Annotated in this window: 59 protein-coding genes; 50 read left to right on the top strand and 9 right to left on the bottom strand. The window is 32.5% G+C overall.

Annotated features, from left to right (window positions below; translation table 11 throughout):
• Positions 1-63 precede the first annotated feature (63 nt).
• A complete protein-coding gene (locus CN946_RS22785; RefSeq protein WP_098863129.1) occupies positions 64-300 on the bottom strand; it encodes a hypothetical protein in 237 nt (78 codons plus the stop codon).
• 681 nt (positions 301-981) lie between these two features.
• On the opposite strand from CN946_RS22785, the gene CN946_RS22780 reads away from it, so the two are divergent.
• The gene (locus CN946_RS22780) at positions 982-1,167 is read left to right on the top strand and encodes a hypothetical protein (protein ID WP_098863128.1); all 186 of its coding nucleotides are present in this window, start codon (positions 982-984) and stop codon (positions 1,165-1,167) included.
• Positions 1,168-1,254: 87 nt separating this feature from the next.
• Here CN946_RS22780 and CN946_RS22775 read toward each other — a convergent pair whose 3' ends face one another.
• Positions 1,255-1,857 (bottom strand): LysE/ArgO family amino acid transporter, encoded by a 603-nt coding sequence (locus CN946_RS22775; RefSeq protein ID WP_098863127.1) that lies wholly within the window; start codon positions 1,855-1,857, stop codon positions 1,255-1,257.
• A gap of 98 nt (positions 1,858-1,955) precedes the next feature.
• On the opposite strand from CN946_RS22775, the gene CN946_RS22770 reads away from it, so the two are divergent.
• Positions 1,956-3,377: an aminotransferase-like domain-containing protein gene (locus CN946_RS22770; protein ID WP_098863126.1), complete on the top strand. Its 1,422-nt coding sequence runs from the start codon at positions 1,956-1,958 to the stop codon at positions 3,375-3,377.
• Between the two features lie 216 nt (positions 3,378-3,593).
• Here CN946_RS22770 and CN946_RS22765 read toward each other — a convergent pair whose 3' ends face one another.
• Positions 3,594-4,799 carry a cytochrome P450 gene (locus CN946_RS22765; RefSeq protein WP_098863125.1) on the bottom strand — a complete coding sequence of 402 codons (1,206 nt, stop codon included), beginning with the start codon at positions 4,797-4,799 and terminating at the stop codon, positions 3,594-3,596.
• Positions 4,800-5,060: 261 nt separating this feature from the next.
• On the opposite strand from CN946_RS22765, the gene CN946_RS22760 reads away from it, so the two are divergent.
• Both CN946_RS22760 and CN946_RS22755 read left to right on the top strand, forming a co-directional pair.
• Positions 5,061-5,603 carry a GNAT family N-acetyltransferase gene (locus tag CN946_RS22760; RefSeq protein ID WP_098863124.1) on the top strand — a complete coding sequence of 181 codons (543 nt, stop codon included), beginning with the start codon at positions 5,061-5,063 and terminating at the stop codon, positions 5,601-5,603.
• 70 nt (positions 5,604-5,673) lie between these two features.
• Positions 5,674-6,330, top strand: coding sequence for an HAD family hydrolase (locus tag CN946_RS22755; RefSeq protein ID WP_098863123.1), 657 nt, complete (start codon positions 5,674-5,676; stop codon positions 6,328-6,330).
• A 49-nt stretch (positions 6,331-6,379) separates the two neighbouring features.
• Here the strand turns inward: CN946_RS22755 and CN946_RS22750 are convergent, their stop codons facing one another.
• The gene (locus CN946_RS22750; RefSeq protein ID WP_098863122.1) at positions 6,380-7,894 is read right to left on the bottom strand and encodes an MDR family MFS transporter; all 1,515 of its coding nucleotides are present in this window, start codon (positions 7,892-7,894) and stop codon (positions 6,380-6,382) included.
• A gap of 518 nt (positions 7,895-8,412) precedes the next feature.
• Here CN946_RS22750 and CN946_RS22745 point away from each other — a divergent pair.
• From CN946_RS22745 to CN946_RS22725, 5 genes are all read left to right on the top strand, one after another.
• A complete protein-coding gene (locus CN946_RS22745; RefSeq protein ID WP_098863121.1) occupies positions 8,413-8,901 on the top strand; it encodes a hypothetical protein in 489 nt (162 codons plus the stop codon).
• 597 nt (positions 8,902-9,498) lie between these two features.
• The gene (locus CN946_RS24060) at positions 9,499-9,732 is read left to right on the top strand and encodes a DUF3953 domain-containing protein (RefSeq protein ID WP_098863119.1); all 234 of its coding nucleotides are present in this window, start codon (positions 9,499-9,501) and stop codon (positions 9,730-9,732) included.
• 258 nt (positions 9,733-9,990) lie between these two features.
• Entirely contained in the window at positions 9,991-10,479 is a 489-nt protein-coding gene (locus CN946_RS22730; protein WP_098863118.1) for a DinB family protein, read from the top strand.
• A 129-nt stretch (positions 10,480-10,608) separates the two neighbouring features.
• Positions 10,609-10,785, top strand: a complete 177-nt coding sequence (locus tag CN946_RS23645) for a hypothetical protein (protein ID WP_176547423.1) — start codon at positions 10,609-10,611, stop codon at positions 10,783-10,785.
• A gap of 148 nt (positions 10,786-10,933) precedes the next feature.
• Positions 10,934-11,134, top strand: a complete 201-nt coding sequence (locus tag CN946_RS22725; RefSeq protein WP_069032402.1) for a cold-shock protein — start codon at positions 10,934-10,936, stop codon at positions 11,132-11,134.
• Positions 11,135-11,310: 176 nt separating this feature from the next.
• Here CN946_RS22725 and CN946_RS22720 read toward each other — a convergent pair whose 3' ends face one another.
• Positions 11,311-11,478: a DUF3934 domain-containing protein gene (locus CN946_RS22720; protein ID WP_098863117.1), complete on the bottom strand. Its 168-nt coding sequence runs from the start codon at positions 11,476-11,478 to the stop codon at positions 11,311-11,313.
• Between the two features lie 526 nt (positions 11,479-12,004).
• Here CN946_RS22720 and CN946_RS22715 point away from each other — a divergent pair.
• From CN946_RS22715 to CN946_RS22690, 6 genes are all read left to right on the top strand, one after another.
• Positions 12,005-12,277, top strand: coding sequence for a hypothetical protein (locus CN946_RS22715; RefSeq protein ID WP_098863116.1), 273 nt, complete (start codon positions 12,005-12,007; stop codon positions 12,275-12,277).
• Positions 12,278-12,469: 192 nt separating this feature from the next.
• Positions 12,470-13,348, top strand: a complete 879-nt coding sequence (locus CN946_RS22710; protein ID WP_098863115.1) for a hypothetical protein — start codon at positions 12,470-12,472, stop codon at positions 13,346-13,348.
• An 82-nt stretch (positions 13,349-13,430) separates the two neighbouring features.
• Positions 13,431-13,784 (top strand): hypothetical protein, encoded by a 354-nt coding sequence (locus CN946_RS22705; protein WP_098863114.1) that lies wholly within the window; start codon positions 13,431-13,433, stop codon positions 13,782-13,784.
• A 260-nt stretch (positions 13,785-14,044) separates the two neighbouring features.
• The gene (locus CN946_RS22700; RefSeq protein WP_098863113.1) at positions 14,045-14,986 is read left to right on the top strand and encodes a HEAT repeat domain-containing protein; all 942 of its coding nucleotides are present in this window, start codon (positions 14,045-14,047) and stop codon (positions 14,984-14,986) included.
• A 326-nt stretch (positions 14,987-15,312) separates the two neighbouring features.
• Entirely contained in the window at positions 15,313-15,684 is a 372-nt protein-coding gene (locus CN946_RS22695; protein WP_098863112.1) for a hypothetical protein, read from the top strand.
• A gap of 122 nt (positions 15,685-15,806) precedes the next feature.
• Positions 15,807-16,331 (top strand): hypothetical protein, encoded by a 525-nt coding sequence (locus CN946_RS22690; protein ID WP_098863111.1) that lies wholly within the window; start codon positions 15,807-15,809, stop codon positions 16,329-16,331.
• Positions 16,332-16,467: 136 nt separating this feature from the next.
• On the opposite strand, the gene CN946_RS22685 is transcribed toward CN946_RS22690, so the two are convergent.
• Positions 16,468-17,778: a P-loop domain-containing protein gene (locus tag CN946_RS22685; protein WP_098863110.1), complete on the bottom strand. Its 1,311-nt coding sequence runs from the start codon at positions 17,776-17,778 to the stop codon at positions 16,468-16,470.
• Positions 17,779-18,765: 987 nt separating this feature from the next.
• Here CN946_RS22685 and CN946_RS22680 point away from each other — a divergent pair.
• Both CN946_RS22680 and CN946_RS22675 read left to right on the top strand, forming a co-directional pair.
• The gene (locus CN946_RS22680) at positions 18,766-19,341 is read left to right on the top strand and encodes a LysE family translocator (RefSeq protein WP_098863109.1); all 576 of its coding nucleotides are present in this window, start codon (positions 18,766-18,768) and stop codon (positions 19,339-19,341) included.
• A 25-nt stretch (positions 19,342-19,366) separates the two neighbouring features.
• Positions 19,367-20,143, top strand: coding sequence for a helix-turn-helix domain-containing protein (locus tag CN946_RS22675; protein ID WP_098863108.1), 777 nt, complete (start codon positions 19,367-19,369; stop codon positions 20,141-20,143).
• Positions 20,144-20,361: 218 nt separating this feature from the next.
• On the opposite strand, the gene CN946_RS22670 is transcribed toward CN946_RS22675, so the two are convergent.
• Positions 20,362-21,285 (bottom strand): DMT family transporter, encoded by a 924-nt coding sequence (locus CN946_RS22670; RefSeq protein WP_098863107.1) that lies wholly within the window; start codon positions 21,283-21,285, stop codon positions 20,362-20,364.
• Between the two features lie 229 nt (positions 21,286-21,514).
• On the opposite strand from CN946_RS22670, the gene CN946_RS22665 reads away from it, so the two are divergent.
• The 21 genes from CN946_RS22665 to CN946_RS22565 all read left to right on the top strand — a co-directional run bounded on the left by CN946_RS22665 (position 21,515) and on the right by CN946_RS22565 (position 41,055).
• Entirely contained in the window at positions 21,515-22,000 is a 486-nt protein-coding gene (locus CN946_RS22665; RefSeq protein WP_098863106.1) for an Lrp/AsnC family transcriptional regulator, read from the top strand.
• Positions 22,001-22,097: 97 nt separating this feature from the next.
• Positions 22,098-22,415, top strand: coding sequence for a helix-turn-helix domain-containing protein (locus tag CN946_RS22660; RefSeq protein ID WP_098863105.1), 318 nt, complete (start codon positions 22,098-22,100; stop codon positions 22,413-22,415).
• Positions 22,416-22,640: 225 nt separating this feature from the next.
• Positions 22,641-23,999, top strand: a complete 1,359-nt coding sequence (locus tag CN946_RS22655) for a S1C family serine protease (protein WP_176547422.1) — start codon at positions 22,641-22,643, stop codon at positions 23,997-23,999.
• A 474-nt stretch (positions 24,000-24,473) separates the two neighbouring features.
• The gene (locus tag CN946_RS22650; protein ID WP_098863103.1) at positions 24,474-25,247 is read left to right on the top strand and encodes an SDR family oxidoreductase; all 774 of its coding nucleotides are present in this window, start codon (positions 24,474-24,476) and stop codon (positions 25,245-25,247) included.
• A 36-nt stretch (positions 25,248-25,283) separates the two neighbouring features.
• Positions 25,284-26,033, top strand: coding sequence for a 2-phosphosulfolactate phosphatase (locus CN946_RS22645; RefSeq protein WP_098863102.1), 750 nt, complete (start codon positions 25,284-25,286; stop codon positions 26,031-26,033).
• Between the two features lie 62 nt (positions 26,034-26,095).
• On the top strand, positions 26,096-27,334 hold the full coding sequence (locus tag CN946_RS22640) for an acyl-CoA dehydrogenase family protein (protein WP_098863101.1): 1,239 nt from the start codon (positions 26,096-26,098) through the stop codon (positions 27,332-27,334).
• 35 nt (positions 27,335-27,369) lie between these two features.
• Positions 27,370-28,122, top strand: coding sequence for an SDR family NAD(P)-dependent oxidoreductase (locus tag CN946_RS22635; protein WP_098863100.1), 753 nt, complete (start codon positions 27,370-27,372; stop codon positions 28,120-28,122).
• A gap of 60 nt (positions 28,123-28,182) precedes the next feature.
• The gene (locus CN946_RS22630; RefSeq protein ID WP_098863099.1) at positions 28,183-29,805 is read left to right on the top strand and encodes a long-chain-fatty-acid--CoA ligase; all 1,623 of its coding nucleotides are present in this window, start codon (positions 28,183-28,185) and stop codon (positions 29,803-29,805) included.
• A gap of 491 nt (positions 29,806-30,296) precedes the next feature.
• Positions 30,297-30,866, top strand: coding sequence for a TetR/AcrR family transcriptional regulator (locus tag CN946_RS22625; RefSeq protein WP_098863098.1), 570 nt, complete (start codon positions 30,297-30,299; stop codon positions 30,864-30,866).
• 79 nt (positions 30,867-30,945) lie between these two features.
• Complete coding sequence (locus CN946_RS22620; protein WP_098863097.1) at positions 30,946-31,347, top strand: acyl-CoA thioesterase; 402 nt, start codon at positions 30,946-30,948, stop codon at positions 31,345-31,347.
• Between the two features lie 31 nt (positions 31,348-31,378).
• Complete coding sequence (locus CN946_RS22615; RefSeq protein ID WP_098863096.1) at positions 31,379-32,446, top strand: phosphotransferase family protein; 1,068 nt, start codon at positions 31,379-31,381, stop codon at positions 32,444-32,446.
• Positions 32,447-32,470: 24 nt separating this feature from the next.
• A complete protein-coding gene (locus CN946_RS22610) occupies positions 32,471-33,250 on the top strand; it encodes an enoyl-CoA hydratase/isomerase family protein (protein WP_098863095.1) in 780 nt (259 codons plus the stop codon).
• A 21-nt stretch (positions 33,251-33,271) separates the two neighbouring features.
• Entirely contained in the window at positions 33,272-34,252 is a 981-nt protein-coding gene (locus tag CN946_RS22605; protein ID WP_098863094.1) for a quinone oxidoreductase family protein, read from the top strand.
• A gap of 50 nt (positions 34,253-34,302) precedes the next feature.
• On the top strand, positions 34,303-35,481 hold the full coding sequence (locus CN946_RS22600) for an acyl-CoA dehydrogenase family protein (RefSeq protein ID WP_098863093.1): 1,179 nt from the start codon (positions 34,303-34,305) through the stop codon (positions 35,479-35,481).
• A gap of 17 nt (positions 35,482-35,498) precedes the next feature.
• Positions 35,499-36,257, top strand: coding sequence for a 3-oxoacyl-ACP reductase FabG (gene fabG, locus CN946_RS22595; protein ID WP_098863092.1), 759 nt, complete (start codon positions 35,499-35,501; stop codon positions 36,255-36,257).
• A 19-nt stretch (positions 36,258-36,276) separates the two neighbouring features.
• Complete coding sequence (locus CN946_RS22590; RefSeq protein ID WP_098863091.1) at positions 36,277-36,726, top strand: MaoC family dehydratase N-terminal domain-containing protein; 450 nt, start codon at positions 36,277-36,279, stop codon at positions 36,724-36,726.
• The gene (locus CN946_RS22585) at positions 36,723-37,127 is read left to right on the top strand and encodes a MaoC/PaaZ C-terminal domain-containing protein (protein ID WP_098863090.1); all 405 of its coding nucleotides are present in this window, start codon (positions 36,723-36,725) and stop codon (positions 37,125-37,127) included. Before CN946_RS22590 ends, CN946_RS22585 begins: the two co-directional genes overlap by 4 nt.
• Positions 37,128-37,253: 126 nt before the next feature.
• Entirely contained in the window at positions 37,254-38,111 is an 858-nt protein-coding gene (locus CN946_RS22580; RefSeq protein ID WP_098863089.1) for a hypothetical protein, read from the top strand.
• Between the two features lie 384 nt (positions 38,112-38,495).
• The gene (locus CN946_RS22575; protein ID WP_098863088.1) at positions 38,496-39,560 is read left to right on the top strand and encodes an undecaprenyldiphospho-muramoylpentapeptide beta-N-acetylglucosaminyltransferase; all 1,065 of its coding nucleotides are present in this window, start codon (positions 38,496-38,498) and stop codon (positions 39,558-39,560) included.
• Between the two features lie 98 nt (positions 39,561-39,658).
• Positions 39,659-40,483 (top strand): GNAT family N-acetyltransferase, encoded by an 825-nt coding sequence (locus CN946_RS22570; RefSeq protein ID WP_098863087.1) that lies wholly within the window; start codon positions 39,659-39,661, stop codon positions 40,481-40,483.
• A gap of 122 nt (positions 40,484-40,605) precedes the next feature.
• Entirely contained in the window at positions 40,606-41,055 is a 450-nt protein-coding gene (locus tag CN946_RS22565; RefSeq protein WP_069032426.1) for a dCTP deaminase domain-containing protein, read from the top strand.
• Positions 41,056-41,109: 54 nt separating this feature from the next.
• Here the strand turns inward: CN946_RS22565 and CN946_RS22560 are convergent, their stop codons facing one another.
• Positions 41,110-42,504 (bottom strand): peptide MFS transporter, encoded by a 1,395-nt coding sequence (locus CN946_RS22560; protein ID WP_098863086.1) that lies wholly within the window; start codon positions 42,502-42,504, stop codon positions 41,110-41,112.
• Between the two features lie 687 nt (positions 42,505-43,191).
• Between CN946_RS22560 and rsgA the strand changes: the two genes are divergently transcribed.
• The 12 genes from rsgA to CN946_RS23640 all read left to right on the top strand — a co-directional run bounded on the left by rsgA (position 43,192) and on the right by CN946_RS23640 (position 56,043).
• Positions 43,192-44,238 (top strand): ribosome small subunit-dependent GTPase A, encoded by a 1,047-nt coding sequence (gene rsgA, locus CN946_RS22555; protein WP_098863085.1) that lies wholly within the window; start codon positions 43,192-43,194, stop codon positions 44,236-44,238.
• 437 nt (positions 44,239-44,675) lie between these two features.
• Positions 44,676-45,413, top strand: a complete 738-nt coding sequence (gene liaF, locus CN946_RS22550) for a cell wall-active antibiotics response protein LiaF (RefSeq protein WP_098863084.1) — start codon at positions 44,676-44,678, stop codon at positions 45,411-45,413.
• On the top strand, positions 45,410-46,426 hold the full coding sequence (locus CN946_RS22545; RefSeq protein ID WP_098863083.1) for a sensor histidine kinase: 1,017 nt from the start codon (positions 45,410-45,412) through the stop codon (positions 46,424-46,426). Before liaF ends, CN946_RS22545 begins: the two co-directional genes overlap by 4 nt.
• Positions 46,427-46,437: 11 nt before the next feature.
• Positions 46,438-47,076, top strand: a complete 639-nt coding sequence (locus CN946_RS22540) for a response regulator transcription factor (RefSeq protein WP_098863082.1) — start codon at positions 46,438-46,440, stop codon at positions 47,074-47,076.
• A gap of 140 nt (positions 47,077-47,216) precedes the next feature.
• A complete protein-coding gene (locus CN946_RS22535; protein ID WP_098863081.1) occupies positions 47,217-50,414 on the top strand; it encodes a DEAD/DEAH box helicase in 3,198 nt (1,065 codons plus the stop codon).
• A 169-nt stretch (positions 50,415-50,583) separates the two neighbouring features.
• Positions 50,584-51,948, top strand: coding sequence for a 4-aminobutyrate--2-oxoglutarate transaminase (gene gabT / locus CN946_RS22530; RefSeq protein WP_098863080.1), 1,365 nt, complete (start codon positions 50,584-50,586; stop codon positions 51,946-51,948).
• Between the two features lies 1 nt (position 51,949).
• Positions 51,950-53,374: an aldehyde dehydrogenase family protein gene (locus CN946_RS22525; protein ID WP_098863079.1), complete on the top strand. Its 1,425-nt coding sequence runs from the start codon at positions 51,950-51,952 to the stop codon at positions 53,372-53,374.
• 280 nt (positions 53,375-53,654) lie between these two features.
• Entirely contained in the window at positions 53,655-54,158 is a 504-nt protein-coding gene (locus tag CN946_RS22520; protein ID WP_176547421.1) for a GNAT family N-acetyltransferase, read from the top strand.
• Positions 54,159-54,901: 743 nt separating this feature from the next.
• Positions 54,902-55,132 (top strand): hypothetical protein, encoded by a 231-nt coding sequence (locus CN946_RS22515; protein WP_098863077.1) that lies wholly within the window; start codon positions 54,902-54,904, stop codon positions 55,130-55,132.
• A gap of 51 nt (positions 55,133-55,183) precedes the next feature.
• Positions 55,184-55,423, top strand: coding sequence for a hypothetical protein (locus tag CN946_RS22510; protein WP_098863076.1), 240 nt, complete (start codon positions 55,184-55,186; stop codon positions 55,421-55,423).
• Between the two features lie 177 nt (positions 55,424-55,600).
• Positions 55,601-55,795 (top strand): DUF6199 family natural product biosynthesis protein, encoded by a 195-nt coding sequence (locus CN946_RS22505; protein WP_098863075.1) that lies wholly within the window; start codon positions 55,601-55,603, stop codon positions 55,793-55,795.
• A 68-nt stretch (positions 55,796-55,863) separates the two neighbouring features.
• A complete protein-coding gene (locus tag CN946_RS23640) occupies positions 55,864-56,043 on the top strand; it encodes a hypothetical protein (protein WP_176547420.1) in 180 nt (59 codons plus the stop codon).
• Between the two features lie 134 nt (positions 56,044-56,177).
• Here CN946_RS23640 and CN946_RS22495 read toward each other — a convergent pair whose 3' ends face one another.
• Positions 56,178-57,395, bottom strand: a complete 1,218-nt coding sequence (locus CN946_RS22495; RefSeq protein WP_098863073.1) for an IS110 family RNA-guided transposase — start codon at positions 57,393-57,395, stop codon at positions 56,178-56,180.
• Positions 57,396-57,671 lie beyond the last annotated feature (276 nt).

The raw sequence follows: 57,671 nt of genomic DNA, 5'->3' as shown, positions 1-57,671 counted from the left end.
AAAATCACCAAATTATTTTTTGGCAATATGCAATGAAAAATGAAGTTCAAAAAGACTAAAATATTATTTTGTAGTAGATGCATTATTGTTAGCTGACTCACTTGTTGCAACAACATTCTCATTGGAATTTGTGATACGTATGACAATTATTAATAAAACGAACATGTTTCTTATTATTCGATCGTTAGTTATAGTTCTTAATAGGATTGCAAAAGCGAAAGTCTCAGCTAGATTACCACTAAGTAATAAATTTGAAATTTCTCTGAGAAGAATAATAATATAATTTTCATTTGAATCCATATAAATGCCCCCTTACTTTATAAAGTAAACTATTCAAAAGACATTAAAAAGTGAGTGGATGAAGAACATTATATTCGCAATTTCAGCTTTTAAATGGGGGAGCAGTTGTTAACTAACATAAATTTAAATAGTGGGATTATAAACTTAGTGGGAAACATTACCTAGAACTTGTTTTTAAGTAAAACAGAGGCAGTGATCGAATACCTAATAGTGTAAGAATGACAATATGCTTAGTTACGATATGAATGAAAATAGGTTGAAAATGCCAACTTTTGCTTAATCGTAAAAAAGAGAAAGAAATCAACAAAATAGTATGCTGATTACAGTTGAATGGATTATGTGCATTATTAATAAGGATAATTGGCTAAAGTATGATTTTAAAGATTAGAGTAGCTTAAAGTTAGATCTTCATTGAAGTAATTAGCAGGATTGTTGCAGAAGGAAGTAATAATAAGGTAAACAAATTATTTAGAATTGTGATTATCAGTCAGAAATTGAATTAGTTGCTTCTAATAATTGATTAGCTTTAGTGAAATGACAGACTAATAACAAAATTTTAGTCTGTCATTTTTCTTCCTAAATGACGTAGGCAGGGGCTTTTTTAAAATTTAATAGTTTAAAGATTTATTAAAAAAACTGTTGAATTAATTAATATGTGTAGATTGAATTAAGGAGGATTAGATGATTTCTAAAAAAAGTATTTATATATATTTAATATACGCATTTTCTTTTGCAATATCGTATTTTTTAGTTAGAGTATTCTTATTTCATGGCGAAATTAACTCAGCATTTGCTGGTTCTATTGGCGGTGGATTTATTGGATTTTTAATATCTATTATTTATGCTAAACCTATTGAAAAAAGATAATTTTAAAAGTGGTTATTCAACTAATCCATGCTTGGGTTGATCTATTAATAAAGGATGATCACCATTCGATCATCCTATAAAGGTACGTTAAGTTAATCCAATTATAAGATAAATGGCCGTTCCCCAAATAAACAAGGCGGAGAATTTGTTGAATATTTTCATTAAACCTCCTGTACTGTCTACCTTTTTCATGACTGAGCCCGCGACCGTTAATCCGAAAAACCAAATCCAAGATACTGCAATACATGCGATCGTAAAGAAAATTTGTTCCTTTCCGACATATTTTAATGCACTTGTTCCAATTACACCTACTGTATCTAAGATTGCGTGTGGGTTTAATAAGGAAACTGATAAAGCAAAAATGATTTGCTGTCGGCTAGGTAATGCACTGTTCGATTCATTTGCTGCAGGTTTAGATTTCCAAATAACATACCCCATGTATACTAAAAACAAAACGCCAGCAATCATCAGGCTAATTCTTAGCCATTCAAATTGTAGAACGATAGTGGAAAGTCCAAAAACAGCTAAAAGAATTAAAAAAGTATCACATACAGCAGCAGTAAAAGTCGCAGGAAGCGCTCGAATTAGTTTTGGCTGTGTGGCACCTTGTGAAAATACAAATACATTCTGTACCCCTAAAGGTAAAATAAGTCCGAATGCTAAGACTAGACCATGAATAATAGCTTCCATCAAATCAACTCCCTTTCAATTACAATCGTACTATGATAAAACTAAAAGAAAACAACCAATTGGATGGTTTTAAATCCACCCAATTTAGGAGGAGTTAGATGAAATGGAAACCAAATCGTGATTCTCATTTGACTGTTCAAGAGCAAATTGAAGATTGGATAAAATCTCGTATTGAACGAGGTGATTGGTCTGTTGGTACAAAGATTCCAACACAGCGTCAACTAGCAACGCAATTTAATGTGAACCGCAGTACCGTACAACTTGCACTTGATGAATTAAGGGCAGATGGTCTGATCGAATCAAAAATGGGATCAGGGGTATTTGTGGCTAACAATTCTTGGAACGTACTTTTGAGCAAAAATCAACCAAATTGGCAGAGACATATTGAATCAAGTATTCATAAACCAAACTACCATACGATTCAACTCATAAATGAATATGAGCAAATGGATCATATCATACGTCTTGGAACAGGTGAATTATCACCTGAATTACTACCTACAAAACAACTAGAAGATTCGTTAAGAAAGATTTCACTTGATTCCAAAGCAATTGGCTATTCATCTCCGCAAGGAAGTGAAAAGCTCCGAGGAATTTTATGTAATTATTTAAAAAAACGTGGTATTGAATCAGCACCAGAGAACATCTTAATTGTTTCAGGTGCACTTCAAGCACTTCAATTAATTGCAGTTGGATTATTGGAAGAGGGATCCATTTTATTTCAAGAACAATTTTCGTATTTAAATTCAGTACATCCCTTTCAATCTAATGGTATGCGAATGATTTCAGTTCCAAGGGAACATCAATTAAAAGATAATTTACGAGCACATAAAGGGAAGAGGCAATCTTTATTCTACTGTGTTCCAACACTAAACAATCCTACGGGCTATAATTGGTCGTTGGAAGAAAAGCAAAATTTATTTAATACATGCAAAGAGCTACAAATTCCGATTATTGAAGATGATGTGTATCACGAATTGCTTTTTGAATCATCAACACCTGCTATAAAATCGTTTGATACTTCAGGACAAGTTCTTTATATAGGGAGTGTATCCAAAACACTAAGTCCAGGATTAAGAATTGGTTGGGTTGTTGCACCTTCACCTGTAATTGAACGATTAGCTGATATTAAAATGCAAACAGATTATGGTTCTAGTGCCTTTTCGCAAGAAATCGTATCACACTGGATCTCAAGCGGTCTATACGAAAAGCATCTTGTTAACCTTCGTGAACAATTGCAGAGAAAAGCGAAATACGTAGAAGAAATTTTAGAAAAGGATTATAAAAAAATAGCTACATGGAAAAAGTCTGAAGGTGGTTTCTACATATGGCTCAGGTTTCATAATCCAATTGTAAATAAGACTTTATTTTTAAAATTACTTAAAGAAAATATATTGATCAATCCAGGTTATATTTACGAACCAAGAGATTTACATCATATTCGTCTTTCTTATGCCTACGCGTCATTGGAAGATTTAAAAAAAGGATTAGATATTTTACTGCAAATAAGCCAATTGTGATTTCATTTAGAACTTTATTGTTTTGGTCCCTTTTAATGAAGGATAAAACCAATGGAAAGTATTTTTGATAATAAGAAAACAATTTTGAACAGTAACAAAGAGCACCGAGATCTCGATGCTCTTTGTTATGTTATATATTGTATTAATTTCATTACTACAACTTTGTAATTTTAAATTTTATTTCTATTAGGAAAAGTACACAATTTGCTAGAAACTTCACTGAATATTTGCCTGAACCTTTAAGCTTTCAAACCCTCGAAATGCAACATTTTTACGGCGAGTTGGCTCCTCAATTAGAACTGGATTAACTAAATGTCTAATCAGTTTTTCAATTGCAATTTGTCCTTCTAATCTAGCAAGTGGGGCACCTAAGCAGAAATGCGGGCCGGATGAAAAGGATAAATGTTTAATGTTTTTTCGAGTGATATCAAATGTTTCAGGATTAATTGTGACTGTTGGGTCGTAATTTGCTCCACCTAATGAAACCATAAAGTAATCGCCTTTTTTAATCGAATTTCCAGCGAACTCAAAGTCTTCTCTAGCCCATCTAGATGTAAAAATAACAGGTGATTCGTATCTTAATATTTCTTCAATAGCTGAAGGAATTAACTTTAAATCATTTTTTAATAGCTCAAATTGCTCAGGATGTTTTAATAATAAATAATATCCATTCGTGATTAAATTAACAGTAGTTTCATGACCAGCTATTAATAAAAGAAGACAACTTGCGATCATTTCATCTTCACTTAATCTATCTCCAGATTCCTCTGCTAAAATTAAATTACTGATTAAATCCTCTTTAGGTTCTATTCTTCTTAAAGATATAAGGTTTCTGAAATAATTAGAAGCATCAAGAATATCCTTTGATACTAATTCTAAATCCTCCATAGTCGTATTAAAATCAATAAATTTAATAAATGCATCAGACCAATTACGAAATAAATCTCGATCTTCTTTAGGAACACCTAATAGGTCAGTTATGACAAAGACAGGTAATAAATATGAAAAATCGCGTATTAGTTCGTGGGTAAATTTTCCCTTCATATTTGCTATTAAATAATCAGCAATTTCATTTACCGAAGTTCGTAAATTTTCAACCATTCTTGGAGAAAATGCTTTGTTCACGAGATTTCTCAATCTTGTATGATCAGGAGCATCTCGAAATAACATCATTTTGCGATTTATTGCAATTGCAGGCATAACACTTTCAGGTATTTGTTCTGGTGGTGTGACTTTGGTTGCTTCTTTTATAAAACGGGGATCTTTTAGCATGATTTCTGCTTCTCTATAGCCTGTTACTAGCCATCCAGTTCTCTGAAATAACTCCGTATAAAGCATAGGACTTATTTTTCTAGCGTTACTAAAATACGAATATGGGTCTTTGTAAAAATGCTGTGGATTCACTCTTAATTGATTGTTCATGTAACGGTTCTCCCTTATAAATGAAATGAGTCTATTTATTTCTATTTCTGTGAAAATGGATTATTCCCAAATTTTGGATAACATAAAAAAAGGATACTTTTGTACAGAATGATTTTCATGAGGAATTAGGTATAAATGAATAAGAAATAAATCAAATAAAATTTAAGAAAATTAAATCATGATTTATGGTAAAATAAGGTACTTCAAGTAAACAAACTGAGTTTTATGAGATTATTCGACGTATAAGAAAGGGGTAACATGATGGATTTTCCAATTTTAGAAACAGAAAGATTATCTTTAGTGCAAATTACACAAAAAAATGTTGATGAAATTTTTTCCATCTTTTCAAATGAAGAGGTAATTAAATACTATGGAATGGATCCCTTTACTGAAAAAGATCAAGCGGTTAAAATGATAGATTCCTTTCAAACTAGATTTGAAAACCTTCAAGGAATGCGCTTTGGAATAGTTGAAAAAGAATCAAAAAAATTAATCGGGACAATTGGTTTAAATAATTTAGTCTTACACGCTAGAAGAACGGAAATTGGATATGATTTATTACCTAAATATTGGAGAAAAGGATATATGTCAGAAGCAATTAAGGAAATTACATCATATTGCTTTAATAAACTAGGACTATATCGAATTGGAGCTAATATTTTTCCAGATAATACAGCCTCATCTACTTTAGTTGAGAAGTTAGGGTTTCAAAAAGAAGGTTTACTGAGAGGCTATTTAGTTCAAGGGAATGAGTCTCATGATTTAAGCGTATTTTCTCTCATAAAACCTGATTGGCATAAATAAAACGAAAAATATTAAACTGAAATAACCATAATATAGTAAAACTGTCTAATTAAGGAAAAGGAGAAATAGAATGATTAAAGCTGTAATATTTGATTTTGATGGTCTAATTGTCGATACTGAGTCTGTATGGTTCGAAGCATATAAGGAAGTACTACAACGGTATGAAGTGGAGTTAACTCTTCAAAAGTTTTCAGAAGTTGTAGGAACAAGTGATGAAATTTTATTCGATTTTATAAATTCAAATTTAAAAGAACCAATTGAGAAAGAACTGATCGAACAATTGGCTAAAGAGCTAGTTGATGAGAAACTACTCGAGCCCTCACTAAGAGAAAGTTTAGAAGACTATTTAATTTCAGCAAAAAACGCGGGATTACAAATAGCTTTGGCTTCTAGTTCATCAAGAGAATGGGTAGAAAGCTTCTTAAAAAAATTAAATATTTATGAATACTTTTCAGTAATTAAGACGAAGGATGATGTAAAGAAAGTTAAACCAGATCCTGAGCTATATTTAAAAGCAATTCAGGAAATTGGAGTTCAAGCATCAGAGGCTATCGCATTTGAAGATTCGTTGAATGGATTAAACGCTGCAACGAAAGCAGGATTACACTGTGTAATTGTTCCGAATCAAGTTACCTCACATTTAGAGTTTAAGAATCATAGTTTAAGATTATCATCTATGTCAGAAAAATCTTTAGAAGATGTGATTAAGCATATAACAAACAAGTAATATGTAAAAAAGTAAAACCATTCCAAAAAAATTGGAATGGTTCTTTTAATTAAATAGAATTTACCTCTTTTACTTCACTTGCTTCATCTTTCTTTATTAAAATTTCCTTTTTCAGACCCCAACAAATTAAAAATGTTAAAATGGCAAGTACGAAAGATACCCAATATAAATCCTGGAATGCATGAGTAAAGACTGTTTTTACTTTTTCAAGTAAATTAGGATCAAGATTAGATGGAATCATACCATTTTGTACATTTTTTAATTGTAGCAACTGATCCACGCTTAGACTTCCAGCTAGTGATTTCATCCCTGATGTAATTTTAGAGGCTAATAGTGAACCAAATAAACTAAAACCAATCGTCATACCAATGGATTGAAATAACATGACGGCAGATTGTGCAATCCCTACATTTTCCTTTTCAACTGATTCTTGAACAATTAATGCATTGTTAAATAGTGCACCGAATCCAAGTCCAAGAATAATGAAATAAATAACGAATGTAACAATTGAAGTGTGAGCCGTAATACCTGTAAGTAAATAGAAACCGATCATTGGTATAATAAATGAAACACCGTAAATATTTCGATACGAGAATTTATTCATTACTCGACCTGCAACTACACTTGCACCCATCGCACCAACCATAATTGGTACATTTAAATAACCAGATTCAGTAGGTGTTAAACCGAGTACATTTTGCGAGAAGAATGGGAAAGATGAAAGTGACCCCATTATCGCAAGAACAAATACAAATACAAGAGACGAAATGACAACAAAGTTTCTATTTTTAAATAAGTGCAATGGGATAATTGGTTCTTTTGCTTTTGACTCTACAAAAATAAATAATCCAAGTAAAATGGTTCCTAAAATTAGTAAACCAATCATTTTAGCATCACTCCATGCATATCCTTCTGTTTGATGTAGTACAGGAGTAAGCAGATAACTGATTAACGTGGTAACTAGTAAAATTCCACCAAACCAGTCGATATTGATTTTTTTGTCTACTTTCGTTTCGTTTAATCCTATTGCTAATAAAATGGCAGCTAAAACTCCGACTGGAATATTTACTAAGAAGATCCAGTGCCATGAAATATGCTGTACAAAATATCCTCCAATGAGCGGTCCAAGTAGTTGAGGTATAAACATGACAGCTCCGAAAATACCTTGAAGCTTAGCACGCTGTTCAACTGGGAAACTGTCTCCGAAAATGACCATCGCAAGTGGCATTAACCCACCGGCACCAATCCCTTGAATCCCACGACCAATTAAAAGAACTTCCATAGAATGAGCTGTACCACTAATAATTGAGCCAGCCATAAATAATCCCATACTAAATAAATATATTTTTTTTCGACCATATAAATCCGCAAGTTTACCGAGTATTGCCATAAATGAGGTCATCGAAAGCATGTAAACTCCACCAACCCAACCGTAAAGCGCTAAACCTCCTAAATCCCTAATAATTGTTGGCATAGCTGTTGCAACGACTGTCTCATCAAGCTCTGAGAAGATGACTCCAATCATTAGTCCTATTAATATAAGAGTCTTGTTATTTTCTTTCATCCTTTACCTCCCTATGACCTTTCATTATTATTCAATTGATTCATTGAATACATAAAAAAGAAGAACTTGTAAAAGTTTGAAACTAATGGGAATGAAGCTTTTTAGAAAAATTCAAGCATAGTGATTTTATATTTGATTAACGTGTCATCGTTTTAAATCTTTTTGATACTTTATACCTAAATCTAATGATGAAATTCAAATTTCAAGCAAAAAAGTCAATTTTATCATTTTTCTTCTACTTTATTTTATTCTTTACTTCGTATAAAAATCCTTTAGGTAGTAACTCTCATCTTTGTGGTTGTTTGAAATATATTTTGCCACGAGCGGTTATAGAGAAATAAATAGTATTTGAAATGTGTAGAAATTGAAAAACTAGAAAACTTGTTTTTACGCAAGAAAATTCTAAAATTATAAGGAAAATGCAAATTTCCCCCAAATTACAAAAATTGATTGGTTAGATATAATTAAATTTAATACTGTATTTACAAGTAAGTTATAACTAAATGGGGATGAATTTGATGAGCCAAAAAAATATAGAAATGATGGAGAGTAAAAGAAAAATTTTGGAAGATATAAAAAAACTCTATCGAATTAAGCCCATTACTGCGATCATCGTCACAATTTTTACCATATTGATTTTTATGATATTTACGGGAACAGTTATGGCCTTCGGAAAAAATCTTAAATCGGATTATTTTGCTGCAATTAGCAATTTGTTCTTAATATGGAACTTGGGATTTGGTCTATATCAAGGAATTTGGCGATTTTCTAACTCTCGAAAGATAAACAAATTGCTTTTCCTAAAACTCGAGCAGTTTATAAATAAAAGCGGCGATAAAAGTTATGATGAAACCGAAATAGAAGTATATGAAATGGTTAAATTGGCATATGGAGATTACACAGAAAAATATAATAAACTTAATAAAATTTATTGGTTTAGTTTAAAATTGAGTGTTGGGGTGCCTCTGATTGCACTAATAATTGGGCTTGTAATAAATAAAATCTAAGGTGATGAAAAATATTTTTACAAGCACTATGTTTGTGTTGAACAACACGATCGGTTGAAAAATCGCTTATTTCTGAAGTTCTAGGGTAGTTTAGGGGTATAAGGATAAATGGATTGTCTATGGAAAAAGGGGTATTCTCCCAAATTACAATTAATGATATGACTACTAAATTAGTAAAAACTTATTGAACTAACACTTGATTTAGATATTTAACATGAACGACTGTATAGAAGATTTATTTTATTACAGAGAGTTGAGGGACTTAATATAATGAAATTTAGAGATCGGTTTTTCAAGAATAGAGTTAAGCCTATAGTAATTGCTCTTATGATATTGTCAATCCCACTTTTCATATTTTTATTTTTATCTTTTACATCGTACCCTGTAAATTTTTTCTATGAGGGAATCGCACAAAGTATCTTTTCAATTTTTATGTTATTAATGGGGATCGAACAAATTCTTTTGAGTAAGAAAAGAATGTCAATTGTCTTTTTTATTATAACTGTTTTATTAATTTCTGTTGCTGTAGAAAGCTTTTATGTATCACAATTACATAACTAACATTACAATGCTAATCGTACAGAGGATTTAATTCAAATGCTAAAAATTTTAAGAATGATATTTATTTTGACAGTCTTAATATTATCTATTTTTGGCTTAATAACTTATAAGACAGTATTACTCCCTTATATGCACTTTTTCTTAGCAGGATTGTTCTTGGTAGCATGTATATTAGAATTTAAACAAAAACAAAAAAAATTGGGTTATATTTATATCATAGTATCTATGATTGGTTTCATTGTATCAATGCAAGAATTCATATATAACTAGTATCATAATTTGAAAATCAAAAACTGCTTAATTGCAGTTTTTTTTATTTCTGTAAAATGGAAGGATCGTTTAATAAATAAAGGATTTTATCATCTTAAATGGAATTATAAAAATTAATTATGTCGTTATGCTGGAAGAACAATTACTTAGAAAGAAGTAAATGGTATTAGCATGATAAATTATTTAGTGACTTTCTATAAGACGTTATAAAAGAATTTTGGTGATAATCTAGAGGGCTTGAATTGGAGGAAATAGAAAATGGATGTAAAAACACTTTTGTTACAGCAATGGGCAAGTTGCTTGGATGCACAAGACTGGTTTCCACCACTTGAAAAAGTGTTAAAGGATGTCACTTATGAACAAGCAATTTGGAAACCAGTTGATGTGGAAATAAATTCCATTTGGGAATTAGTCTGTCATCTACTATTCTATGAAAAGAGACTTCTGTTGCGATTTCTTGGTGAAACAGAGAATGAACCACAGGCAGAAAAAAATGAAGATACATTTAGATTACCAACTGAAACGGTTGAAAATTGGAAGAAAACAAAAGAGGAATACTTTTATACTCATCGTGAACTTGAAAAAATACTAGCAAAATCAGAGCATGAAGATTTGTATCGACAGATCCCAGGAGAAAGATCGTTAGTACTTGAACTTAAGAGTCTAGCAATGCACGACGCATATCATATTGGGCAAATCGTATTAATGAGCAAAATGCAAGGTGTTTGGGCAGGGAAACAAAGATAATAAAAATAGGAGTCGATAACGATGATCGACTCCTATTTTACTTCTGGAAGATTAGTTCATCAAAGGATTTAATGTACTTATATTAAAGTTACTTTTAATCTAGATTGAGTTTGAAAAGGAGTCTTCCTAATGGATAATTTTAGTTTACTCATTACATTACTACAATTGATCATTCTAATTGTAGTAGTATATATCGTGATTAAGATTATTAAAAAAGTAAGATTATTTGCAACAAAAAATTCGTTTATTTCAAATAAAAAAATTGAAGAATTAGAGCAAAGAATAAGTAATTTAGAGAAAAAATAGGGATACTCTCTTATACAATAATTGACTTTTAATTTGCCATATTAAACAGCTATTGCATTTTTTTTTGATGGAAATTTGATAATTCATAACAATATTGTTAAAATTGGACTATTACAATGTGTGTAAGCCACACTAGGAGGTTACAAAGATGGAACATGGTAAAGTAAAATGGTTTAATGCAGAAAAAGGATTTGGATTTATTGAGCGTGAAAATGGTGATGATGTATTCGTACATTTCTCAGCAATTCAAACTGATGGATTTAAATCATTAGATGAAGGTCAAGCTGTTACATTTGAAGTAGAACAAGGTCAACGCGGACCACAAGCAACTAATGTTAAAAAGGCTTAGTTTAAAAAAGAGTCGGAATCTATAATGTAGAATCCGACTCTTTTTATGTCTTTTAAATTTAAAAACCCCTATTCCAAAAAGAATAAGGGTAAAATCTAACGTGGTTCTTGGTAAAGAAAATGGTTTAAAGTATTCTAGACCATTAAAATGAAGATACAAATAATTATCGAATATCATTAGCCATTTGAATTATTATTAGTTGTTTTGGAATTGCCCTTATTTTTAGTACCTTTGCTAACATAGGGCTTCGCGTTCTTTGCTTTTTTTGCACTAGCTTGCCACCTATTCCAACCCTTCTTATCTGTACCTCTACCTGTACCGCTCTTAGCTTTAGCTTTACTCATATAAACACCTCATACCTATTATACACTAAGTACCATATAGATTTTCAGTAATTTAAGATTAACTTGAGTTAAACAAGAATAGAGCAATAAATAGATCACAGTCACATTATTCCGTGGAAAAATCTGAACAAAAATGTTTGTTTGAATTATTAGAGTTTTTAAAGGCACAACCTATGCTTATTATCAATGTCTCATTTCACGATCATGGAATTTACATGGAAGACCTTACCCCCATCAATAAGCTAGGACGAAGAATAACGAAATCATACACGACTGATCTTTCAGTCGTGTTTATCATATTTAATTTTTTTAACACATAAAGGATTACTTTTGATGAACATGGCTTTAAAGTCGTTTTTATGGAGCTAAATGGCAGGGTAGTTGCTTAAGAAATCGTATAGATGGTATTAAATCAAGAATAAAATAACCCGACTTTAAATTAAAGGTATGAGAATATTTATTGTAGAACTAAATCTATTTAGATCAGTGTTTTAAAATTTAATATAGGAAGGGTAGATTTATAAATTTGAAATTTAAATATTTTATTGTGTGTTTTTTTATTTGTTGTTCATTACTTAGTGCGTGTAATGGAACAGAAATCATAAAAGAAGAAGCGATTGAAGTTGTAAAAGTAAGATATGAAAATGATAACTTTGGTAAAATTAAAATAGTTTCTGTAACTCAAAAAAATGGAAAATATGTGGTGAAATGGGAGCGGAAGAGTAATTATGAAAGTGGGACAGATTATGTAAATAGTATTAGTGGTAAAATTACAAAGAGTGAACATAGTATCCAATAAAAATATATATATTAAATTTCTTATGTAACTAACGCACTGCTTTAATTAAAGAACACGAGCTGCTTATATGCGGCTTTTTTTCTTGTAGTAAATGGCAGTTTAGTTGAACAAAGGTTTTCATACCAAAGTTCATAATATACAAATTGATAATAGGAAATTATAGTCCTATACCAGTAAAAGGGGACATATTTAATGAAGAAAATAATGAAATTTACCCTACTATTCGTGACACTAAATCTATCACCGATATTTGTGCAGGCTGACGAAAAACCAAATGAAGAGCTAATGAAAATTGTTAAAGAGTTTACTCCGTCGAACGCTTTACTTGTAACTCCTAAAAAACCATTGTCCACATCTCCAATTCAACTCTATGACTTTAACCAGGATGGGCAGAAAGAATTGATCTTAACATTTAAAATTAAAGCAAAAGAACAACCTTCTCCTTCCCTATATGGAGTAATAGTATTAAAGAAGATTAATAATGAGTGGGATAAAGTATGGGAGACAAAAATTCAAGGAGTAGATTTAGATTTTTCGGGATTAACTGATATTACTGGTGATGGTGTAAAAGAATATTTATTTGGCGTTACAATTGGGGCAGCAGCAGGAAGCAACCTTGAAATTTTTCAGTGGATTGATAACTCATTAAAAAATATCGCAGAAGTTCCTTACCACGAAATCGACCTTTTGAATGGAAACCAAAAAGAAGGTTTGGCAGTTTGGCAAGCGTATATTGCCGATTGTTATTTAGTAGATGTACTAAAATGGAATGGTGAAAAATTAATTTATGATAAAGAATTATATTCTAAATACTATCCTGTAATTGAAAAGTTTTATAATGATAAAATTTCAAAAATGGATGCATGGTTTTACTGGTATTGCCTTGCAGATGCTCAAATTAAATCAAATTTATTCGAAGAAGCTTCTAACTCAATTGAAAAAGGGAGTTTGTTAGCAAAAAAATTATCAATGCCTGAGGTAGTTCAGAACTTTAACAAATTAAGTGACAGATTGGAAGAAAAGAAAAATAGCTTATACAACTACAATAAAATTAAAACCTTTTGGGTTTGATGGTTTGACAGTTTCGTTCATATCAGTTGCATAAGAAATGGTATTATAAAATTATTAGAAAGACTACTTACAGGAGGAATAAATGGGATTAGAGCATGAATTTTATCTTGTTCCAGACACAGTTAATGTGAGCCGAATTTGGAAACTGAGAGAAAACAATAATGATATTGAAAGCGTTAGAATACATGATGATATTATCCAATACATAATGGACTCTTTAAATTGGATACCAAGTAAAAATCCTTCAATTAGTGGAAATCTGAATAGAAAAGGACTTAACTATTATGGAGAGACGCTATTTGAACAACAGGCTTCAGAAAAGATAATTGCAATTTTCACATCATGGAGAGACTTATTTATTAATGGACCGAAAGTGTTAAAACTTAGAGGTGTATTTGTTTATGGAGAAGATGATGAAGATGGAGACTATGAATAGGTAATTATTAATAGGGACGAATTAATTAAGAAATTAGAAAAATTGATATCAATGGTAGAAAAATTATCAAAAGGTAATTTTTATTTATATCATTTAGGGATTTAAATAGAGTATTAAATTTTGTCTTATTCAACTAACTCAAGCGATAGTTGAACAATATGATCGACAGTATGTTCGTCATTTTTTATTGAACAAAATGGCAGTTTAGTGGAATAAGAGATGCAATACTTTGATAAATAACTACATAGGAGTTTAAAGCAATGGATGAAAAAGAACTGTTAAATTTAATCCAAAAAATGGCAGACAAGGGTTCTTATACTAGTAGCGATGATTCACCTTCTTGGCATGCTTACAGAAAAGCAGAACAAATAACAGATACCAGTGTTATTCCTTTTCTTAATAATTTATTAGAAAAAAGTAAGGATAAAGACATCAGAAATAATATTTATTTTATACTTGGTAAAATTGGGGGAAATACCGGAGACGAACGGGTAGTTCAAATTCTTTTAAAATCGCTTGAAAGAGAAACGGACAAATATGTACTTTCAAGTGTCCTTGAAAGAATTTCAGAACAAAAAATTGTAAAAGACTGTTCAACCATATTACAATTTATTAAGGATGAACGTTGGCTTTTTAGGCACGAGGCTATCCAAGCATTAGGGGGATGTAAGAGTTCTATTGCAGAGGAAGCACTTATTAAAGTTATATCGGCGTCAACAGATGAGTATGATCTATGCTATGCAATTTCTGTATTAGTTGAGTTTGGTACTTATAAAGCTATTCCTCACTTTTTAAATTTACTTGGACATCCCAAAGGAGACGTTAAATGTTCGGCTTTATTGGCATTGAATAAATTAGGAGATGATTCTTTACTTCCGACTTTTTTAGAGGCCTTAAAAGACCGTTCTGTTGAAGTTAAAGGATGTGCCATGATAGGTATAAATAAGCATGGAAATGAAACTGCCATTAAACCTGTTATAGAGCGTATAAAGAATATTTTGAAAAGAAAAAGGGAGCTTGATAGAGGTGACCTAATATTAGCTTTAGAGTTTCTCATTCGTTACGAAGACGGTAATGAGGAAATTTATAAGTTATTTCATTGGATAAAAACTAAAAAATGGGATTACCTTTTCGAGTCAGAAAAGACATTGGTAACCTCAAATACTAACACACTAACTATAGATGGGACCTTATTGAACTAACTGGCAGTTATATATAGTATCCGATTCCGAAACATTGATATGGTGCAACTTTTATCATTGTTTCCATGTAACTATAGATTAGCGTATAAGAACTTGACGTGTAGTCTTTGTGGTTATGATTGGTCATGATACAGGATTTCTTAATTATAAATAGATATAAATATTATGAGATTATGGCATCCTATGGTCTCAGTGGGTGGATATTAGCCAAAAATTATGAAATGACTGATTCAGAAAAATAATCCTTATTCAATTAATGCATTATGTTAGTTCAATATTATTTGCTAATGGGTGCTATTACTTAAGTGATTCACGAGGAGGTAATAATGGATAAGTATATAGACTTAGAAAAAAGGAAAATAAGCGATTTTTCTTTTTTTGATGTTAAATTAATTACTGATTTTCATTTGAAAATGTTTGAAGAGGCATTTGAAAAGAAAGCTGTTCTTGATATTGAATTTGTTATTGAAAGAACTGGATCTTGGTATAAAACAATCATTAGGTTTCATGATCCGCAAGAAATCAAATTTGAATCTGGAGGAAACTTTCACCAAATATCATTAGAAATAATAGACATTAGCGAACGGAGATGGGAGAACTTAAGTCTTGAAGTGACAGATTATGAAGACGATAGATTGCATTTTTATTGTTCGAAAGCTGAAGTTCTAGATATAAGAAAAACATCATATAGTATTTAACTTATTTAACGAACACATGCAATAGTTGAATAACGTAAGGACTGATAATCAGTCCTTTTTTGTATTAACTGGACAATTATTTTAATGGTATTATTTAGAAAAACAGGTATTAAGGTGAAATTATGAACGAAAGAAAATTAATTTTACAGCAAAAAATTAAAGTTTCAAAGCAAAAAAAACAAAGAAATGTATTAATTAATACATTACCACAGGAGTTGGCTACTGTTTTAGAAAACTGTGAAATTATCACTTCTCCAGAATTGGATAGGATTCTTGATAAAGTTCATGCAAAGTGGAACTACGATTTACATAAAGGTGATTTTATAGTAAATTATAGTAATTTTAGAATTGAATTTAGTTGGGAGAAAGAAGTTATACAGTTTGTGCAAGGGATAGATATTGAAGAGAAATTGGCTTACTTATTTTTTGGTATAGAAGATAGTCCTATCTTACTTATTGACGACGGAAAATGGGTAATAAAAAACTTTGATATTCTATGGCAATCTATAAACAATGAGGATATATGGATTATTAGTCAAGATTACAGTTGCGGTGTACTTGTATCTCGTTACGGTGGATATTTAGAGCATGATCCGAACCCAAAAGAAATAATTTATGCGATTACTAAATGGAGAGATAAATCATAATGTTGTTCAGCTAACGCTAGCATTAGTTGAACAAAAATAGCAGCCATAGGCTGCTATTTTAATTAATTAATATCTACTTCATTCACTAATGAACTTAACTATTTATTAATCAAGATAATTAATAATTATGTCGTAATTAGAGGTGTCCAGAGGGCTCAGGCTGAATAAAATTCAAATGTTTCATTCGATTTAGGACAGATAATACCTCATTAATTCTAGGTAATTCAAGCCATCTTTCGAAACCAGGAAAAAAGGAAGAAAATACAATATCGACTCCTTCTCTTTCCATTTCTTCGAGAGCTATTTGGATCTTTTCATGAAGAAGGATGGTGCGATCCTGATTTCTTATAGCTATTTTTCGAATTAAAAAGGCAATCGCTGCAAGCTGTGCGTGTGATGTGATATTGTAAAGGCCTCTGATATCAATTTGTTCATCACCGATCATCATGTATCCCATGTTTGAAACGATCAGCTTCTCTGTACCACTGCCTTGTGGGTAGCTCGAAAAGTGATCGGTAGTTATTTTTCTTTCTATCTCCCATTTTGTATGGGGGATACGTTCGCGAGTTTTTTCGTGTTCACATAAATTTTTTGCTTCCTGAGTTACATTTTTTGGGACAAAATTGTCCATCAGGATGATTTGATCGGCTACGGATAAAAATTCACTGCTACCTCCAATAACAAGAATGGAAGATACGCCAACAGCCTCATAAAGCTCCCTTACACGTTCCGTAAAAGGTGTAATAGGTTCACGCTTGATTAATGAGCGCATTTTAGTGTCTTGAATCATAAAATTGGTTGCACTTCTGTCTTCATCAATAAGAAGAAGCTTACATCCGTAGTTGATTGCCTCCATAATATTTGCGGCTTGTGATGTGGAACCGGATGCGTAGTCTGTTGAAAACTGTTCAGCGGAACTATTAGGTATCCATTTTATGAAAGGCGTTATATTGATATTTTTTATAGAACGGCCTTCTTCTGCAGATATTTCCATTGCAGTTTGATCTGTAATCACAAATTCTCGTCCGTCGCCTTTGACGTGATTGTAAATCCCCGAATTTAGTGCATCCAGCAATGTGCTTTTCCCCGAATAACCACCGCCGGTAATGACCGTCACACCTTGTTTTATTCCCATTCCTCGCAAACCACAAATTTCAATTTCAACATCTTCCGGGGATTTAAAAGGCAAGGCACTCTCTAGTGGCCCGCTATTATCTTTATTTCTTGGCAAAATGCTGCCATTCCCAATAAATGCACAATAACCACTGGTTTTTAGCCATTCGCGAATCATATTTTGTTTTTTTACCAATTCATCGGCAGCATTTAATTTAATGAGATCAAACTTGGCTATAAATTTCTCCACTTCTTTCCAACACATTGGTTGGACGGAAACAATAAAAAGCACCATTTTCTTTATCGGTACGTGACCTGTTATAAAACACTTCATTTAATGCCTCGATATGATCAACCCATTCTCTTAATGCAAAATCTGAGAGAACAACTTGATTCATATTTTCATATAAGCCTAGACGATCAAATGGTATTTTTATGGTGATACATGGTTTATCCAGTGTTAGTTTATGCGTCCTTTCAATGTAATAGGCAACATCATTATTCCAATACGTTGGGTCTTCATAAATCATACTGTAAGATGTTTGTCCGGATTGTAATGAGCGAAAATATTGAGCAAGTCTTTTAATAAAGCATCATCCTTTCATATTTGGAAAGCTGTTTATAACTAAAAACGATCAAGTAGGTGGGCCCTTATCCTATGGAACAAGGCAAAGACTAATCGGATTGGACAATAATCTCCAGGTATAAGCCTGCACGAACATAAACCAGCATTGTATGCAATTTTCCGTGGAAAATCAATTCCATCCTAAGTAATTCAAGTTCAATAAATACCCCCCTAATAGAGTTCAGATCAATTTGTAAGAAAAAGATTTAACCCTTACAAACTTCAAAATAAAACCAATATTGTTGCTTTGACCAACCTTTTGTCCAAAAAAAATGACAGCCACTCTGTAAGTGGCTGTCATAGGTCGGCAAGAAAACTTATTCTTTCTGCCTAAATATAAAAGCTCCGAGAGTGAATCCTACCCTCAGAGCCTAATGTATTAGTAAAAGAATAACTAAAAAGCAATATGATGAGGATAAAATGTATATTTTTTTGTATTCATTTTCCTCACCTCGTTATGATTTATTTTAAAGCAAAGCAATCGTAACATTAATTTAACTATTTGACAATAGGTCATCGTATCTTGTTATTTTTTTTGCAAAAATTTCCCTAATTATTGAAGTAAACCAGTGGTTTAATGGATCAGTACCCATTATTTGTGATTTTAATTTATAATTAAACCTGCAATAATATACTATATAGCATTTAAATTTAAGATGTAAGATGAAATGAGAATAACTTGAAAGGAGTTACCTCATGGATTTTACATCTTTTGTATTATATTGTTTCATTGTTACTTTTACACCAGGTCCTACTAATATCGTAATATTATCGACTGTGCATAATAATGGGACAAAGAAGGCATTGGAATATTCCTATGGTGCAACGCTTGCATTTGGTTTATTACTTTTCATTTCTGCTATGCTAAACACTATACTGATAGGGATTATCCCAAAAATTTTACATCTTATGCAAGTGATAGGAAGCCTTTATATGATCTATCTTGCTTATCAGATTTACAAAATGGATTCATCCAATTCATCTGAAAAGCATTCAGGTACTTTTATGTCAGGCTTTCTCATGCAGTTTTTAAATCCAAAGGTAGTACTGTTTACAATGACAGTAATTCCTAGTTATATATTACCCTATTATGTCGCAATGCCTGCAGTTACAATGAGTGTTATGATGATTACAATTATTGGATTCTTAGCATTTATTACATGGGTTCTTTTCGGTTCAATCTTCAAGGTGTTTTTACAGAAACACAAAAAGACTGTTAATATGGTGATGGCATTATTCTTAGTTTATGCTGCAGTCATGATATGGGTGTAAGTAAGGTGTTAAAGAGGTGAATTTAATGGAGAAATTTATCTATAAAAAGTCATCAGGTATTACCGCGTTATCAGCAAGTATTACTGATTTTAAGTATAAAAAACACTCCCATAAGGAGTATGCAATAGGTGTTACATTACGTGGTATTCAACAGTATAATCTAGATGGAAGTTTACAGATATCACATCAAAATGGTGTTATGCTTTTTAATCCAGAACAAGCACATGACGGAATGGCACATGATGAGTCTGGCATTGATTATGTCATGCTTTATATCGATCCGCAATTGCTGTTAGAAGTGAATGAGAACAAGGACTTAGTTCGTTTTTCAAATCCTATTGTGTATGATCAAATTCTTGAACAAAAAATATTAAATCTTTCTAATGCTATACTAAGTGGTAAAGATGAGGCATTTTGTAGTGAATTATTAGTATCTCTCGCAGATCGTCTTATTGGAACAAATCTTTCATCAGAATATAAAAAAGATAACGCACTAATGAAAAAAGCGAAGAATTTGATTCATACCAATTTGGAAAATGTTCTTAAGCTTGATGAGATATGTAATGAACTTAATTTATCGAAATTCAAGTTTATAAGATACTTTAAGACTCATACCGGGATATCACCGTATCAATACTTTCTTAACTGTAAGATTGAACGGGCAAAGCAGTTGATCGAAAAAAATAGAGATATTTATTCAGCAGTATCGGAATGTGGCTTCGTCGATTTAACTCATTTAAATAAACATTTCAAGAGTGTATATGGAACAACAGCATATGAGTATATGTCTTATTTAGATTAAGGAATCATTGTACATGGGGAGTTATTTTTAGTGGGAGTAGTTGTTCTACGATAAAAGATTGATTTAAAAGAGAAATGATAATTTTAAAGAGTAAAAGTCTAACTATATTAAAGAAAACAAGAATTATATAAAAAGCCTGTATCTAAAATTACCAAGTAATCGTTGATACAGGCTATTTTAATATTTATTAATTCATCTAACCTTTAGCTAATAAGACTTTATGCTGGAGATTTCATTGCTTTCTTTACAATCCGTTTGTTTTTAGACATTCCATTTGTTTTAAAGTAAGTAAACAAGAAACTACCTAGTATAACGATTAGGCTCCCAAGTCCTTGAACCCATGTCATTTTTTCATTTAATAAGAAAAAGGCTAAAATGGCTGTGAAAATTGGATTGAAGTTTAGGAAAATACCTGCTGAAGTTGCTCCAATTTTTTGGACACCAATATTCCAAAAGAGCATACATAAGACAGTTGAAATAATACCAGTATATAAAATTGAGAAAATAAATGAGCCATTTATTTTTACAAGCGTAAAATCTGTGAGATTAAAAGGGATGATTACAACAAGTCCAAATATCCCTGAGTAAAGTGTAGACAGCATTGGTGATATAAGCCTTGTTGCCCATCTACTACAAACCGAATAGATTCCCCATATGCATACAGCAATGACCATCCATAAATCACCTAAATTCAATTTCATTGAGAATAGTAGATTCATATCTCCTTTTGAAAGCACAAGAATAACTCCAAAGAATGAAATAATCATCGAAAATATTTGTAAAAAGTTCATTCTTTCTTTTAAAAATAAAGATGAAAACAAAGCAATTGAAATTGTATTTAAGGTCGAAATTAACCCAACATTCGTTGCAGATGTCTTTTCCAATGCCATAAATTGAAAAAGATTAAAAAGAACAACACCTGTTACTCCCATCATGAAAAGTGGAAGAATAGCTTTACGTGGAGGTAAAATCTTCTTTTCTTTCCACCATACTATTGGTAATAATACAATAATTGCAATTCCCCATCTTAAAGTCGTTAAGGTCATTGGAGAAGCATGATCAACAAGGGATTTTCCAACGACAAAATTTCCTCCCCATAACAAACTTGTTAATAATAACAACAGTATATATATGATTGGCATATCTAAACCCCCTAGTTCACTGTTCTTAAGGTTTAAAAAGACTTTACACAGTGATTCCTTACTATTTTTTAATTAGTTTAACATAATTGTTTATTTTACCGTGTATTATTTTGTATAATGGTATAAATACAAAATAATATTAAATAAATGTATATTTTTAGGAAATATAATTCAATTTATAAGTTGAATCCAACCCGTTTTCCGAATAATTGAAAGGGAGTAGATAATAGTGGAATATCAAGGAAATAAAGTGTTAGATGAGGTAGATCTAAAAATTTTAGATAAGCTACAAAAGGAAAGCCAAATAAGCAATACGGAACTAGCGCGACATGTGAACTTGTCACCACCAGCTACACATGCGAGAGTTAAACGATTAGAAAATGAAGGATATATCGATCGGCAAGTTGCAATCTTAAATCAAGAAAAGCTAGGTTTTGACTTACTTTGTTTTATTTTTATCAATACAAATATCCATCAAGCCGATAAATTAGAAGTGTTAGAGAAAGAATTAAAATCCATGCCTCAAGTTTTAGAGTGCCACTTATTAACAGGAGAGTATGACTATCTATTAAAAGTTGCGAACAGAGAACGAAAGGAATTGGAGAACTTTATTCGGAAGTTAAATCAGCTCGGAATTACAAGAATTCAAACAAGTTTAGCTTTAAGAGAGATTAAAAATTCTACTGTTTTGCCGTTATGTGAAAAGGAAGAATAATATTTTATAAACCATAGACCCTTGGTTTTATTATGAAAACATTTATTAAAAAGGGTAATGCATGCCCCTGTTGAATTAAATGAACCGAGGTGATCATATGAAAAATTATATTATAGCTATATCAATATTTCTTTTAGGGGTATGTATCGTAATTGGAAGTTGGATGATTTCTAATGGATTTGGAACAAAAGCTTCAACGGGTCTTGCTGTACAGCATAAACTATTAACACAGACGGAATTAGTTGATTATTTAGGAATAAGTAAAGAAGAAATTCAAAAACTAACAGAGTTAGATGATGGAGACGGTGGTTATTCAAGTGAAATTCCTCATATAAAAATTGGATCTGAGTTTTACTATCCTAAATCAGCAATCGATAAATGGTTAATAAATGTTGAATTAATAACGATTCCTTAATTTTTTTAAAAATTAAAATTTGAATTACCGTATTTTTACAAAGCGAAGAAATTTTCAATAATTAAATCTTTTTTATATTTAATTACCATACAATAGTAGAAGAATATAAGTTGCATTAATGCGGCTTTTTCTTTTGCATTAAAGATAAAGAAAATAAAATAAAAAATTTTGTTTATTTGTGGCATGAATCCAATGGGAAAAAATGATTTGTTTTATAGAGTAAATATGAGTAAGGGTGTTATGTCATTTTTTTGCTTTAGTGTATGTACTTCCTATTGGGAGATGATCGTAAGCAAAACAAATGAAAGGATGTTTGGAATGAAAAAAAAGGCATTCGTGACCATTCCATTTTGTATTGTATTGGCGATCCTAATCGCTACATCGTTTGTACTGACTTCGACAAAACCATCTGCCCCTTACATACTCAAACCTCAACAATTAGCTGAAACGACAAAGCCAGCAGTTGTTCGAATTGTTGATTATGCGATTGTGAAATGGACGATTACTTTAGATGATAAACGCGTAACGAGTGTGTTGAAGAAATGGGATTATAAAACTGAACTGGACGGTTTTGGATCTGGCGCTATCATTAATTCGGATGGTTATATTGTGACAAATGCTCATGTTCTCGTTTATTCTCATCAATCGTCCGATCATGATATTGTTTCTGAGGCATTTTCAATTCTTGTGGATGATGTTGCAACGGAAAATAATTGGACGCACAAATACACAGATGCGTACTTAAAACAGTATACTAGTTACGAAATCTTCCAAAAAGGCGTCGACGTGTACTTACCGACTGTAGATGATCCTATTAGCGCAGTCGTCAAAAAGTATCAACAACCTACCGATCATGGAAAAGATGTGGCTCTTTTAAAGATCGATGGATCGAACTATCCTACGATTCCCCTTGGAAACAGTGATTTCATTCAAGATCAAGACAATATTTGGGTGATTGGCTACCCAGCTGCGGCAGATTCTGAATTGCTTTCTATGCATAGTTATGTTATCCCCACGATGAATAAAGGTCAAATCTCAGCGATCTCAAAAACGACATTAGCAGGAAGCCCGGTACTTCAAATCAATGCAGCATCTACCCATGGGAATAGTGGAGGTCCCATCATCAACAACAAAGGACAATTGATTGGCTTACTCACCTTCCGGGGAGATACGGTGAATGATCAAGAAGTGCAAGGATTTCATTTTGCGGTACCTGTGAACACATTGAAGAAAGTTGTCAATAAAGCGGGCATACATGACACAAAAAGCCAAACTGATAAATTGTTCAAAGAAGGGTTAACTTTCTACTGGGCCGGCTATTACAAAGATGCACTGTCAAAATTCGAAGCAGTCAAACAAATCTATCCGAACCATCCAGAAGTAAAACGATACATTCGTGAATCGAATCAAAAAATGGGCTCAAGTAAAACACTTTGGGAAAATCACAAAACGAGTTTTTACATTCAAGATATTGTCGCAAGTATACTAATCCTCATTCTACTTCTTTACACTTTCACGTATAACAGCAAACCAAAATCAAATCCCACATCGAATCCACCATCAACCGAAAATGAATCCGAATAAACTTGTGTCTGATCCTGCCCTTAAAACAGCAATATAAAAATTATAAAAAATAAAAAGTATTTGAATCTGCTTCATAATGAACAAAACGGCTCCATTTTGCTTATCGTAGGTTGCAATTGGAATTTGAGAGGGATAAAAAAATCCTACTAAAAACCAATTGTAGAGCTACAAACAAAAGGAGCCGTATAAATTAAGGATGGTCAATAATTTATTGCTTTAAACGTTTCAAAAGATATTTGTATTTCATAACCAAAATTAAAATAGCAAATAATCAAGTAAATATGAATATGGATAAAAAGTAACATGAAAAAATTAACTGCATTTGTTATTGAATATTCAGAATTTTTCTTGTATTATCTAATTAACAAACATACCGACTGGTTAGTATCTAAACGTTTGTTTAAAAATGAAGCGAAAGTTTTGAACAAAGATAGGAGCTTTATGAAATAAATACTAATTTTAGGAGGATTTGAAATGCACGTAAAAGAGTTATTTGATTTAACTGGGAAAGTAGCAATTGTAACTGGTGGTGGTCGAGGTCTTGGTGAACAAATTGCGAAAGGATTCGCTGAAGCAGGTGCAAATGTCGTACTTTGTTCTCGAAATGTAGAAGCATGCCAAGAAATTAGTGAAGAATTGAAAAGTTTAGGTGTAGAATCTTTTGCATTGAAGTGTGATGTAACAAACAAAGAGGATGTGCAAAAAGTAGTTAACGAGACGATAGAGAAATTTGGCAAAATTGATATTTTAGTAAACAATAGTGGTGCATCTTGGGGAGCACCAGCTGAAGAAATGCCATTAGAGGCATGGAATAAAGTAATGAATGTTAATGTAACCGGTACGTTTTTAATGTCTCAAGCAGTAGGGAAAATCATGTTAGCACAAAAATCCGGAAAAATTATAAATATTGCTTCTATTGCCGGCTTAGTGGGAACGAATCCAAACGTAATGAATGCTGTTGGTTATAGTGCAAGTAAAGGTGCAGTGATCAGTTTTACAAAAGATTTAGCTGCGAAATGGGGTCCAAGTGGGGTTTTTGTAAATGCATTAGCTCCTGGATTTTTCCCGACAAAAATGTCTAAAGATGTTATTTCCCACGGAACAAATGAAATATTAGAATCTATACCTCTTAAGAAATTTGGAAATGAAGACGAATTAAAAGGTGCGGCTTTATTTTTAGCAGCGCCAGCTTCGAATTATGTGACTGGATCTGTTCTAGTTGTTGATGGTGGAACATCGATCGTGTAATGTTTGAAACATCAAAATCAAAAAGGAGTTTTGTAAATGGGCAAACTTCATCTTTTGATGAAAAAAGAAGAAATTGATGATCAAAAACTAAACGATGAAAAGATCGTAGTCGTTTTTGATGTATTGCTTGCTACTTCAACCATTACAGCGGCATTAGCCTTTGGTGCTAAAGAGGTCATACCTGTTATGAATGGACAAGAGGCAGTTCTTTTCGCAAATAAAAATTTGGACAAAGAATATTTATTAATAGGGGAATATGAAGGGAATACAATTGAAGGTTTTCTATCTCCTAATCCACTAACATTAAAGAAAATTGTTTCTGATCAGTCAATCGTTTTATCAACAACGAATGGAACAGTGGCGTTAAAAAATTCTCAAAATGCAAAAAGAGTATACGCTGCATCGATTTTGAATGCAAATGCAGTTGCAAATCACTTAAGACAATCCTACAAAGATGAGTCTGTTATTTTAGTATGTTCGGGGTCGTCAGGGCAATTTAATATGGAAGACTTTTATGGTGCAGGTTATTTTATTGATTGCTTAGTAAATCAATCATGTCCTTTCGATTTATCCGATGCAGCTAAATCTGCCCATTATTTTTACTTAGGGTTGAAAGAAAAATGTTTTGAGATTTTAGTGGAATCGAATGTTGGTAAAATGTTAATACGCTATGGATTTGAAGAGGAATTAAAATTCGTTAGTAGTAAAAGTATTTTTAATGTTGTACCGATATTTACAGACGGTAAAAACGTAATTGATGTCAATTTTTCAAAAGAAACTATATAAATATTGTACTATTAAGCACTGTAACTTGTTAGTCAAAAACTAGTTGTGAAAGGGATGATTGAATGGATTTTTTATATTCGCAAAAAAGTAAGGAGCTTCAATTAAAATTAACAAAATTTATGGAAGGCTATGTTTATCCTAATGAGCGAATATATGAGCAGCAGTTAAATGCACAAGAAACTCGGTGGAGTGATGTACCTCCGATTATGGAAGAATTAAAACAAAAAGCAAAACAAGCAGGATTATGGAATTTATTTTTACCTGAAAGTGACCTCGGAGCAGGATTAACGAATTTAGAATACGCTCCATTATGCGAAATTATGGGACGATCTATGATTGGGCCAGAAGTGTTTAATTGTAGTGCACCAGATACTGGGAATATGGAAGTTTTAGAAAGATATGGTACGAAAGAGCAAAAGGAAAATTGGTTGGTGCCACTTTTAAATGGTGAAATTCGCTCATGCTTTTCAATGACCGAGCCTGAGGTCGCTTCTTCTGATGCAACAAATATTGAAGCGAGTATCAAAAAAGAAGGTGATTATTATATCATCAATGGTCGAAAATGGTGGTCGTCAGGAGCGGGGGATCCAAGATGCAAAATTGCAATATTTATGGGTAAAACGAACACGGAGGCACCTAAGTATGAACAGCAATCTATGATACTAGTCCCGTTAAATACAACTGGAGTAAAAATCGAAAGGGTATTACCTGTATTCGGTTATGATCATGCACCGCATGGACATGCGGAAATTACGTTTACAAATGTAAAAGTTCCTGCAAGTAATATTTTATGGGGAGAAGGGAAAGGATTTGCAATTGCACAAGGTAGACTTGGTCCAGGTCGCATCCACCATTGTATGAGATTGATTGGTGCTGCCGAACGGGCACTCGAAGAAATGTGTAAGCGCGTTCAAAATCGAGCAGCATTTGGTAAGCCAATTGCAAATCAAGGCGTTATTCAAGAATGGATTGCTAATTCAAGAATAGAAATCGAGCAAGCTAGATTACTAACCTTAAAGGCTGCATATATGATGGACACTGTTGGTAATAAAGAGGCGAAAGCAGAAATTGCAATGATAAAAGTCGTCGCACCTTCAATGGCTTTACGAGTAATTGACCGCGCTATTCAAGCCTTTGGTGCTGCAGGTGTATCTGATGATTATACGTTAGCTGCTCAATGGGCAAATGCCAGAACGCTAAGATTAGCTGATGGTCCAGATGAAGTACATCGAGCGCAGTTAGCAAGATTGGAATTAAAAAAATATGCTACAGAAAAAAACTTCTCTACAATAAAAAGTTAATTCAAATTAAATGACAAGATTGAGAGAGGCTCGATATGAGACTAAAAGATAAAGTCGCAGTTATTACAGGCGGAGGTAGTGGGATCGGGCGTGCAACTGCTATCCGCTTCGCAAAAGAGGGAGCAAAAATTGTTATAGCAGATATTAATGAAGTTACTGGCGAAGAATCGCTAGTTATTATAAAAGAACAAAATGAAGAAGCAATTTTCATAAAAACGAATGTAGCCGAAAGTAAAAGTATTCAAAATTTGATGAATCGAGCTGTTGAACATTTTGGTAGAATTGATATTTTGTTTAACAATGCTGGAATAGGAAACTCCGAAGTAAGAAGTGTAGACTTAGCAGAAGAGGAATGGGATCAAGTAATCGATATTAATTTAAAAAGTGTATTTTTAGGCATAAAATATGCAATTCCTGAGCTTAAAAAATCTGGTAATGGTGTGATTATCAATACTGCTAGTTTACTAGGTTTAAAAGGACGAAAATATGTAAGTGCATACAATGCTTCTAAAGGTGGAGTAGTATTATTAACGCAAAATGCAGCATTAGAGTACGGAAAATATAATATTCGAGTAAATGCAATTGCGCCAGGAATAATTGATACAAATATTATTAAGGACTGGAAAAATGATGAAAGAAAATGGCCAATTTTATCTCGTGCAAATGCACTTGGTAGAATAGGAACTCCAGAAGAAATCGCATCAGCTGCACTTTTTTTAGCATCTGATGAAGCATCATTCGTGACTGGAGCAACGTTATCAGTTGATGGTGGAGGATTAATATTCTAATCTATTAGATTTGAAAAGTTGTTTAAAACAATATTCATGATCAGAAATGGAGAGTTATGTATGTCAACAAATAAAGTTTGGTTAGCTCACTATCCTGAATATATTGCAAAAGAACTATCAATTCCGATAAAATCAATTCCAGAAATGTTTAATGAAACTGCCGAAAACTATCCTAATCAATCTTGTCTATCATTTTATGGAAAACAAAATACTTATAAAGAAGTACAGTCGGCAGTAAAGAGATTTGCTTCTGCTTTACAAAAAAATGGCATTCAAAAAGGTGACCGTGTAGCAATCATGCTTCCAAATTGTCCCCAATATGTTATTTCATATTATGGAATTCTAACTGTAGGTGGTATCGTAACCCAAATAAATCCAATGTCTGTTGAAAGGGAACTAAAGGAATTATTAAATGACTCAGGAACTGAAACGATCGTTGTATTAAACAGTTTGTACCATACCGTAAAACCGTTAATTGAAGAAACAAATTTACGGAAAATTATAGTAGTAAATTTAACTGGTACAGAAGAGAATTATGACGAAGGAATATCATTTGAAAGCTTTTTGCAAAGCGGAAATCAAGAATTGAAACCAGTTACGATTGATTCTCATGAAGATGTTGCAATTCTTCAATACACAGGTGGAACTACTGGACGTTCAAAAGGAGTAATGCTAACCCACCGAAATCTATACGCAAATATAATGCAGCAAAGTGAATTTTTTAAAGGCGCATTCAATCCTGGTTGTGAGCGGGTTTTATCCATCATACCGTTTTTCCATGTTTATGGAATGACAGTATGTATTAATTTAAGTGTTTTTATGGCAAACGAAATGATCATCCTTCCACGTTTTGAAATTGAAGAAGTTTTAAATACGATAAAAAATGAACAACCTACGCTATTTCCAGGCGTACCAACAATGTATATTGCTTTAATAAATCATCCTGAGTCTGAAAAATATGGAATCGATGCAATTAAGCTTTGCAATAGTGGAAGTGCACCGATGCCAGTAGAACTCATGAAGCAATTTGAACAAAAGACAGGTGCTACTATTTTAGAAGGCTATGGATTATCTGAAGCATCTCCAACGACTCATAGTAATCCAGCATTTGCAGCAAGAAAGCCTGGCACCGTGGGAATCCCTTATCCTTCTACTGATTCAAAAATTGTTGACATAGCTACCGGATTAGACGAAGTTCCAGTAGGTGAAATTGGCGAATTAATTATTAAAGGACCTCAAGTAATGAAAGGCTATTGGAATTTGCCTGAAGAAACTGCAAATACAATTAGAGATGGATGGTTATATACTGGTGATATTGCGAGCGTCGATGAAGATGGATACGTTTCAATTTTAGATCGAAAAAAGGATATGATTATAGCAAGTGGCTTTAATGTGTATCCTCGGGAAATCGAAGAAGTAATTTATGAGCATCCTTACGTAAAAGAAACTGTTGTAATAGGTGTACCCGACTCCTATAGAGGTGAAACCGTTAAAGCAGTGATTGTACTTAAAGAAGATAAACTTCTTACTTTAGAAGAAATGAAGGAATACTGCAAAAATCATTTAGCGACATATAAAGTTCCACGAATCATCGAATTCCGAAACGAACTACCTAAAACGAATGTTGGCAAAATATTAAGAAGAGCTATTAGAGAAGAAGAAAGCTCTATCTATCAAGGCTAATGGGTAGATAGGAAAAGGTGAAATTTTTAAAACTGCCCTCTATAATTTTTTTGGAATTGTTTATAAAGTAGTAATTTTAGAAGTTTTATAATTGGCTTTTATTGAAATATTTGTGATTTTTGTTAATAGAATTATTGAGAGTAATTTCCAGTAGGAAGAGAAATTTTATTTAAAATTAAATATTGATTTTTTTAAGTTCAAATAATTAAAATGATTTATTTAAATGGTTTTTATGTTTTAATTTTTTATTTGACAGTTGATTGGAACGAAAGCAAGCTCGACTCCTGTGGGATATGCGGGAAGCCTGAGACCCCACAGGAACGAACGTGACGAGGAGGATCAAGAATCTCGCTCCACAAAAAAGCGAGTATCCTGCAGTGGACATCGACCAAACATACTTATTTATATACATTAATAAATTGGATTTTGATAAAACCATCCTTGTACTATGATATAATTCAATTGAATTTTTAAGATTGCGAGGACATCTAATGAAACAAAAGATAAAGGAACACTCTATACAGCTATTTGATAAAAAAGGATTTACGAGTACATCCATTCAAGATATCGTCGAATCGATCGGAGTGACAAAAGGAACTTTTTACTACTATTATACAAGCAAAGAACAGCTTCTTATGGAAATTCACCTTCAATTTATTGATGAAGTATTAAATGAGCAGGAAGAAGTTATTAATGATTCAAATAAAAGCTTTTCAGATAAGCTATTTGAAGTCATTTATTTAAGCTTAATGGACATTAAAAAGCAAGGTCCAAGCGCAAAGGTATTTTATCGTGAAATGAGACATTTAAATCCTGAAAGTTTAACAGAAATTAAGGCAAAAAGGGATTTATACAGATTTAATATTGAGAAACTTCTTAATGAAGGAATTAAAAATGGTGATTTAAGGTCAGATTTAGACGTACCAATCGTTTCATTCGGTATTTTAGGTGTTATGAACTGGAGTTATGAATGGTATAACGCTGAAGGACAAAAAAATGCATTTGAAATAGCGAAGTCATTCCAAGAAATGATCTTAAAAGGGATTAAGGTAGGGGAGTAATCTATTGTCTCCTTTTCCTTTACATACCGACTAGTTAGTATTGGTAAATCCAAAAAATTTGATAAAGGTAGGTTGTTTTATGGAAAAATTCACCGTTACCCCTAGATTTTGTGAAACCGATGCATTAGGTCATATAAACAATACTAGTTACTTTATTTATTTAGAAGAAGCGCGAATTAAATTCTTCCAATCGCTTGGCTATTCAATGAATCTAAATGATTGGAAGTTTATTCTAGCGTCTACAAAATGTGATTTTGTGAATCAAGGTCACTTTAATCAAAAATTATCAGTATCGACCTATATTTCTAAAATAGGAAATAAAAGCTTTCATCTCGAACATGAAATTTGTTGTGAAGAGACAAATCAAATGATCGCTAAAGGTAATGCGATTATCGTATTTTTTAATTTTAAAGAACAGCGTAGTGAAGTACTGCCTAATTTATTTAGAGAACAGCTAGAAAGGCATTTAGTTGTAAAATAAACTGAATTTTCTAAAGTAAAGGAGAGGTAATATGGCTGAAAAGGTAGAATTGGAAACGATTCTAGTTCGCAAAGGTGAAGAGTTAAATCCTCATGTTTTACATAAATTTTTAGCAAAAAATATTGATGATCTACCAGATGGAGAATTAGCGATTCGTCAGTTCTCAGCAGGTCATTCAAACTTAACCTATTTACTAAAAATTGGGGAATGGGAAGTTGTGTTAAGACGGCCGCCACTTGGCCCAGTTGCTCCAAAAGCACACGATATGAAAAGAGAATTTCGTATTTTATCAGAAATACATCCAAACTTTACAGCTGCACCTAAGCCAATTTTATATTCAGAAAATGAAGTAATTGTAGGTAGTCCATTTTTCATTATGGAAAGAAAAAATGGTGAAGTATTTGACTCATCATTTCCTCCACATTTAAACGTAACAATTGAAGATCGTAAAAGATTATCTACTGTAATGGTAAATAAGCTGGTTGAGTTACACTCCATTGATTATACAAAAACAAAACTCCTAGAAATAACGAAACCTGAGAATTTTATGGAAAGACAGGTTAATGGCTGGATTGGACGTTATAACAGGGCAAAGACTAGTGAAATTGCCGAGGTTGATCGACTAATGAGTTGGCTAATTAATAATGTTCCAAAAAATAATCACTCATCAATCATTCATTATGATTTTAAATTGAATAATTCGATGTTTAGTCATGATTTAAAAGAAATGATTGGACTGTTTGATTGGGAAATGACCACAATTGGTGATCCATTAGCTGATTTAGGTGTCGCTTTATGCTATTGGATTCAAAATGATGATCCAGATTTATTAAAATTTGGATTAGGTAAGCCCCCTGTTACGATTCAAGAAGGATTTATTACAAGAAATCAATTTATTGAGGCGTATGCAAAGAAAAGTGGCAGAGATTTATCAAACATACATTACTATATGGCTTTCGCTTATTTTAAATTAGCAGTAATTGTTCAACAAATCTTCTATCGATTTAAAGCAGGTCAAACAAGTGATCAGCGTTTTGCAAAGTTTGACCAATTCGCAGAAAATCTGATTAGGATTGCCAATGATATAGCTGTTAAATAGATTCATATAAAAGGAGTGTAATAAATGAGTAAACAACATTTATTAGTAGAAGTTAATGAGCGGATTTTAACTTTAACGCTAAATAGGCCCGAAAGTCTAAATTCTTTTAGTTATGAAATGTTAAATGGTATTACTGAAGCGCTTAATCAAGCAAAAATGAATCCGGAAATTAAAGCAATTGTACTAAATGGTGCAGGTCGTTCATTTTCAGCAGGTGGAGATGTAAAAACGATGGGAAAAGTCACTCCAAATGCAGTATATGAGCATATCGGAATCCTAAATACAGTTATTAAAACGATTCGTGAAATCGAAAAGCCTATAATTGCTTCCGTTCATGGATTTGCAGCTGGTGCTGGTTTTAACTTGGCTTTAGCATGTGATTTAATCATAGCAGCAGACAATAGTAAATTTGCATTAAGCTTCTCTCAAGTTGGATTAATCTCAGATGGAGGCGGTTCTTATTTCCTACCAAGGTTAATCGGTCCATATTTAGCAAAACAGTTTTTCTATACAGCAGAGCCAGTTCCTGCTGAAAAAATGTATCAGCTAGGTATGATTAACACACTTGTACCACCTGAAAATTTAGCTGAAGAAACAGTGAAATTTGCAAATATTGTAGCGGCAGGACCTGGAAAAGCAAATGGTATGATGAAAAAATTAATTAATCAATCTTTTACATCAACTTTAGATGAAATGCTAGAACTTGAAAGAATTACTCAGCCATTAATGGTAGCAACTGAAGACCATCAAGAAGGTGTTGCTGCATTTAAAGAAAAAAGAAAAGCGATTTTTACCGGTAAATAAAAAACTGAAAGGATGTTTACGATGCAATCAATTCAATTTAAACAATTTGGCGGTCCCGAGGTATTAGAAAAAGTAGAACTTGAAAGACCAGTACCAAAGGGAAAAGAAGTATTAATTGAAGTGCATGCAGCAGGTGTCAATTATGCTGATACAGCGCGAAGAGAAAATCAATATGTAGTCAAAACTACTTTGCCATATGTACCTGGTGCTGAAGTTGCTGGAGTCGTAGTGGAAATTGGAGATGAGGTTACTTCAGTAAAAATTGGTGATCGAGTTGTTTCAATGTTGGAATGTGGTGGATATTCAGACTTTGCTTTGACAGATGAGCGATCAATTATTCCTTTATCGAATGAAATGGATTTTAAAATAGCCGCTGCATTACCCGTCCAAGGATTAAGTGCTTACCATATCTTAAAAACAATGGGTATGTTAGAACCAGGAGAAACCGTTTTAGTTCATGCGGCAGCAGGAGGTCTAGGTACGTTAGCAGTGCAATTAGCTAACCTATTTGGAGCCGGAAAAGTAATCGCTACAGCAAGTACAGCCGAAAAATTACAGCTAGCTAAAGAGATGGGCGCAGATGTATTAATCAATTATTCAGAAGAAGGCTGGCAACAAAAAGTACTTGAAGCTACAAATGGAAAAGGTGTAGATGTTGCCTTAGAGATGGCAGGTGGCGATGTTTTTTATAAAACGTTAGATTGCTTAGCTTATTTCGGAAGATTAGTTATTTATGGTGTGGCAAGTGGCCAGCAAAGTAAATTTTACCCTTCCTCTTTAATGGCAAAAAATCAATCAGTAATTGGTTTTTTCTTACCACCTCTTTTGAGAAAAAAGGCTTTAATTAAACAAAGCTTAGAAGAGTTATTTACTTTTTTAGCTGAAGGGAAATTAAAAATTACGATTGGAGAAGTATTTCCATTAAGTGAAGCAGCAAATGTCCATACGATAATGCAATCAAGAAAAACTGTTGGAAAAGTGATTTTAGAGCCGAGAAAATAATGGATTTTTGATATGAAAAACTTTGATCAGATGAAACGGGGGAAATTTAAATGCATTTACGCCTGACTGACGAACAAAAAATGATTCAAAAAACAATTCGAAAATTTGTTGAAAAAGAATTAATCCCTTTAGAAAATGAAGTACTTAGAAATGAGCGTGAAGGTAGAACAAGCTTAGATCCCGCACTTGAAAAGGAGCTTCAATTAAAAGCAAAAAAAGCTGGTTTCTGGGGAATTAATACACCAACTGAATATGGTGGTGCTGATTTAGGTCAAATGATGTTAGCGATTATTTATATGGAAATTTCAAAAACATTCGTTCCTTTTAAATTTGGTGGTTACGCGGATAATATTTTATTTTATTGTAACGAAGAACAAAAAAAGAAATACCTTATTCCTACAATAAATGGTGAGAAAAAGTCATGCTTTGCTATGACAGAACCTAATGCGGGCTCTGATACTCAAAACATTAAAATGACCGCTATAAAAGATGGGAATGAATGGGTATTAAACGGTGAGAAAACATTTATTACAGGTGGAAACGAAGCGGATTTTGTAATGGTCATTGCAATTACGGATAAAGAAAGACATCAAAAAACTGGTGGAAGAGATGGTGTAACTTGTTTTATAGTCGACCGGGACATGGGTTGGAAATCTGAATTTATTCATACAATGGGCGAATGGGGACCAGCTGGTTTAGTATTTGATAATGTCCGTGTGCCTGAAGAAAATATCTTGGGTGAATTAAATGGTGGATATAATTTAGGACTTGAATGGATCGGATTTGCAAGATGGATTGTAGGGGCCACAGCTGTTGGAGCTGCTGAACGTTTATTACAAATGGCCATTGACTATTCAAAAGAAAGGGAAACATTCGGAAAACCAATTGCCGAAAGACAAGCTATACAATGGCAAATAGCGGATTCTGCTGTTGAAATAGAAGCTGCCAAATGGCTTGTGTTAAATGCTGCATATACACTCGATCAAGGAGAAGACAATAGACATTTAGCATCAATGGCGAAACTATATGGTTCGAATATGGGAAATCGAGTTGTTGACCGTGTACTTCAAATTCATGGTGGAATCGGATATACAAAAGAACTTCCCATTGAACGATGGTACCGTGAAGCAAGATTATGGAGAATATACGACGGAACTGATGAAATTCAGCGCTTGATCATTTCACGTAATTTACTAAAAGGACATGTTAAATTAGGACAATACGTTTAAAGATGGGAGAGAGGAAAATGGCAGGAAGATTTGAAGGTAGAGTAGCCTTTGTAACAGGCGGTAGTCGAGGAATCGGAAAGGGAATTGTAGAATTATTTGCAAAAGAAGGAGCAAAAGTAGCCATTATTGATGTGAATGAAGAAGCACTATCACAAACTGCTTCTGAATTTAAACAGTATGAAATATACACTAAAGTTGCAAACGTTACAATTTCCGATGAAGTTGAAACTGCTATGAAAGAGGTACATGATACATTTGGTTCAATAGATATTGTAGTCAATAATGCAGGTGTTATTCGCGATAATTTATTATTTAAAATGACAGACTCAGATTGGGATACTGTTATGGATGTGCACTTGAAAGGAGCTTTTAATGTTGTACGTGCTGCACAAGCCTATATGGTTAAACAAAAATATGGAAGAATCATTAATATTTCGTCAACATCTGCACTTGGTAACCGTGGCCAATCAAACTATGCAACTGCAAAGGCCGGTTTACAAGGACTAACGAAAACACTTGCAATTGAACTTGGTAAATATGGAATCACTTCTAATGCTGTGGCACCAGGGTTTATCGAAACTGAAATGACGAAGGAAACAGCAAATCGAATCGGTATTACTTTTGAACAACTTGTCGAGGCAAGTTTAAGCCAAATACCAGCTGGAAGAACAGGTAAACCAGAGGATATTGCAAATGCAGTTGCTTTCTTTGCTGATGAAAAGTCTTCCTATGTAAATGGGCAAGTTTTATATGTTGCAGGTGGACCTAAAGCTTAAAAAAAATGAGGTGAATTTAATGTTTAAATCGTTCATTGGTAAACGCTCTAATTTAGTAAAAAATACTGTAGAACGTGCTGCTGTGAAAAAATTTGCTGAAGCAGTTGGGGATTTACATCCAATTTATGTTGATGAAGAATACGGAAAACAATCTAGATATGGACAAAATATTGCTCCGACGACATTTCCAAGAGTATTTGACTATGGGAAAATAGAAAGTTTTAACCTACCTAATGTTGGTCTAATTCATGGTGAGCAAACATTTGAATATAAAAGGCCACTTTTAGTTGGCGAAACCATTAATTGTTATACAGAAATTAAGGATTATTATGAAAAACGTGGTGGGCACGGGTTTATGGGGTTTTTAGTACTATCAGATAATGGAGAAGATCAAGCAGGCAATATTATATTTACTACTAAATCAGTTGTTATTATAACTGAAGAGGTTAGGAAGGTGCTAACGGTATGACGGTATTATTAGATTTACAAATTGGTGACTCGTTGAAACCTGTCGTACTTGAACCAGTATCGCGAATTGATTTAATAAAATACGCAGGTGCATCAGGTGATTATAATCCTATTCATACAATTGATGAGGAAGCAAAGAAAGCTGGTTTACCTGGAATTATTGCACATGGCATGTGGACAATGGGGAATTTAGCTAAACTTTTTTCAGATTATTTAGAAGTTGGATTTATTGAAACTTACTCCATAAGATTTAAAAATATGGTATTTCTAAATGATGTCATCACATTAAATTCAACACTTGATAAAGTTGATAAAAACTTACTACATTTTAAAGTAAATGCAAAGAATCAGAACGATGTATCAGTTATTACTGGTAAAATTTTATTTAAATTATATGAATGATACTGAATCTAATTGGGACTTCTAAAAGGAGTCCCTTTTGTATTTTATAATGTTAATTTTACATTAAATAGGATTTGGATAGAGTGGATTAACACATAATATTAAAAAACGAAATAGGTGAGAAAAATGGATCTTTCATTTGATAAATTATTAGAGCAATTTGATTTGAAAAAAAATGAACACCAAAAAAATTTGCATAAGGTTAACAAAAGAATAGATGAAATAGAGTCTCATATGGACGAAATTAAAAAGCAATTACATAATTTTGACCATCAAATTGTTAATATAGAAAAAGAATTAAAAACTACACTATCAATGATTAGCAGTGAAAATGAATCAAGCTCACACCACAATATAGATCAAGATAGAGGTCATAACCAGCAAAACGAGCATCAAGAACATCAAGAGCAAAACAGACATCAAAAGCATCACAATACTCATGAACACCAATCTGATCATCCAAATTGGGCTGAAAATCTAATCCATAATGTAGAGGATTTTTCAGCAAGTATTTTTGAGCCTAAACATGATGGCCATAAAGAGCATCAAGAACATCAAGAACATCTAGAACATCATGAGCATGAAGATCATCAACAAAAACAAGAGCATCATGAACATGAACATGAAGATTTCGAGGAAAAGCAACATAACTCAAGAGTAGCTAATAGGAAAAAGTATAATAATCAAAATATAAACCAGTATTCTGCAAGTACAATGGACGAAAGTCAATCTAGCGGCATAACAGCGGGATTAACGAGTTTTAATGAAAAAAATTATTCGGAATTATCATCTGATTTTACAAATCATAATGAAGAAAAACACGAACATAACAATCATGGTAACGTCTCTAATGAAAAGAAGAAGACATCTGAACAATTATTAGAAACGGACTTTTCTGATTTATCAATTGATGATTGGGAAGACTCTACTACCAACTTATCAATGTCAGAGTGGTTTGAAGTTGATCCTAATGATAAAAGATAGTATTAGTTGATTTAATTCTTGAATTCGGGGGGCACTGTCTTAATTATTCGATATATTAGCCAAATATTTGATATTGAACAAAATGGCGTTAGTTGTCAAATTATTTTGCACAGAGTAAATGCATTACTTCTTTAAAGTGAAGTAATGCATTTTTGCTTTTTGGAGGAAATACACTCTGATTTGGTGAATTTATCTATAGAATACTTTACCTAATTATGCATTTTTTAGCCATGAAAGTTCATAAAGATATAAAATTGAGAATAAATAAAGTGTTAAATAGTGGGGGCGATAATGATATTCCAGTAGGCTATTTTGGTCGGAGTATGGGCTTTGTGAAATTTTGTGATTAAGCTAATTAGTTAAAAAAAATAGATAGGAGTTAATATGTCTAAGAAAACAATAGTATTTACCGGTGGCGGCTCTGCGGGGCATGTGACACCAAATATCGCCATTATAAATGAATTAAATAAAAATGATTGGGATATCCATTACATTGGATCTAAAAAAGGAATTGAAAAGGAACTAATAAATAAAATTGATATACCTTATTACGGGATCTCAAGCGGAAAATTAAGACGTTATATAGATTTTGAAAATATTATCGATATGTTTCGAGTAATAAAAGGCTGTCTTGACGCAAGAAGAGTATTAAAAAAAATCAAACCGAGTTTAGTTTTTTCAAAAGGTGGCTTTGTTTCTGTACCAGTAATCATTGCTGCTAGCACATTGAAAATTCCAATTTTTATACATGAAAGTGATATGACACCAGGACTTGCAAATAAAATTTCTCAGCGATTTGCTACCAAAATTTTCACGTCATTTGAAGAAGCAAAAAATTATTTTCCAAAAAATAAAACAACAGTAATTGGTTCTCCAATTAGAAAGGAACTATTAAATGGCTCAAGACAAAAGGGCTTAGAATTCCTTAATTTTAAAAGTTATATACCAATATTAACAATTATGGGTGGAAGTTTAGGTGCAAAGAAAATTAATGTAACTGTTAGAGAATCATTACAGGATCTAACGAAAAAGTATCAGATTATTCATCTATGTGGTAAAGGAAATGTTGATGAAAGTTTAAAAAATATTCAAGGGTATAAGCAATTTGAATATGTTCATGACGAACTAGCCGACGTATTGGCCGCATCTCAAATGATTATCACTAGAGGTGGCTCAAATGCAATATTTGAATTTTTAGCGTTACATAAACCGATGTTAATCATCCCACTTACGAAAAATCAAAGTAGGGGAGACCAAATTTTAAATGCAAATTCTTTTAAAGAAAAAGGCTTTGCTTTAATGATGGAAGAAGAGGATTTAACGAATAAATCACTTCAAGAATCAATTGAAGAACTTCAAACTAAAAAGGACTTTTTCGTTACCAATATGAAGTCATCAAATCAAAGTAATGCACTTGATGTACTACTTGAAGAAATAAATAGTTATTGATTCGATTAAAGCATTCTTCTAAATAAAGGAAGAAATGCTTTTTTGTTGAATTACCCTAAAGGGACTAAGAGAAATAATGTAAGAAGAAGGTGGAAAATTTGATTACAGAAAAACAATTAAAAGAAATTAGCATTTTACAAGATACATGCGAAAAATTTGATGAAATAAATTTAAAGTTAAACTGGGAAATGTTAAGAAATCGAAGAAAAGATATAAAAGAAGATTTTTTTCACTATGAAGAAAATCAATTAGTTGGATTTTTAGCGACTTACTATTTTGGAGAAAAAGTTGAAATCTGCGGTATGGTTCATCCAGATTTTCGACGAAAAGGAATTTTTTCTAGTTTGTTAAATGAAGCACTGAATTCAATAGCTCCGGCCACAACCATTTTATTAAATGCTCCTGAAGCTTCAGCATCAGCGAAAGAATTTATTCGAAATCAAAAAAAATGTACCTATTCTTTCTCTGAATATCAAATGGCTTGGAAAAACCAAGAGGTAAAAGAATTTACACCAATCGTTACATTCACGAAAGCAGAGCAATTAGATTTCACATTTATTTCAAATTTAGATGTTGTATGTTTTGGATTTGAAAATAGCGATGCAAAGAAGTACAATCAACGCATCTTAAATGAACCAGATCGTGACCTATTTATAATAGAAGTAAATGATGAAAAAATTGGTAAGATGAGTTTGCTTCGTGAAAAGAATGAGAGTTGGATTTTTGGATTTGCAATACTTCCTGAATACCAAGGTAGGGGATATGGAAAAAATGCATTACTCCAAACCATTCAAAAAGAAAACGAGATTGGAAACGAAATTCATTTAGAAGTTGCTCTAGAAAATAGTAACGCGAAGAAATTATATATCGATTGTGGATTTAGCCAATATAACAAGCAAGATTATTATAAAATTAGCCAATAATTTGTAAGAGACTGTCTGTATTTTAAGACAGCCTCTTTTTTTTATGTTAATACAATAATTTTATCCTTATGAAAATATCTATGTTACACTAGAAATGGATTAAATGGTAAAGGGTGAAAGTTTTGGAAAAAATAAGAGGTTTTGAAGTAGCAAAAGGATTTGAAAATTGTGGAGTGAATCTACCAAAAAGAGCAACGACTCATGCAGCTGGTTATGATATCGAATGTATTGAAGAGACAATTATCAATCCAAACGAGATCAAACTTGTTGGTACAGGGTTAAAAGCGTATATGCAAAAAGACGAATTTTTAGCATTATTTGTGCGCTCGTCTACACCGTTAAAGAAAGGTTTAATGAAAGGAAATGGGGTAGGGGTTATTGATTCAGACTACTACAGCAATCCTTCAAACGATGGCCATATCATGATGCAATTAATAAATGTATCAAAGGAGCCTGTAATCATTCAAAAAGGTGAGAGAATTGGACAAGCTGTTTTCCAAAAGTTCTTATTAGCTGATGATGATTTCGCTGGGGAAGAACGAGTAAGTGGTTTTGGAAGTACTGGCAAATAACAATGCAGAAATAAAAAAAGAACTCGATATGATCGAGTTCTTTTAATTTTGTAATTAATCTAACATTCTTGCAAGTTTTGGTGATAAAGCAAGTAAGATTAAGCCTGCAACTATTGCTGCTCCACCTACTGCTAAGAATACTTGTAACATACCAAGAGTTGTTGTAAATGCAGCTAATTGACCACCAACTAAGTTTGCAATGAAACTTGATGATAACCATACACCCATTAATAATGAAGCAAGTTTAGCAGGTGCATAACGAGATACTGCTGATAAACCAACTGGTGAAAGTACTAATTCAGCAATTGTATGGAAGAAATATGTCATAACCATGAATAACATGTTTGCTTTTACAGTAATGTGATTTGGATCAGAACCAGTTTTCATAACTGCCATAATTGTGAAAGCGAAACCAACACCTAATAGGATAAGACCCATTGCCATTTTCGCAGGAACACTAATGTTTTTACCATTTCTTGCCATTTTAATCCAGATCATAGAAAGAACTGGAGCAAAAAGCATAATGAATAATGGGTTAACAGATTGGAACCAAGCAGATGGTACATTGAAGCTTCCAACTTTAAGATCTAAGAAACGCTCAGTATAAAGTGTTAATGATGAACCAGCTTGTTCAAATCCAGCCCAGAAAAATACTACGAATGCAGCTAAGATAAAGATAACTGTAGTACGTTGTTTTTCCTTTTTAGTAAGAGGAACATCCTTAACTGATTTGCTGTTACCCTCTTTCACAACTTTAGCGTTAGGTTTAGTACCTAGATCACCTAAATATTTTTGAGCTAATACGTTAAAAATAATTTGACCAATAATCATACCGATCGCAGATGCTAAGAAACCATAACGGTAACCAAATAAATCATCGCCAGCAGCATTTTTAGACATAAATAAAGTTTGTGCTAAATAACCAGTAACAAGTGGAGCAAAGAATGCACCTAAGTTGATACCCATGTAGAAGATTGTGAATGCACCATCACGACGTGGGTCATCTCCTTCATAAAGTTCACCAACAATTGTTGAAATGTTTGGTTTGAAGAAACCATTACCGATAATCATTAAAATTAAACCAAGATATAAACCAGTTGAAGAATGAATACCGAATAATGCGATATTACCAGCTGCCATAATAATACCACCAATTGTAATAGCAGCACGCTTCGCAAGGAAATTATCTGTAATCCAACCACCAATGATTGGAGTGAAATATACAAGACCAGTAAATAATCCATAAAGTTGTAGTGCCCAAGCATCTTTAAATCCAAGTCCACCTTGAACTACTGAAGTTGTTAAATAAAGAACTAAAAGTGCACGCATTCCATAATAACTAAAGCGCTCCCAAGCCTCTGTTGCAAAAAGTAAGTAAAGGCCAGGTGGGTGTTTCGTTTTTTGATTTTGCTCGTTTGATGAAACGTTTTGTTTTGTTGCTACGCTCATTCAAATTCCTCCCTCATAAGTGCTATTCTGTGTAATTTTCTGTATGAATATTTATTGTCGTCAATTCATATACTATTCTGTCAATTTATTGTAAAAAATAATTTCCGAATTCAACAAATTTCGACAATTTGAGTTAAAAAAAATTTCTAACTATTTTCATCAGAACAATGCTACTAAATTCATATCTAGATCCGCCAAAAATAACCTGGGACCATTTTACTATTTTAGTATAACACACAATAGCGTATTTCTGTAAAGTTTTTTATATTGTCAGACAAATCTAGCAATACTGATTTTTCTCATTAAACTAGTATTTTTAGACTTTGTCGATTGACCTGTATTAGTACAGCCTAAACAAAAAGACCTATATCTAAATAATAATAAGTTTTTGAAATATTTCAAGGGTTTTTATTATTTTTTACTTTAATATTATAAAAGTTTAATTAAACAAAAGAATGGGAATTGTCAAAATATGTCGAAATGAAAATAGAATGTTTTGTCCTTTTTTAATATTCAATTAATTCATATGGACGATTTTCTAAAATTTGGATATACTAAAAGTACTATATATGAAACGGAGTGATGAATATGGGAAAGTTAATTAATTTAGTTCAGAAAAAGGTAAATAGTAGAGGACAAAAAATGGAGTGAATCTTCATTATTGTCCTTATATAATTGGAGGACAAAATGAATTTAAGACAATTAGGTTGGAACGAAGCGTTCGGAGAAAAGGATCAAAATACTGTAGTTGCAAGAGTTATATCTGAACAAAGACAAATTTATAAATTGCATGATGGAGAAAATGAACTAACTGGTGAAGTTTCTGGGAAATTTCAATTCCAAGCAAAAGTAAAAAGTGATTATCCATCCGTTGGAGATTGGGTTGTTATTGATTCGTTAAAAGGTGAAAACAAAGCCATTATTCAAAAGGTATTGCCGAGAACAAGTCAATTCTCAAGGCAATCTGCAGGAGAAAAAACTGAAGAACAAATAGTAGCTACTAATATAGATTACGTGTTTTTAGTAATGGCATTAAATAACGATTTTAATATAAGAAGATTAGAACGTTATTTACTTGTTGCATATGATAGTGGAGCTAGTCCAATTATCATTTTAACAAAAAAGGATTTATGCACTGACCTACCAACCAAAATTGCAGCAGTTGAAGAGATTGCATTTGGTGTACCGATTTATTCTGTAAATAGTACAAATGGAGAAGGTATAGAAGAACTGAAACAGCTCATTTCAGAAGGGAAGACTGTTTCCTTACTTGGTTCTTCAGGTGTTGGTAAATCTACATTATTAAACGCGTTAATCGGTGAAGTAATTCAAATAACACAGGTCGTACGTGAAGGTGACGATCGTGGTAAACATACAACTACACATCGCGAATTATTTTTCCTACCAACTGGTGGAATGGTCATCGATACACCAGGTATGCGAGAACTACAACTTTGGGGTGGAGAAGAGCATATAAGCTCGACATTTATAGATGTCGAAGAATTAGCTAAATCATGTAAATTCTCAGACTGTACACATGAAAACGAACCAGGATGTGCAGTCAATCAAGCAATCGAAAACGGTGAACTAGATCATCAAAGACTCACAAGCTATCGTAAATTAATGAGAGAACTAGCGTATGCAGAACGTAAACAAGACGCATCACTAGCTAGACAAGAAAGAGATAAGTGGAAAAAAATTAGTAAAATGATGAATACTAAGTCTTATAAATAAGAGGGAAGAGTATTTATACTCTTCTTTTTCTTTTTGACATTTTCATGAGGGCTTCATGAGGAAGTGGAAATGTAAGAATGCGCGAATTAGTAACTCATAAAGGGTTCATGAGTAAGTAAAAAGACAAAAATTGCGCGAATTAGTAACTCATAAAGGGTTCATGAGTAAGTAAAAAGACAAAATTGCGCGATTTAGTAACTCATAAGGGGTTCATGAGTAAGTAAAAAGACAAAAATACACGATTTACTTACTCGTAATGTGTCCAAGGTTAGTTACATAATTCTTTAAAAAAATCTCAGTCTTAAGACTGAGATAAGACAATACTTAAGTTTGTATCAAAACGAGCAAAAAATAGATAAACTACATAGTAGAATAGTTAATAACAAAAGCTTTCGATTGCTATTAACAAGCTAGTTTAGTGAATAGAGGAGAGCTATATGAAGCGATTTAGACGATTGTCTAGCAATGAATTAACCGGATTATTATTCATAATTGCAGGCATTGGATTATTATTTGACCTATTTTTAAATCCTTTTGCAATAATCGCAGCTGGGGTAGGTATTTATTTATTTCAGTATGGGGCAAAAAAACGCAAAGTTTACCCTTCTACATCTGCGAATATCGCGTTTTTTGGAGGAATCATTTTATTTATCAGTAATGTATTTCAATTGAAATCGATTTTAGGGGTACTATCCTTTATTGTGATTTATGTTGGATATTTAATATTCGTTAATTCTAAATTTAACGCAAAAGTCATTATTCCAAACATAGTTGAAACAACGAATACAGGTGTCTTTGAAACAAATTCTCTCATTTCAAATCGATTTTTCACAAATATTCATCTAAAGAATGATTCATTTGAGTTAGAAGATGTAGATTATTATTTTGGAATTGGAGATGTCATAATCGATCTTTCGGAGTCATTTATTCCTGAAGGAGAGACAGTGTTGGTATTAAATGGAATCATCGGTAATATTACTTTGTATGTGCCGTATGATTTAGAAGTCTCGATTCAGCATTCTACTTTATATGGCAAAATTAATATCCTTAAAAATAAATTGAACGGGTTTAACAAGAATTGTAAGTTCACTTCTAATGATTATAAAGAAGCTTCAAGAAAGTTGAAAATTGTCACTTCTTTAGCAATCGGAAATATTGAGGTGACAAATAAATGAAAATTGACAAAGGTATCTTTTTATCAATATGTCTTGCTGCGTTTACATCTAGTATTTTAATCTGTGGCGTTGTTTATTATTTTATTGATCATACTTTCCTTGATAAATTGTTTCTGTATAAAATTGGAAATTTTTCTTTACTATTAATATTATTTGTAGCCATCATAATTATATCAATTGTTTATAGTACAGCTGTTTTGAGTACGATTCGTCATAATGAAAAAGCTTTATTGGAAGGTATAGTAAAGGCAGAAAATGGAATTTATCATAAAGAATCAGAGCATTCAATTCGGTCAATTGATAACGAAATCGAATTAAAACTTCAAAAAATTTCTAAACAAATTGAAGATTCAAGGAAGACTGTTCAAAAATTAGTAGATGAAAAGAAATTAATTGAGTCTCAGACAATTGAAGATGTCGTAACGAAAGAGCGACATAGACTAGCAAGAGAATTACATGACTCAGTTAGCCAACAATTATTTGCGATATCGATGATGATTTCTGCAATCAATGAACTTGGTGAAACTACGTTTAAAGAACAATTACAATATATTGAAAAAATGGCGATTAATGCTCAATCAGAAATGCGTGCACTTTTATTACATTTAAGACCAGTTCAGTTAGAAGGTAAAAGCTTAAAAGAAGGCGTAGAAAAGCTTCTAACTGAATTAACAGATCGTCAAGCTCTTCAATTAAAATGGAAAATCGATGATATTACACTTTCAAAAGGTGTAGAGGATCATTTATTTAGGATTATTCAAGAAGCATTATCGAATACTTTAAGGCATGCAAATGCAAAAACTTTTGAAATACGAATTAGAAAAATTGAAGATTTTGTATTAGTTCGAATGATTGATGATGGAGTTGGTTTTGATGTCGAGAACCGAAAAACTGGTTCGTATGGATTGCAATCAATAAGTGAACGTTCTTCTGAAATTGGTGGAACGGCAAAAATAGTAAGTATACCAAAAAGGGGAACCCAGATAGAAGTAAAAGTTCCAGTAATTGAATAGAGGTGGGAAATTTGATCAAAGTCGTGTTAGTTGATGATCATGAAATGGTAAGAATGGGTGTTTCTACATATTTAAGTACTCAATCTGATATTGAAGTGGTTGGTCAAGCGAGTAATGGAAAAGAAGGCGTAGAACTTGTATTAGAAAAACGTCCTGATATTGTATTAATGGACTTAATTATGGAAGTTATGGATGGAATTGAAGCGACAAAACAAATTATTTCAAAATGGCCAGAAGCAAAAATCATTATTGTTACAAGTTTTATTGATGATGAAAATGTTTATCCTGCAATTGACGCAGGTGCAATTAGTTATATGTTAAAAACATCTAGAGCTAGTGATATCGCAGGTGCAATACGAACGACACATAAAGGCGGCTCAGTTTTAGAACCAGTTGTTACAGGGAAAATGATGAATAGAATGAGAAAATCTACCCAACGTGAATTACATGATGATTTAACTGCTAGAGAACAAGAAGTGCTTCATTTAATGACTGAAGGTAAATCAAATCAAGAAATCGCCGATGCTTTGTTTGTTTCATTAAAAACGGTAAAAACGCATGTAAGTAATATCTTAACGAAATTAGAAGTGGTCGATCGAACTCAAGCCGTAATTTATGCTTTTAGACACGGTATTGTAGAACAAAAATAGATTTATTAACAAAAAGAAGTCAAAAATGGCTTCTTTTTTTCTATTTTTATAAGAAGATATGAAGCAATATTTTAGAAAAATTAATAATTAATGGTAAGATAGTTATATTCGTTTTTATTTATTTTAGAAGGAGCAGTTAATTGAAGATAAAATTGAATCATAAAATCATAAAAGAACGCTGCGGTACAGTCTCCTTCAAAAGAGGTGACTCTTTTTATCGCGCAAATAAAGTACAAATCGAAAAATACAATGAAGTTGACTGTACAGCTACAGTTATAGGAAATGAAGAATTTACTGTTCATGTTATAAAAGAAGAAAATGGTGATTTTTATTGTAACTGCACTTGTCCTAAACTAGCTTCAATTAAAACGGATTGTCAACATATAGCTGCCGTTTTAATTTCGATTTTTGAACGTCAGAAAAACGAGGGAAATCCTAATGAAATAGATGTTTTTATAGAAAACTCCGATTTAAATGGGTCGAATGGTATTTTAGAACTTTTTCATGATAAAACGTTTCGTAAAAGCGGACAATTAAAACATTTTGACGATCGGCAAATTATTGATTTCGACTTTATTTGCGAAATCGTTGAAATGAATGAAGGTTATAAAATCCTTGGAATTGCGATGGCATTTGGAAAAAAGAAAGTAGAAAATCTACGCAATTTTTTAAGGGATGTTAATGAGGGGAAACCAAGTAATATTTCGGCTGAAATTATTTTTGACCCTAATTTACATTGTGTCCAAAATGAAGTTAATCGTATTTGGGAACTTTTAATAAAGTTGTTAGATGATGAAAAAATGTTTAATGATCCCCTAACTATGGAAAATGAATACATGTTCATTTCTCCGACAATTTGGAGCCAATTCATTAATTTATTAACGGTTACAGAAAACGTCAAAATAATTGAAAATGGAATACCATTTAATGGAATTTCATTTACCGAAGATAAATTACCATTGGAATTTGAAATAGATCATTTAAGTGATCAATACTTTTTAACTGTAAAAGGAATTGAGCAATTAACGATAATGGAAGCTTATTCAACAGTCTTATATCGTGGAAGAATATATAATCTAAAAGTTGAGGAATTTAATCGACTTGTTGATTTAAAACAAATATTTAAAAACACAGTACATGAAAAAATAAATATACCAACAGACCAAATCCATCTTTACGTTGAGAAAGTAATTCCAGGTCTTATAAAGCTTGGGAACGTGCAATTACCTTCTTCATTATCAAACCAATATTCTGAAATTCCGTTAAGAGCAAAGCTATATTTAGATCGTATAAAAAATAAATTACTTGCTGGGCTTGAATTTCATTATGATCGTATCGTGATTAATCCGCTAGATAAAAGAGAAATTCAACTTAGTAAAACGTTAATTAGAGATGAAGAAAAAGAATTAGAAATATTACAATTAATGGAAGATAGTTCATTTTCAAAAACTGAAGGTGGCTATTTCTTACAAAATGAAGAACTTGAATACGAGTTTTTAAGAAATATTGTACCTAAACTTGAAAAACTAGCTGAAATTTATGCAACAACTGCAGTTCGAAATAGAATTTTTAAAGAAAATAAGAAGCCTCAAATACGGGTTAATTTAAAAAGAGAACGAACGAATTGGTTGGAATTTAAATTTGAATTAGACATTCCTGAGAAACAAATCAAAGAAGTATTATTAGCACTGAAAGAGAAACGGAAATATTATCGGTTACATGATGGTACTTTGTACTCGCTTGAAACGAGAGAATTACAAGAGATAAGGCGATTTTTAAATGCAGTACCTGAGCAAGAGTTTGATTATGAAAGTGTATTAAACTTACCAATAAAAAATGGTCTATATTTATTAGATTCTGCTGAAGAAACTAGTCTATTTAAAATTGAAGATCGTTTGCATCATTTTTATGAGAGTTTAATAAATCCAAATGAAATAGTAGAAGAAGTACCTAAAACCTTGAAAAAACTGTTACGAGACTACCAAATTTTTGGATATAAATGGATGAAGAATTTAGCTAAATTTGGATTTGGAGGAATTTTAGCGGATGATATGGGCTTAGGTAAAACAATTCAAAGCCTTGCTTATATACAATCCGTTTTAAAGGAAATCCGTTCATTTAATACACCAATTCTAATTGTTTGTCCTACCGCATTAACGTATAACTGGTTAAGCGAAGTATTCAAATTCGTACCGGAAATTCAAGCGCTTATCATTGATGGAAATAAAAATGAAAGATTGAAAATTCAAAAAGAACTAGTCAATATCGATGTATTAATTACCTCTTATTCGATGTTAAGAAATGATATAAAGTGGTACGAGAAACAAAAGTTTCATACAGTATTTTTTGATGAGGCACAGAATTTTAAAAATCCTTTTACTCAAACAGCTAAAGTTGTTAAAAAGCTAAATGCTGATCAACGATTTGCATTAACAGGTACGCCAATTGAAAATTCACTCGAAGAACTTTGGGCAATTTATCATGTAGTTTTTCCAGAATTATTTGGAGGGTTAAAGGAATTTAGTAATTTGACTAGGAAAACAATCTCCAAAAGAGTTCGTCCTTTCTTATTAAGAAGATTAAAAGAGGATGTACTTAAGGAACTTCCAGAGAAAATCGAATCGAAGGAATCTGTCGAATTGCTACCAGAACAAAAAAAATTATATGCAGCATATTTAGCAAAACTACGACACGACACACTAAAGCACTTAGCAGTGGATAAATTTACATTAGGCAAAAATCATATAAAAATTTTAGCTGGTTTAACCCGTTTAAGACAAATTTGTTGCCATCCAGCTTTATTTATAGATGGTTACGAAGGTAGTTCAGCTAAGTTTGAACAGCTATTTCAAATAATTGAGGCATCAAAAATAGCTGGTAGAAGAGTATTGATATTCTCTCAATTTACAAAAATGTTAGATTTAATCGGTAGAGAACTATCAATTATGGGAGAACAATTTTTTTATCTAGATGGACAAACTCCTTCTGAAGAACGTCTATCTATTTGTAATCGATTTAATGTTGGTGAACATAACTTCTTCTTAATTTCATTAAAAGCAGGAGGAGTGGGACTAAATTTAACTGGAGCTGATACAGTTATTCTTTATGATAATTGGTGGAATCCTGCGGTTGAAAACCAGGCAACAGATCGAGCATACCGTTTCGGTCAAATGAATGATGTTCAAGTGATCAAGCTAGTCGCTAAAGGTACGATTGAAGATAAAATGAATGAACTACAAGAGAAGAAAAAACAATTAATAGGAGAAATTATTGAAACGAATGGAAAAACTTCATTTAATTTAACAGAAGAAGACATTCGTGAATTATTAATGTTTTAATATATTTGCCACTCGCCTGAGTGGCTTTTCCCTCTCCCTCGAAAAAGTCCTTGGCTTCGTTTTATTTCATTCTTAAAAGTTTGAAAGCGAGTATATTAGTAATGAAGCTAATAATTTAATAAATTCATAGATTGAAAATGAAATTATTATTATGAGAGGGAGAGTTAGCATGAGCAATAATCGAAAATTTGTTAATGTCTCAGTAGGAGTTCCAGGGCCAAAGGGGAAAGAACTCATTGAATTACGTAATGAGTTTGTTCCAAATGGAGTTGGAAATAATACACCTGTTTTTGTAGAAAAAGCAAAAGGTACAATCGTTGAGGATGTTGATGGAAATAAATTTTTAGATTTTGCTGGAGCGATTGGTACGCTAAATGTAGGACATACTCCAAAGAATGTTGTACAAGCGATTAAAAATCAATCAGAGCGATTAATCCACTCTTGTTTTCATGTAGGAATGTATAAGTCTTATATTGATTTAGCTAAAAAATTAACTGAAATAACGCCTGGGGATTTTTCTAAAAAAACAATTCTATTAAATAGCGGTGCTGAAGCAGTTGAAAATGCTGTTAAAATTGCAAGGAAGTACACTGGTCGTTCAGGAATTATTTCGTTTACTCGAGGATTTCATGGGCGAACTTTATTAGGAATGTCTTTAACAAGTAAAGTAAAACCATATAAATATAAAATGGGACCATTTGCTCCAGCTACATATAAAGCTAAATTCCCTTATATATCAAATAGACCGAAAGAGTTATCTGAAGAAGAATATATTAATTTTTGTATTTCTCAATTTAAGGATTTTCTTTTAACAGATGTATCACCAGAAGAAGTGGCTGCAGTTATTATAGAGCCCGTACAAGGTGAAGGAGGATTTATTGTTCCTCCAAAGAAATTTGTAAAAGAAGTATATTCAATTTGTAAGTCACATGGAATTTTGTTTATAGCGGATGAAATTCAAACAGGATTTGGGAGAACGGGTGAATTATTTGCATCAACGATTTTTGAAATTGAACCGGATTTAATCACAATGTCAAAATCAATCGCAGCGGGTGTTCCTATTAGTGCGGTCACAGGTCGAACTGAAATAATGGATGCGGCATCACCAGGGGAACTAGGTGGAACATATGGCGGAAGTCCTTTAGGTTGTGTGGCAGCGCTCGAGGTGATTGGAAAAATTGAAAGTGAAAAATTATGGATTCGAGCTAGATCGATTGGAGAAAAAATTAAATCATTTTTTGATCAATTGAAAAATGATTTTCCAATTATATATGACATTAGAGGACTAGGAGCAATGGTAGGTATCGAATTTATAGATCCTACTTCTGGTCAACCAGCAAAAGAGTTTGTTGCAGCATTAACAAAAAAATGTTGTGAAAATGGCGTCATTATACTTAGCGCAGGGGTTCATAGTAATATTCTTCGTTTCTTAACACCTTTAATTATTTCTGACGAAGAATTAGATGAAGGACTGGATATTATAAAACAATCAATAGATCAAGTTGCTAGTCAGCTTATAACTGAGGTGAAATAGAATGAAAAAACAATTTTATATAGATGGAAGTTGGGTTGAAGGGGTTAAACATGAAAATCTTGTTGCACCTCATTCTGGTGAAGTTTTAGCCGAAATACCATTCGCAACGATAGAGAATTTGGAAGAAGCGATCAGGGCGGCTAATAACGCGAAAACTCAAATGGAAAAGCTCAGCTCATATGAAAGAAGTGTCATTTTAGAGCAATTAGTTGAACAGTTTAAAGAAAATCGTTCAAAACTAGCTGAGATTTTAGCACTAGAGGCATCAAAACCTCTAAAGGCTGCTTTAGGTGAAATTGATCGAACGATTGCAACTTATAAAATTGCTGCTGAAGAAGCAAAAAGAATATACGGGGAAACAATCCCATTAGATGCAGTAGCAGGTGGTGAAGGTCGAGTCACTTATACAGTCAGAGAGCCAGTTGGTGTAATTGGTGCAATTACACCGTTTAATTTCCCGTTTAATTTAGTAGCACATAAAGTTGGTCCAGCAATTGCTGCAGGAAATACAATTGTTTTAAAACCTGCTAGTCAGACTCCACTCTCTGCGATTGCATTAGCTGAAATGATTGATAAAACGGATTTACCTAAAGGTGCATTTAACCTAATTACTGGAAAGGGCTCCGAAATTGGTGATGCTTTAGTAAAACATCCTGAAGTTAAAGCAATTACATTTACGGGCAGTCCTGAAGTAGGCATCTCATTAAAAAACAAAGCAGGATTAAAAAAAGTAACTTTAGAACTAGGGTCAAACTCAGCGTTGATCATCGATGAAGAAGTCCAGTTAACTGATGAATTAATCAATCGTTGTGTATGGGGAGCCTTTATTTATAACGGCCAAGTATGTATTTCATTACAAAGAATTTTTGTACACCATACACTTTATAATGAATTCCTATTGAAGATGAAAAAGGCTACTAAATTATTAAATATAGGTTCGCCATTAGACCTTCAAACAGATATTAGTGCTCTGATTTCTAAAAAAGATGTTGCTAGAATAGATGAATGGGTTAAGCAATCTATTAAAGATGGAGCCGATCTAGTAACTGGTGGGGATATAATAGATGATCGTCTTTATAAACCAACTATTTTAACAAACGTAAAGAACAGTAGTGATGTATCCTGTAAGGAAATTTTTGGTCCAGTTGTAGTCATCAATTCATATGAACAGTTTGATGAAGCAATAAATGATGTAAACAATAGTCGATTTGGATTACAAGCTGGTGTCTATACAAACAACTTACAAAAAGCATTATATGCTACTAAAAAATTACATGTAGGTGGCGTGCTAGTAAACGATGTTCCTACTTTTAGAGTAGATTTAATGCCTTACGGTGGCGTAAAAGAAAGTGGGTATGGAAGAGAAGGCATAAAATATGCAATACAAGAGATGACTGAACTGAAACTAGTCTCTATTAAACTTTAAGACTGCCCGCGCGGGTGCTCATTACCGTTTAGGGTAACTCCGCTCCTCACTAAGCTTCGCGCCTCGAAGACAAGCGAATCAAACTGATAAACATGGGTTTTGGAATTTGTCTTTAAAATGAATGGACTGATCGTGCATTAATATGATCAGTCCTTTTTTTATTCTAAAACTTCAGAATTATATGTTATATTTGTATGAGATGAAAAAATTGGTTTAAGTGAATTGTAAAAAGTGTTTTTAAAAATTTAACACCTCTATGAGCTTCGAAGGGAGATTAGGTATGGAAATTCGAAAATTAACAATTGAAGATTTACCTGAGTTTATACGATTAAGAAGTGAAGGGTTAACATTATCACCAGAAGCATTCGGAGAAAGTTTAACTGAATACGAGAGAAAATCAATCGAACAGCATACAAATAATTTTCCTAAGACTTTTGATAATTTTATTATCGGTGCATTCGACAAAGACATACTTATTGGGGTTGCTGGCTTCTATCAAAAAAGATCTGAAAAAATGAAACATAAAGGAACAATTTGGGGAATGTATGTTACACCAGATTATCGAGGTAAAGGTGTAGGGAAAAAAGTTTTAAGTCAAGCGATTCAAGATGCTATGGAAATTGTAGAAATTTTACAAATTGAATTGGCAGTCATTTCATCAAATCAATCTGCAAAAAGACTTTATGAAACTGTAGGCTTTGAAAGCTTTGGTACAGAAAAAAGAGCATTATTTGTTAATGGTGAATTTTACGATGAAGATCATATGGTTAAGATTATTAAATAGGAAGAAAGAGATGATCAAATGAATGTGTTGATCGTCTTTTTTTATTTTTAAGGCTCAGTTATTTTAGAGTGTTGATTATTTATCCATTAAAATAGCAGATTGGTTGAATAAGGATTAATTTTATAACTTCGTTTGTGCTTAATGAAGGGAATATCGTTTAAATCAAGAATTAACATATTATGGAAAAATGCAATAGTGGAGGTTTTTTTCTTTCTCTCAGCTTGTTAATAATAATCGATAGTATTATCGACTATCTTTACGAATTAACGATTCTTATAATTAGAATGTTGATTTTATTTACAATGGTGTACTTATTGATCAATAGAAGATTACTCGATTAATTCAACTAACGCATGCAAACCATTCCCAGTAGATCAATTTACTGAAATCAACTTTTACATTAAAGATAAATACAAGGTCCGAGTAGTATTTTTAGAAGTTCTATAAAAAATCTCCACTCTAAAACCTTGTATTTTCTTTTTCTGGTTGTTTTGGCATCGACTCTATATTCAAAAAGAATTTAGACTTATTATCGGCTTGCTAATGTACAGTCAGAACCACTTAGTGTTCTAATCAAGTAAAAGAAAAGGGCTCCGCCTGTAAACCCAGCTCCCAACCCCAAAAAGGTAAATGACATTTAAACGCGAAAAATATCTAATCAAATTTTAATGAAAAATGGTAAAATATAGTAAATAGTATAAGGCATTTAAATTACATAATAACTAAAAAGGTAGGTGGAATCTATGGAAAGAACGCACGAATCAGAAACGACTGAAAGCAAAGTTTACGTGGAAGATAAGAAAGTATTTTCACCAATAGAGGATCTACAAAAAATGGCGGGTGTTATTCCTTTAAAAAGAAAAAGTTTCGAATTAGGGAAAAAGCCAAAGCTAATAAGATATTTAGGATATTTCTTTATTACATTTATCGTATTAACAATGTTATTTGGGTTAGTTGCAAGCTTCTTAGACTAATAGAATTTTTAATCCTGAAAGAACTATATAACAAAACAGGGAGAGAAAAAGATGAAGAATCTAGTCGTTGGTGGAATTGGAGTTTTAGCAAGTATTTTATTATTTGGAGTAACACTTATTTCGGCATCAATCTATTCTTTGTACCTATCTCAACCAGCTGGAGATGGATGGGACTCAAATTTAGGAGTTTTAGGAACAGCGTTGGCTAATATTGGAATAATTCCATTGTTATTAAGTTTAGTATTCTTTATCATTGGTGCTCGTTATGTATATAAGGGAATCAAGGAATAACCTATTACCTATTAAAGGGAGGATTCATTTGGAAAACCTGTTATTTACCCCAATTATTGTATGGTTTCTAATCTTTGCTGCTATTGCCATTGGAATTATCTTTTTTGCAAAAAAAATATTAAGAAAATAAGAAAATGAGCGAGTAAAGATCACAAAATATTATGGAGGGTTTCTTATATGTTTATAGGAATATTACTCATTTTATTTGGATTTTTACTAATAATGAATCCTGAAGCATTTTGGGTAGTTACGGAAAGTTGGAAATCCGATGGTGCAACAGAACCATCTTCTTTTTATAAGTGGAGTACACGTTTTGGCGGAACAATGTGTGTTTTAGTTGGTGCTGCTAGTATCATCGCGTCAAGGTTATAATATAAGGAGTACAGATCACAATTAATGTGATCTTTTTGTGTGAAAAAAAGAATGAGTGGTTAATCCTTATGCTAAAAGGGAAAATGAGTATTTCACAACTTTTATTGATGGTTGTATTTTCATCAACTATAAATATAATATTAAATCATTATAATTATTGGGATAATCGATTTATTGCTGCAATAATTGGTGGGTTATCCACATTACTTGGAGGAATTTTAGCCATAATCATTATTAAAAATGATTAATATCTTATTCAACTACCATGAAAATAAATTCTGAAAAACCAATTAAAAGGCAATACTAAATAGAAGCAGCTCATTCGTTTTAAAAAAAAGTGGAGCGACCTATTGTTGGTGTATATGGATTCTAATTAAGTAGATTAAGAGGCTTCGGTTATATTCACGGTATACCCTAGGTTTTCGAGTCTTCGAACCGAATGGCGGACAATAGATTCTTGCCTCTGCTTATCAAAGTAATCTTCACCTAGATCAACGTACATTTCTTTTCGAGTTAAAAGGTAATATGCGATTCTCAACATCGCGTGTGCGACTACGATCGCCGCCTTTTTTTGTCCTTTTCGTCCAGCAGTACGTCTATACAGTGCACCAAGATAGTTTTTGGATCCTCTTACTGATTGAGCTGCTTCTACTAAAGCCGATTTTAAATACTTATTTCCCTTTTTTGATTTACTAGATTTTCTTTTTCCCGCACTCTCGTTGTGACCTGGGACCAATGCTGCCCATGAACATAGATTGGAGGCAGAAGGGAATTGATCACCAAAATTTGCTCCAATTTCAGCGAAAATTTGTTCAGCCATTCTTGTGGCAATTCCAGGAATTGAATCGAGTCGTTCTATATCTTCTTGATTTGAACTTACTCGATTTGCGATCTCTTTATCTAACATTTCTATTTGTTCACTTAGGAAATCAATATGGGTTAAAATCGTTTTTATCATTAAGCGTTGGTGTGGATGGATATGACCTTGAAGTGCCAATTTAAGCTCTTCTTTTTTCTTCTTCAATGTACCACGGGCGAAGTTTGAAAGTATTTCAGGATCATCTTCACCATTTGCTATTGCTCGAAGCATGTCTGTTGATGAAACACCGTCAATTTCAGATACAACAGATCCTAGTTTGATGTTAGCTCCTTCTAAAACCTTTTGAATCCGATTAAGTTGTCTGGCACGTTCTTCAATAATACTACGGCGATATCGTACAAGTTCTCTCAACTCTCGTTGATCTCTATTCGGAATAAAACTTGCTTTTAATAATCCATGACGAAGAAGTTGAGCGATCCATTCGGCATCTTTCACATCGGTTTTGCGACCAGGGAGTGCTTTCATGTGTTGGGCATTCACTACTAAAAACTCGATGCCTTCGGACTCAAGTAAATTAACAATTGGTTTCCAATAAACACTAGTACTTTCCATTGCCACATGAGTACACTTATTCTCCTTGATCCAGTCCAATAACTTTAGTAGAAAAATAGTCTTTGTTGAAAATGTTTGAACCTCCTTTCCTTCTGGGGTCAAAATACAAGCAGTGATATTGTCTTTATGAACATCAAGACCACACGCTCTTTCAATGATAATATCCATTGAAATCTTCCTTTCTAGGCATGTAAATGGAGGCTGGTGCAACAATCAGAATAGGATTAATCTACCATGAGTGCTTCCCGAAAGGGAGCAACAGTCAGTTGTGCACCGTGGTCGTTGGAGTCAGACTAACGCAAGGGCTCTAAGCACCATAGTTGATCGACCTTCCTCTCCCAGCCTTAGAACCAGTATGGTCGACTTCGTTACATTTTCATTCACTGTTGTGAAGCTCCGATTTTGAGCTTCATGGTTGGCTAACGCATGCGTGTGCGGCCGAGC

The organism is Bacillus sp. AFS053548 (assembly GCF_002575105.1).
Classification (GTDB): Bacteria; Bacillota; Bacilli; order Bacillales; family Bacillaceae_G; genus Gottfriedia.
The sequence above is the reverse complement of the archived record's forward strand: the minus strand, read 5'-3'. Positions and strand labels throughout refer to the sequence as shown.

Bases quoted from the DNA above. Each gene is read 5' to 3' on its own strand.
- CN946_RS22785 (WP_098863129.1), bottom strand. From the start codon at position 300: ATGGATTCAAATGAAAATTATATTATTATTCTTCTCAGAGAAATTTCA.
- CN946_RS22780 (WP_098863128.1), top strand. From the start codon at position 982: ATGATTTCTAAAAAAAGTATTTATATATATTTAATATACGCATTTTCT.
- CN946_RS22775 (WP_098863127.1), bottom strand. From the start codon at position 1,857: ATGGAAGCTATTATTCATGGTCTAGTCTTAGCATTCGGACTTATTTTA.
- CN946_RS22770 (WP_098863126.1), top strand. From the start codon at position 1,956: ATGAAATGGAAACCAAATCGTGATTCTCATTTGACTGTTCAAGAGCAA.
- CN946_RS22765 (WP_098863125.1), bottom strand. From the start codon at position 4,799: ATGAACAATCAATTAAGAGTGAATCCACAGCATTTTTACAAAGACCCA.
- CN946_RS22760 (WP_098863124.1), top strand. From the start codon at position 5,061: ATGGATTTTCCAATTTTAGAAACAGAAAGATTATCTTTAGTGCAAATT.
- CN946_RS22755 (WP_098863123.1), top strand. From the start codon at position 5,674: ATGATTAAAGCTGTAATATTTGATTTTGATGGTCTAATTGTCGATACT.
- CN946_RS22750 (WP_098863122.1), bottom strand. From the start codon at position 7,894: ATGAAAGAAAATAACAAGACTCTTATATTAATAGGACTAATGATTGGA.
- CN946_RS22745 (WP_098863121.1), top strand. From the start codon at position 8,413: ATGAGCCAAAAAAATATAGAAATGATGGAGAGTAAAAGAAAAATTTTG.
- CN946_RS24060 (WP_098863119.1), top strand. From the start codon at position 9,499: ATGCTAAAAATTTTAAGAATGATATTTATTTTGACAGTCTTAATATTA.
- CN946_RS22730 (WP_098863118.1), top strand. From the start codon at position 9,991: ATGGATGTAAAAACACTTTTGTTACAGCAATGGGCAAGTTGCTTGGAT.
- CN946_RS23645 (WP_176547423.1), top strand. From the start codon at position 10,609: ATGGATAATTTTAGTTTACTCATTACATTACTACAATTGATCATTCTA.
- CN946_RS22725 (WP_069032402.1), top strand. From the start codon at position 10,934: ATGGAACATGGTAAAGTAAAATGGTTTAATGCAGAAAAAGGATTTGGA.
- CN946_RS22720 (WP_098863117.1), bottom strand. From the start codon at position 11,478: ATGAGTAAAGCTAAAGCTAAGAGCGGTACAGGTAGAGGTACAGATAAG.
- CN946_RS22710 (WP_098863115.1), top strand. From the start codon at position 12,470: ATGAAGAAAATAATGAAATTTACCCTACTATTCGTGACACTAAATCTA.
- CN946_RS22705 (WP_098863114.1), top strand. From the start codon at position 13,431: ATGGGATTAGAGCATGAATTTTATCTTGTTCCAGACACAGTTAATGTG.
- CN946_RS22700 (WP_098863113.1), top strand. From the start codon at position 14,045: ATGGATGAAAAAGAACTGTTAAATTTAATCCAAAAAATGGCAGACAAG.
- CN946_RS22695 (WP_098863112.1), top strand. From the start codon at position 15,313: ATGGATAAGTATATAGACTTAGAAAAAAGGAAAATAAGCGATTTTTCT.
- CN946_RS22690 (WP_098863111.1), top strand. From the start codon at position 15,807: ATGAACGAAAGAAAATTAATTTTACAGCAAAAAATTAAAGTTTCAAAG.
- CN946_RS22685 (WP_098863110.1), bottom strand. From the start codon at position 17,778: ATGAAGTGTTTTATAACAGGTCACGTACCGATAAAGAAAATGGTGCTT.
- CN946_RS22680 (WP_098863109.1), top strand. From the start codon at position 18,766: ATGGATTTTACATCTTTTGTATTATATTGTTTCATTGTTACTTTTACA.
- CN946_RS22675 (WP_098863108.1), top strand. From the start codon at position 19,367: ATGGAGAAATTTATCTATAAAAAGTCATCAGGTATTACCGCGTTATCA.
- CN946_RS22670 (WP_098863107.1), bottom strand. From the start codon at position 21,285: ATGCCAATCATATATATACTGTTGTTATTATTAACAAGTTTGTTATGG.
- CN946_RS22660 (WP_098863105.1), top strand. From the start codon at position 22,098: ATGAAAAATTATATTATAGCTATATCAATATTTCTTTTAGGGGTATGT.
- CN946_RS22655 (WP_176547422.1), top strand. From the start codon at position 22,641: ATGAGTAAGGGTGTTATGTCATTTTTTTGCTTTAGTGTATGTACTTCC.
- CN946_RS22650 (WP_098863103.1), top strand. From the start codon at position 24,474: ATGCACGTAAAAGAGTTATTTGATTTAACTGGGAAAGTAGCAATTGTA.
- CN946_RS22645 (WP_098863102.1), top strand. From the start codon at position 25,284: ATGGGCAAACTTCATCTTTTGATGAAAAAAGAAGAAATTGATGATCAA.
- CN946_RS22640 (WP_098863101.1), top strand. From the start codon at position 26,096: ATGGATTTTTTATATTCGCAAAAAAGTAAGGAGCTTCAATTAAAATTA.
- CN946_RS22635 (WP_098863100.1), top strand. From the start codon at position 27,370: ATGAGACTAAAAGATAAAGTCGCAGTTATTACAGGCGGAGGTAGTGGG.
- CN946_RS22630 (WP_098863099.1), top strand. From the start codon at position 28,183: ATGTCAACAAATAAAGTTTGGTTAGCTCACTATCCTGAATATATTGCA.
- CN946_RS22625 (WP_098863098.1), top strand. From the start codon at position 30,297: ATGAAACAAAAGATAAAGGAACACTCTATACAGCTATTTGATAAAAAA.
- CN946_RS22620 (WP_098863097.1), top strand. From the start codon at position 30,946: ATGGAAAAATTCACCGTTACCCCTAGATTTTGTGAAACCGATGCATTA.
- CN946_RS22615 (WP_098863096.1), top strand. From the start codon at position 31,379: ATGGCTGAAAAGGTAGAATTGGAAACGATTCTAGTTCGCAAAGGTGAA.
- CN946_RS22610 (WP_098863095.1), top strand. From the start codon at position 32,471: ATGAGTAAACAACATTTATTAGTAGAAGTTAATGAGCGGATTTTAACT.
- CN946_RS22605 (WP_098863094.1), top strand. From the start codon at position 33,272: ATGCAATCAATTCAATTTAAACAATTTGGCGGTCCCGAGGTATTAGAA.
- CN946_RS22600 (WP_098863093.1), top strand. From the start codon at position 34,303: ATGCATTTACGCCTGACTGACGAACAAAAAATGATTCAAAAAACAATT.
- fabG (WP_098863092.1), top strand. From the start codon at position 35,499: ATGGCAGGAAGATTTGAAGGTAGAGTAGCCTTTGTAACAGGCGGTAGT.
- CN946_RS22590 (WP_098863091.1), top strand. From the start codon at position 36,277: ATGTTTAAATCGTTCATTGGTAAACGCTCTAATTTAGTAAAAAATACT.
- CN946_RS22585 (WP_098863090.1), top strand. From the start codon at position 36,723: ATGACGGTATTATTAGATTTACAAATTGGTGACTCGTTGAAACCTGTC.
- CN946_RS22580 (WP_098863089.1), top strand. From the start codon at position 37,254: ATGGATCTTTCATTTGATAAATTATTAGAGCAATTTGATTTGAAAAAA.
- CN946_RS22575 (WP_098863088.1), top strand. From the start codon at position 38,496: ATGTCTAAGAAAACAATAGTATTTACCGGTGGCGGCTCTGCGGGGCAT.
- CN946_RS22560 (WP_098863086.1), bottom strand. From the start codon at position 42,504: ATGAGCGTAGCAACAAAACAAAACGTTTCATCAAACGAGCAAAATCAA.
- rsgA (WP_098863085.1), top strand. From the start codon at position 43,192: ATGAATTTAAGACAATTAGGTTGGAACGAAGCGTTCGGAGAAAAGGAT.
- liaF (WP_098863084.1), top strand. From the start codon at position 44,676: ATGAAGCGATTTAGACGATTGTCTAGCAATGAATTAACCGGATTATTA.
- CN946_RS22545 (WP_098863083.1), top strand. From the start codon at position 45,410: ATGAAAATTGACAAAGGTATCTTTTTATCAATATGTCTTGCTGCGTTT.
- gabT (WP_098863080.1), top strand. From the start codon at position 50,584: ATGAGCAATAATCGAAAATTTGTTAATGTCTCAGTAGGAGTTCCAGGG.
- CN946_RS22525 (WP_098863079.1), top strand. From the start codon at position 51,950: ATGAAAAAACAATTTTATATAGATGGAAGTTGGGTTGAAGGGGTTAAA.
- CN946_RS22520 (WP_176547421.1), top strand. From the start codon at position 53,655: ATGGAAATTCGAAAATTAACAATTGAAGATTTACCTGAGTTTATACGA.
- CN946_RS22515 (WP_098863077.1), top strand. From the start codon at position 54,902: ATGGAAAGAACGCACGAATCAGAAACGACTGAAAGCAAAGTTTACGTG.
- CN946_RS22510 (WP_098863076.1), top strand. From the start codon at position 55,184: ATGAAGAATCTAGTCGTTGGTGGAATTGGAGTTTTAGCAAGTATTTTA.
- CN946_RS22505 (WP_098863075.1), top strand. From the start codon at position 55,601: ATGTTTATAGGAATATTACTCATTTTATTTGGATTTTTACTAATAATG.
- CN946_RS23640 (WP_176547420.1), top strand. From the start codon at position 55,864: ATGCTAAAAGGGAAAATGAGTATTTCACAACTTTTATTGATGGTTGTA.
- CN946_RS22495 (WP_098863073.1), bottom strand. From the start codon at position 57,395: ATGGATATTATCATTGAAAGAGCGTGTGGTCTTGATGTTCATAAAGAC.